At 70.8% G+C, this 57671-nt stretch carries 46 protein-coding genes and 7 pseudogenes (1 of these 53 running past the window's edge); 31 read left to right on the top strand and 22 right to left on the bottom strand.

Annotation, left to right across the window (positions count from 1 at the left end):
• The 3 genes from ACIBU0_RS34955 to ACIBU0_RS34945 form a co-directional block, all read left to right on the top strand.
• Positions 1-725, top strand: the 3' portion of a protein-coding gene (locus ACIBU0_RS34955; protein ID WP_398826754.1) for an MHYT domain-containing protein. 181 nt of this gene lie to the left of the window's left edge; the window shows 725 of its 906 coding nt (coding positions 182-906); its start codon lies off the left edge, out of view; the stop codon is at positions 723-725.
• A gap of 82 nt (positions 726-807) precedes the next feature.
• The gene (locus ACIBU0_RS34950; protein WP_398826752.1) at positions 808-2310 is read left to right on the top strand and encodes a metallophosphoesterase family protein; all 1503 of its coding nucleotides are present in this window, start codon (positions 808-810) and stop codon (positions 2308-2310) included.
• A gap of 94 nt (positions 2311-2404) precedes the next feature.
• On the top strand, positions 2405-3433 hold the full coding sequence (locus ACIBU0_RS34945; protein WP_398826750.1) for an LLM class flavin-dependent oxidoreductase: 1029 nt from the start codon (positions 2405-2407) through the stop codon (positions 3431-3433).
• Positions 3434-3657: 224 nt separating this feature from the next.
• Here the strand turns inward: ACIBU0_RS34945 and ACIBU0_RS34940 are convergent, their stop codons facing one another.
• From ACIBU0_RS34940 to ACIBU0_RS34930, 3 genes are all read right to left on the bottom strand, one after another.
• Positions 3658-4632 carry a TauD/TfdA dioxygenase family protein gene (locus ACIBU0_RS34940; protein ID WP_398826748.1) on the bottom strand — a complete coding sequence of 325 codons (975 nt, stop codon included), beginning with the start codon at positions 4630-4632 and terminating at the stop codon, positions 3658-3660.
• A gap of 154 nt (positions 4633-4786) precedes the next feature.
• Complete coding sequence (locus ACIBU0_RS34935; protein WP_398826746.1) at positions 4787-5389, bottom strand: AAA family ATPase; 603 nt, start codon at positions 5387-5389, stop codon at positions 4787-4789.
• Positions 5390-5516: 127 nt separating this feature from the next.
• On the bottom strand, positions 5517-7571 hold the full coding sequence (locus ACIBU0_RS34930) for an alpha-L-fucosidase (RefSeq protein WP_398826744.1): 2055 nt from the start codon (positions 7569-7571) through the stop codon (positions 5517-5519).
• 343 nt (positions 7572-7914) lie between these two features.
• Here ACIBU0_RS34930 and ACIBU0_RS34925 point away from each other — a divergent pair, with 343 nt between their 5' ends.
• The 4 genes from ACIBU0_RS34925 to ACIBU0_RS34910 are packed head-to-tail and all read left to right on the top strand — an operon-like array spanning position 7915 to position 12552.
• A complete protein-coding gene (locus ACIBU0_RS34925) occupies positions 7915-9324 on the top strand; it encodes an extracellular solute-binding protein (protein WP_398826742.1) in 1410 nt (469 codons plus the stop codon).
• The gene (locus ACIBU0_RS34920; protein WP_398826741.1) at positions 9321-10286 is read left to right on the top strand and encodes a carbohydrate ABC transporter permease; all 966 of its coding nucleotides are present in this window, start codon (positions 9321-9323) and stop codon (positions 10284-10286) included. Before ACIBU0_RS34925 ends, ACIBU0_RS34920 begins: the two co-directional genes overlap by 4 nt.
• Positions 10287-10300: 14 nt before the next feature.
• Positions 10301-11155: a carbohydrate ABC transporter permease gene (locus tag ACIBU0_RS34915; RefSeq protein ID WP_398826739.1), complete on the top strand. Its 855-nt coding sequence runs from the start codon at positions 10301-10303 to the stop codon at positions 11153-11155.
• Positions 11152-12552, top strand: a complete 1401-nt coding sequence (locus tag ACIBU0_RS34910; RefSeq protein WP_398826737.1) for a glycoside hydrolase family 32 protein — start codon at positions 11152-11154, stop codon at positions 12550-12552. The genes ACIBU0_RS34915 and ACIBU0_RS34910 overlap by 4 nt, the downstream gene beginning before the upstream one ends.
• Here the strand turns inward: ACIBU0_RS34910 and ACIBU0_RS34905 are convergent.
• Positions 12515-13579: a LacI family DNA-binding transcriptional regulator gene (locus ACIBU0_RS34905; RefSeq protein WP_398827105.1), complete on the bottom strand. Its 1065-nt coding sequence runs from the start codon at positions 13577-13579 to the stop codon at positions 12515-12517. The two genes, ACIBU0_RS34910 and ACIBU0_RS34905, sit on opposite strands and share 38 nt — an antisense overlap.
• Before the next feature lie 96 nt (positions 13580-13675).
• On the opposite strand from ACIBU0_RS34905, the gene ACIBU0_RS34900 reads away from it, so the two are divergent.
• The 5 genes from ACIBU0_RS34900 to ACIBU0_RS34880 all read left to right on the top strand — a co-directional run bounded on the left by ACIBU0_RS34900 (position 13676) and on the right by ACIBU0_RS34880 (position 17449).
• A complete protein-coding gene (locus tag ACIBU0_RS34900; protein WP_398826735.1) occupies positions 13676-14506 on the top strand; it encodes an aldo/keto reductase in 831 nt (276 codons plus the stop codon).
• Positions 14507-14555: 49 nt separating this feature from the next.
• Complete coding sequence (locus tag ACIBU0_RS34895; protein ID WP_398826733.1) at positions 14556-15200, top strand: hypothetical protein; 645 nt, start codon at positions 14556-14558, stop codon at positions 15198-15200.
• Positions 15201-15269: 69 nt separating this feature from the next.
• Positions 15270-15884 (top strand): DNA polymerase ligase N-terminal domain-containing protein, encoded by a 615-nt coding sequence (locus tag ACIBU0_RS34890; RefSeq protein ID WP_398826731.1) that lies wholly within the window; start codon positions 15270-15272, stop codon positions 15882-15884.
• Positions 15881-16921 carry a non-homologous end-joining DNA ligase gene (gene ligD / locus ACIBU0_RS34885; RefSeq protein ID WP_398826729.1) on the top strand — a complete coding sequence of 347 codons (1041 nt, stop codon included), beginning with the start codon at positions 15881-15883 and terminating at the stop codon, positions 16919-16921. Before ACIBU0_RS34890 ends, ligD (ACIBU0_RS34885) begins: the two co-directional genes overlap by 4 nt.
• Before the next feature lie 93 nt (positions 16922-17014).
• Positions 17015-17449 (top strand): cupin domain-containing protein, encoded by a 435-nt coding sequence (locus ACIBU0_RS34880; RefSeq protein WP_398826728.1) that lies wholly within the window; start codon positions 17015-17017, stop codon positions 17447-17449.
• On the opposite strand, the gene ACIBU0_RS34875 is transcribed toward ACIBU0_RS34880, so the two are convergent.
• The 4 genes from ACIBU0_RS34875 to ACIBU0_RS34860 all read right to left on the bottom strand — a co-directional run bounded on the left by ACIBU0_RS34875 (position 17450) and on the right by ACIBU0_RS34860 (position 21582).
• Positions 17450-19786 carry a SpoIIE family protein phosphatase gene (locus tag ACIBU0_RS34875; RefSeq protein ID WP_398827103.1) on the bottom strand — a complete coding sequence of 779 codons (2337 nt, stop codon included), beginning with the start codon at positions 19784-19786 and terminating at the stop codon, positions 17450-17452.
• 109 nt (positions 19787-19895) lie between these two features.
• A complete protein-coding gene (locus ACIBU0_RS34870; RefSeq protein ID WP_398826726.1) occupies positions 19896-20354 on the bottom strand; it encodes a peroxiredoxin in 459 nt (152 codons plus the stop codon).
• Positions 20351-20731, bottom strand: a complete 381-nt coding sequence (locus tag ACIBU0_RS34865; protein ID WP_398826724.1) for a DoxX family protein — start codon at positions 20729-20731, stop codon at positions 20351-20353. The genes ACIBU0_RS34870 and ACIBU0_RS34865 overlap by 4 nt, the downstream gene beginning before the upstream one ends.
• Before the next feature lie 50 nt (positions 20732-20781).
• Complete coding sequence (locus ACIBU0_RS34860; RefSeq protein ID WP_398826722.1) at positions 20782-21582, bottom strand: AraC family transcriptional regulator; 801 nt, start codon at positions 21580-21582, stop codon at positions 20782-20784.
• A gap of 54 nt (positions 21583-21636) precedes the next feature.
• Here ACIBU0_RS34860 and ACIBU0_RS34855 point away from each other — a divergent pair, with 54 nt between their 5' ends.
• Complete coding sequence (locus ACIBU0_RS34855; RefSeq protein ID WP_398826720.1) at positions 21637-22836, top strand: MFS transporter; 1200 nt, start codon at positions 21637-21639, stop codon at positions 22834-22836.
• A gap of 37 nt (positions 22837-22873) precedes the next feature.
• Here ACIBU0_RS34855 and ACIBU0_RS34850 read toward each other — a convergent pair.
• From ACIBU0_RS34850 to ACIBU0_RS34840, 3 genes and pseudogenes are all read right to left on the bottom strand, one after another.
• Positions 22874-23106 (bottom strand): annotated as a pseudogene (locus tag ACIBU0_RS34850) (MarR family transcriptional regulator); the annotation flags it as partial.
• 572 nt (positions 23107-23678) lie between these two features.
• Positions 23679-23915, bottom strand: a pseudogene (locus tag ACIBU0_RS34845) (transposase); the annotation flags it as partial.
• A gap of 502 nt (positions 23916-24417) precedes the next feature.
• Positions 24418-24714, bottom strand: a complete 297-nt coding sequence (locus tag ACIBU0_RS34840) for a hypothetical protein (protein ID WP_398826718.1) — start codon at positions 24712-24714, stop codon at positions 24418-24420.
• 206 nt (positions 24715-24920) lie between these two features.
• Here ACIBU0_RS34840 and ACIBU0_RS34835 point away from each other — a divergent pair.
• Positions 24921-26037, top strand: a pseudogene (locus ACIBU0_RS34835) (beta-galactosidase domain 4-containing protein); the annotation flags it as partial.
• A gap of 15 nt (positions 26038-26052) precedes the next feature.
• Here the strand turns inward: ACIBU0_RS34835 and ACIBU0_RS34830 are convergent.
• Positions 26053-26652, bottom strand: a complete 600-nt coding sequence (locus ACIBU0_RS34830) for a TetR/AcrR family transcriptional regulator (RefSeq protein ID WP_398826716.1) — start codon at positions 26650-26652, stop codon at positions 26053-26055.
• 169 nt (positions 26653-26821) lie between these two features.
• On the opposite strand from ACIBU0_RS34830, the gene ACIBU0_RS34825 reads away from it, so the two are divergent.
• The gene (locus ACIBU0_RS34825) at positions 26822-27319 is read left to right on the top strand and encodes an ATP-binding protein (protein ID WP_398826714.1); all 498 of its coding nucleotides are present in this window, start codon (positions 26822-26824) and stop codon (positions 27317-27319) included.
• Between the two features lie 482 nt (positions 27320-27801).
• Here ACIBU0_RS34825 and ACIBU0_RS34820 read toward each other — a convergent pair whose 3' ends face one another.
• Complete coding sequence (locus ACIBU0_RS34820) at positions 27802-29661, bottom strand: alkyl/aryl-sulfatase (RefSeq protein WP_398826712.1); 1860 nt, start codon at positions 29659-29661, stop codon at positions 27802-27804.
• 55 nt (positions 29662-29716) lie between these two features.
• Complete coding sequence (locus tag ACIBU0_RS34815; protein ID WP_398826710.1) at positions 29717-31537, bottom strand: GMC oxidoreductase; 1821 nt, start codon at positions 31535-31537, stop codon at positions 29717-29719.
• A gap of 236 nt (positions 31538-31773) precedes the next feature.
• Between ACIBU0_RS34815 and ACIBU0_RS34810 the strand changes: the two genes are divergently transcribed.
• A complete protein-coding gene (locus ACIBU0_RS34810) occupies positions 31774-33012 on the top strand; it encodes a PucR family transcriptional regulator (RefSeq protein WP_398826708.1) in 1239 nt (412 codons plus the stop codon).
• Between the two features lie 4 nt (positions 33013-33016).
• On the opposite strand, the gene ACIBU0_RS34805 is transcribed toward ACIBU0_RS34810, so the two are convergent.
• Positions 33017-33976, bottom strand: a complete 960-nt coding sequence (locus ACIBU0_RS34805) for a formylglycine-generating enzyme family protein (protein ID WP_398826706.1) — start codon at positions 33974-33976, stop codon at positions 33017-33019.
• A 216-nt stretch (positions 33977-34192) separates the two neighbouring features.
• Complete coding sequence (locus ACIBU0_RS34800; protein ID WP_398826704.1) at positions 34193-35341, bottom strand: AraC family transcriptional regulator; 1149 nt, start codon at positions 35339-35341, stop codon at positions 34193-34195.
• A gap of 357 nt (positions 35342-35698) precedes the next feature.
• On the opposite strand from ACIBU0_RS34800, the gene ACIBU0_RS34795 reads away from it, so the two are divergent.
• The 7 genes and pseudogenes from ACIBU0_RS34795 to ACIBU0_RS34765 all read left to right on the top strand — a co-directional run.
• Complete coding sequence (locus ACIBU0_RS34795; protein ID WP_398826702.1) at positions 35699-38026, top strand: arylsulfatase; 2328 nt, start codon at positions 35699-35701, stop codon at positions 38024-38026.
• Positions 38027-38153: 127 nt separating this feature from the next.
• On the top strand, positions 38154-39461 hold the full coding sequence (locus ACIBU0_RS34790) for an MFS transporter (protein ID WP_398826700.1): 1308 nt from the start codon (positions 38154-38156) through the stop codon (positions 39459-39461).
• Between the two features lie 38 nt (positions 39462-39499).
• The gene (locus ACIBU0_RS34785) at positions 39500-41206 is read left to right on the top strand and encodes an aldehyde dehydrogenase family protein (RefSeq protein WP_398826698.1); all 1707 of its coding nucleotides are present in this window, start codon (positions 39500-39502) and stop codon (positions 41204-41206) included.
• An 18-nt stretch (positions 41207-41224) separates the two neighbouring features.
• Positions 41225-42706, top strand: coding sequence for a long-chain fatty acid--CoA ligase (locus tag ACIBU0_RS34780; RefSeq protein WP_398826697.1), 1482 nt, complete (start codon positions 41225-41227; stop codon positions 42704-42706).
• Between the two features lie 29 nt (positions 42707-42735).
• Positions 42736-42909 (top strand): annotated as a pseudogene (locus ACIBU0_RS34775) (transposase); the annotation flags it as partial.
• A gap of 681 nt (positions 42910-43590) precedes the next feature.
• A pseudogene (locus ACIBU0_RS34770) lies at positions 43591-43899 on the top strand (Tn3 family transposase); the annotation flags it as partial.
• Between the two features lie 608 nt (positions 43900-44507).
• Positions 44508-44804 (top strand): annotated as a pseudogene (locus ACIBU0_RS34765) (EF-hand domain-containing protein); the annotation flags it as partial.
• A 50-nt stretch (positions 44805-44854) separates the two neighbouring features.
• On the opposite strand, the gene ACIBU0_RS34760 reads toward ACIBU0_RS34765, so the two are convergent.
• Positions 44855-45505 carry a TetR/AcrR family transcriptional regulator gene (locus ACIBU0_RS34760; RefSeq protein ID WP_398826695.1) on the bottom strand — a complete coding sequence of 217 codons (651 nt, stop codon included), beginning with the start codon at positions 45503-45505 and terminating at the stop codon, positions 44855-44857.
• A gap of 318 nt (positions 45506-45823) precedes the next feature.
• Here ACIBU0_RS34760 and ACIBU0_RS34755 point away from each other — a divergent pair, with 318 nt between their 5' ends.
• The 3 genes from ACIBU0_RS34755 (at position 45824) to ACIBU0_RS34745 (ending at position 48532) form a co-directional block, all read left to right on the top strand.
• A complete protein-coding gene (locus ACIBU0_RS34755) occupies positions 45824-46510 on the top strand; it encodes a response regulator (RefSeq protein WP_398826693.1) in 687 nt (228 codons plus the stop codon).
• Positions 46511-46610: 100 nt separating this feature from the next.
• The gene (ligD, locus tag ACIBU0_RS34750) at positions 46611-47591 is read left to right on the top strand and encodes a non-homologous end-joining DNA ligase (RefSeq protein WP_398826691.1); all 981 of its coding nucleotides are present in this window, start codon (positions 46611-46613) and stop codon (positions 47589-47591) included.
• Positions 47592-47755: 164 nt separating this feature from the next.
• Positions 47756-48532 (top strand): NPP1 family protein, encoded by a 777-nt coding sequence (locus ACIBU0_RS34745; RefSeq protein WP_398826689.1) that lies wholly within the window; start codon positions 47756-47758, stop codon positions 48530-48532.
• An 18-nt stretch (positions 48533-48550) separates the two neighbouring features.
• Here ACIBU0_RS34745 and ACIBU0_RS34740 read toward each other — a convergent pair.
• A pseudogene (locus ACIBU0_RS34740) lies at positions 48551-49499 on the bottom strand (DUF5937 family protein).
• Between the two features lie 48 nt (positions 49500-49547).
• Here ACIBU0_RS34740 and hemC point away from each other — a divergent pair.
• Entirely contained in the window at positions 49548-50483 is a 936-nt protein-coding gene (gene hemC, locus ACIBU0_RS34735) for a hydroxymethylbilane synthase (protein WP_398826688.1), read from the top strand.
• A gap of 28 nt (positions 50484-50511) precedes the next feature.
• On the opposite strand, the gene ACIBU0_RS34730 is transcribed toward hemC, so the two are convergent.
• Positions 50512-51033, bottom strand: coding sequence for a hypothetical protein (locus ACIBU0_RS34730; protein WP_398826686.1), 522 nt, complete (start codon positions 51031-51033; stop codon positions 50512-50514).
• A 449-nt stretch (positions 51034-51482) separates the two neighbouring features.
• Between ACIBU0_RS34730 and ACIBU0_RS34725 the strand changes: the two genes are divergently transcribed.
• On the top strand, positions 51483-52277 hold the full coding sequence (locus ACIBU0_RS34725; RefSeq protein WP_398826684.1) for an RNA polymerase sigma factor SigF: 795 nt from the start codon (positions 51483-51485) through the stop codon (positions 52275-52277).
• 30 nt (positions 52278-52307) lie between these two features.
• Here the strand turns inward: ACIBU0_RS34725 and ACIBU0_RS34720 are convergent, their stop codons facing one another.
• A complete protein-coding gene (locus tag ACIBU0_RS34720; protein ID WP_398826682.1) occupies positions 52308-52640 on the bottom strand; it encodes an ANTAR domain-containing protein in 333 nt (110 codons plus the stop codon).
• 168 nt (positions 52641-52808) lie between these two features.
• On the opposite strand from ACIBU0_RS34720, the gene ACIBU0_RS34715 reads away from it, so the two are divergent.
• Complete coding sequence (locus ACIBU0_RS34715) at positions 52809-53612, top strand: VOC family protein (RefSeq protein WP_398826681.1); 804 nt, start codon at positions 52809-52811, stop codon at positions 53610-53612.
• Between the two features lie 94 nt (positions 53613-53706).
• On the opposite strand, the gene glgX is transcribed toward ACIBU0_RS34715, so the two are convergent.
• Together glgX and ACIBU0_RS34705 are read right to left on the bottom strand one after the other, a co-directional pair.
• On the bottom strand, positions 53707-55824 hold the full coding sequence (glgX, locus tag ACIBU0_RS34710; RefSeq protein ID WP_398827101.1) for a glycogen debranching protein GlgX: 2118 nt from the start codon (positions 55822-55824) through the stop codon (positions 53707-53709).
• 35 nt (positions 55825-55859) lie between these two features.
• Complete coding sequence (locus ACIBU0_RS34705; protein WP_398826679.1) at positions 55860-56372, bottom strand: pep a2; 513 nt, start codon at positions 56370-56372, stop codon at positions 55860-55862.
• A 300-nt stretch (positions 56373-56672) separates the two neighbouring features.
• Here ACIBU0_RS34705 and ACIBU0_RS34700 point away from each other — a divergent pair, with 300 nt between their 5' ends.
• Both ACIBU0_RS34700 and ACIBU0_RS34695 read left to right on the top strand, forming a co-directional pair.
• Complete coding sequence (locus ACIBU0_RS34700; protein WP_398826677.1) at positions 56673-56975, top strand: DUF5133 domain-containing protein; 303 nt, start codon at positions 56673-56675, stop codon at positions 56973-56975.
• A 70-nt stretch (positions 56976-57045) separates the two neighbouring features.
• On the top strand, positions 57046-57671 hold a 626-nt coding region (locus tag ACIBU0_RS34695), incomplete at its 3' end, for a maltotransferase domain-containing protein (RefSeq protein WP_398826675.1).

Here is a 57671-nt window from a genome sequence, read left to right as displayed (position 1 = left end):
CGATGCACTTCATCGCCATGATCGGCTTCCAGGTCGAGGAGACCCGGATCCGTTACGACACGGGACTGACCGTCCTCAGCCTCGCCGTGGCCATCGTCGTGGTCGGCGTCGGGGTGTTCATCGTCGGCTACTTGGGCGCGGGCAAGGGCGCGCTGACCGGAGCGGGTGTCATCACCGGGCTCGGGGTGGCCGCCATGCACTATCTGGGCATGGCGGCGCTGCGTCTCGACGGCAGCATCCGCTACGACGCGGCCACCGTCGGGCTTTCGGTCCTGATCGCGATCGTGGCCGCGACCGCCGCGCTGTGGGCGGCCGTCACCATCCGCGGTTTCCTGACCAGCCTCGCCGCCAGCATGATCATGGGTGTGGCGGTCTCCGGGATGCACTACACGGGCATGGCCGCGGTCAGCGTGCATCTGCACGGCTCGACCGGCGCCTCCTGGGACGGTGAGTCGCCCACCTCGCTGCTGTTGCCCATGCTCCTGGGGCCGGCCGTCTTCCTCCTGCTGGCGGGAGTGGTGGTGATGTTCGATCCGCTGCTGGTCCTCGGTGAGAGCGACTGGCGCCGATCGGGGGCAAACGGCTCACCGCGGTCCGTCACGACAGCCCGCGCCACGCGCCCCACCACCACCTCCGGACAACGTCCCGACGGCGACTCGCAGTTGACGTCCCCCACCACCGGCAGCCCGCGGTCGCACCGGGAACCGTACGCCCGCAAGCGGTGACGCGCGGTGAGGCGGGAGCCGCGACGCGCCGGACCCGCCTCCCCCCTCTCGGCCTTCTCTAGATCATTGTTACGGTGCACCGGTGTCTGACTCCTCACGCGATACCGCCGAGGGCGCCGGCTGGGGCGCCGCCGAACTCGGCGAGTACAAGCGGCTGATGCCGCACAAGGTCGAGAAGATCTCCTGGCTCAACCCCAAGACGCTCTGGGCCGCCCGCAACGGCGTGCTCGCGTCCTGGTTCGGGGATCCCACGGGGCACACCCGCAGCCGCTGGGTGGCGCAGCGGGCGGCCGCCGGGGCACCCGCCGACAAGGTGATCCGGCGCGACGACCCGGACCACTTCTCCTTCCTCGTCATCGGTGACCCCGGCGAGGGCGACGAGCCCCAGTACGCCGTCGTGCCCGGCTTGCTGACGGTGGGTCAGGACACGCGGTTCGCGGTCGTCGCGAGTGACGTGATCTATCCGGTGGGCAGTGCCGACGACTACGGCACCAAGTTCTTCCGGCCGTACCAGGACTACCGGGCGCCCATGTACGCGATACCGGGCAACCACGACTGGTACGAGGACCTCGGCGCGTTCATGCGCGTCTTCTGCGGCGACGCCCCACCCCTCGAACCCGGGCCCGCACCCCGCCCGATCGGCAAGGCATGGCTGCGGTCACTGCTGTGGCACCGGCCGCGCAACGGGGACGGCCAGCGCCTGGAGCAGGACCGCGAGTTGAGGTCGAGCCCTGCCCAACAGGCCGTTCAGCCAGGGCCGTACTGGGCGATCGACGCGGGCCCGGTGCGGATCGTGGGCATCGACACGGGGCTGCTGGGGACCATCGACGCCGAACAGGGCGCGTGGCTGCGCGAGGTGTCCAGGGATCCCCGGCCGAAGATCCTCATCACGGGCCAGCCCCTGTACGTGGACGGCGAGCACCACCCCTGCGCGATCGAAGGGGGCGGCACGGTGGACGAGATCGTCCGTGACCCGGCCCACCGCTATGTCGCGGCGATCGGCGGCGACATCCACAACTACCAGCGCTATCCCGTGCAGGTGGACGGCCGCACCATCCAGTACGTCGTCTCGGGCGGGGGCGGTGCGTTCATGCACGCCACGCACACCATTCCCCGGGTCGACATCGCGAACGTCACCGAGAAGGAGTTCCGCTGCTATCCGCTGCGTGGCGACTCGCTGTCCTTCTACAGCAAGCTCTACGGGCGCCGGCTGCGCCTGCGCCGCTTCTTCACCCTCACCGAGGCGGAGGCGGCGGCCGTCGTCGCCGAGCGGCTGGAGATCCAGCCGGGTCGCGCCCCGGCCCCGGACGCCCGCATCACACGGCGGACGCGTCTGGTCGCAGGCCTGCTGGGCACCGGACGCCGGCCCGACCGGCCCAAGCGGTTCCGCCTGCCCGTGCGCAAGATCTACACCCAGCTGTTCTCGCCGAGCTCGGCGACCTACAGCCCGCCGTTCTTCAAGTGCTTCCTGCGTCTGGACGTCACCCCGGAGACCGTCCGCCTGCGTTGTTACGCCGCGACCGGCAACCGCGCCCAGGAGGTCGACCCGCCGGTCGAGGACGAGGTCACCATTGCCCTGACCTGATCGGGACGGCCTGTCCCGGTAGGACGGGAACACCATCGGCGGCGGGCAGGTTGGCACTGCCGTACGACATGATCGACGAACGATGGAGGAGCCCGTGCCGCCGACCTCACGACCGCTTCGCAAGCTGGGCTTCCTCACCATCGGGCTGTTCGACGAGGCGGATCCGCGCCGTGGCCACGAGTCCACCCTCGAGATCATCGAGCTGGGCGAACGGCTCGGCTTCGACAGCGCATGGCTCCGCCACCGTCATCTCCAGTACGGCATCTCCTCCCCCGTCGCCGTCCTCGCGGCCGCCTCCCAGCGCACCCGCCGTATCGAGCTCGGCACCGCGGTCATCCCGCTCGGCTGGGAGAACCCGCTGCGGCTGGCCGAGGACCTGGCAACGGTCGACCTGCTGTCGGGCGGCCGCCTCAACCCGGGCATCAGCGTGGGCCCGCCGATGCACTACGACCGGGTCAAGTACGCGCTGTACCCGGACACGGGTGAGGCGGAGGACTTCGGATACGGCCGCGTGGAGCGGCTGCTGGACTTCGTGCGGGGCAAGCCCGCCACCGACTTCAGCGGGGTCGAGGGGTTCGAGGTGTTCTCCGACCGCGTGCAGCCGCACTCCCCCGGGCTGGGCAGCCGGCTCTGGTACGGCGGTGGCAGCCTGAGTTCGGCACGCTGGGCCGGCGAGCACGGCATGAACTTCCTGACGAGCAGTGTCGTCAAGGCCGAAGGGACCGACGAGCCGGCGGACTTCGCGGAGGTTCAGCTCTCCCACATCCGCGCCTTCCGCGCCCACCACCCCGACGGCGAGGCCGCCCGCGTCTCCCAGGGCCTCGTCGTCATCCCCACCGACTCCGCCACGCCCGAACAGCGCGCGAAGTACGAGAAGTACGCCGCCCAGCGCACCCCGCGGACCACGTCACCGCAGGGCCCGGCCCGGCTGCTGTTCGCGCCGGACCTCGTCGGCACCACGGAGGAGATCGCCGAACGCCTCCTCGCCCACGCCGCGTTCCGCGAGGTGGACGAGGTGGCGTTCGCGCTGCCCTTCACCTTCGAGCACGAGGACTATGTGCAGATCCTCACCGACATGGCGACCCGCCTGGGCCCGGCGCTGGGGTGGCGGCCGAAGGTCTGAGGCAGGTCGACGAGACCGTGGATCAAGGGGAGTCGGCTCGGCGGGCGCTCCGAGTCCGTGAGGTGGGCCTGGCGCAGTGACTCCAGCCGGCACCAGGCCCCACGCTCAGCTGCGGCCACCTCATGGCCGACGAGGCAACCGACGTTGTCGCGAAGGCGCACGGGAACTGCTCGCGCGCCGCAAGGCAGGACGTGCTCCGCATTCGCCGGATGCGCGTGCGTCGGCTACCAGCGCCCCGGCTCGGTCCCGGTGATCGGCTCCGACGGTTTGCCGTCCACGCCGACCGGCACGTCCCCTGCGAGCATCACACGGTGCATGATCCGCGGAGAGTCGAGGTGGGCCGTGTCGCCGGGGGCGAGGTGGATGGTGGCCCGGTTGTCCCAGAAGGCCACGCTGCCCGGCTCCCAGCGGAAGCGGACCGTGTACTCGGGGCGCACCGCCTGCTCCAGCAGCATGTCGAGGATCGCCCGGCTCTCGGCCCGGGAGAGGCCGGCGATCTGCTCGACGTAGTAGCCGTTGACGTACAGCACCCGCTCCCCCGTCTCCGGATGGACGCGCACCAGCGGATGCAGCGAGGCGACCTGATGGTCCAGCAGATGGCGGACGTACGCGTCGTCGCCGGGCCGGGGCTGGTACCCGACGCCGAGCCGGTGCTCGGCGCGCAGGCCGTCCACGAACTCCCTGACCGGGCCGGACAGTCCGGCGTACGCGGCCGCCAGATTGGACCAGGTCGTGTCGCCGCCGTACGGAGGCACGGTCTCGGCGCGCAGGATCGTCGCGGCGGGCGGGTCGATGCGGGCGCCGTGGTCGCAGTGCCAGCCGCGCAGCAGGGTGTGCCTGCGGCGGCGCAGCCACTCGTCGTGCTCCATGCCGAAGCGTCCGCCCAGCTCCAGCCGGTCGGCGGTGGTTTCGATCTCGGGGACGTCGGGCGGCGAGGCCTTGCCACGGCGCCTCAGTACGACCGGTTCGCCGAAACGGCGCGCGAACGCGACATGGGCGGCGTGGTCCAGCCGCTGCCCACGGAAGAACACCACCTTCCAGCGCAGCACCGCCGCCCGGATCGCGGCGACCACGGCGTCGTCCAGGTCCCCTGCCAGGTCGACGCCGGTGATCTCCGCCCCGATGTGGCCGGCGACCGGGTTCACCTCGATCCCCATGGCATGCTCCGTCCCGTCCGCAGGAAACCTGTCCGTCGTCATGCACGCTCCGTCGGTCGTCCGCACCGGCTCCGGGTCCGAGCCGGTTCCCAGAAGATCGTGACAGTGTTCGACGGGCGTGACGACAGGGCCTCGGTGCCAGGTCGTGGGGAGCGTGCCAGGCGTCGCGGGGCAGGCGGGACTCTGCGGACACGGCCTAGGGCCGGCCCACGGCCGTCAGCACCGCGTCCGCCAGCCGGTCCACCGAGTGGCCGTCCGTGTCGATGCGGCGCAGGCCGTGCGCGTCCACGGCCTGCGCCATCAGTGTCTGGAAGCGCTCGGCCCGGGCCAGGAACTTGTCCACCAGGTACCGCTCCCGGTCCGTGGCCTCCGCGTAGCGGGCCGACGACCGCATGCGCTCACGCAGCACCGCCTCGTCGGCCGTGAGCCACACGGCCCCCGTGTGCGGCACGGACGTCAGCCGGGCCACGCGCGCGGGCCACAGCGCGGAGCCCTCCAGGACCAGGCCGGGGCCGTCCCCGGTCGCCCGGTCGGTGATCAGTTCCTCGATGCGCGGCCACAGGCGTGCGTAGTGGTCGAGCACCGACCGGATCAGCTCGTCCACGTCGAGGCCGGCGTAGTGCTCGGCGACATGCGGGGGCGGGTCCCACTCGGCCGTCCGCCAGGGCCGCCCCGGGTGCCGGGCCAGCTTGTCCGTCGAGCGGCAGTCGAACCCGAGCCGCTCGGCGACGGCCCGGGCCACGGTCGACTTGCCGGTGTGGGACGTTCCCCCGATGAGCACCACGCGCACGTCCTGCATACGGCCGACCCTACCCACGGCGCTCCGGACTCCCGCATCGCCGTGCTCCGGAACACCGCAGACGAGCAGACGCAGACGGCGCCTTCACCGAAGCCGCCACCTTCGACGGCGCTACCTCTCAACTCGGTCAGCCGACCGGGCTGAACGTCCACAGCAGGTTGGTGCTCTGCTGCCACGTCCACTGCTTGGTCACGGCCCCTTCGGCGACCATTCCGCCGCCGTCGAGGACCAGTCCCGTGCTGCGGTTGGCGATCGAGTACCGGCCCTGGCCGCGGTGGATGATCTGCCACTGCTGGGTGTTACTGCCGTCCCAGGCCTTCTGCCGGGCCGGGTCGCCGTTGCTGGTGGAGCCCCAGCCGTCGGCGACCATGCCGTTGGTGCGATTGACGAGCCTGTAGTAGCCGTTGCCGAGTTCGACGGCCTGCCACTGGAGGTTGGCGTGATCCACCGCCTCCCACTGCTTCAGGTTCGAGCCGGCCGCGACATTGCCGCCGCTGTCCAGCACCAGGTGGTTCGTGACGTTGGTCAGGCGGTAGTACTTGTCGGGCCTGAACGTCACCTTCAGTGATCTGATCACGTCATTGTTGCCGGTCACCCGTAGGTCGGGGGTGTTGGAGGTGAAGGTCCAGGCGGTGCCGGTGAAGTTGTCGCCGGAGTAGCCCGTCACCTGGTAGCCGTCGGGCACGAGGACGGAGGAGGCCATGGCGGGCCCCAGGCCGGCGGCGGTCAGCTGGGTGGACGTGTAGCTGCCCAGCGGCAGAACGGCGCGGGCACCTTCGTAGTCGACGTTCGAAAGCACCGTCGCCGAGACCCTGACGGGCATGCCTTGGACCTCGACGCACACCACGGAGACGTCGGCGTTCGGCGCGGTGGCCGGCACGGTGACGTTGATCTGGTCGGTGACGGTGTACGGGAGCGAGACCGAGGGGTTGTTCAGGAGGTAGACGCGGCTGATCGTGTTGTCGATCGCCGGGATCCGCAGCCGGCCGTCCGTGGGCCAGGTGAAGACATGGGCGAAGAGCTTGCCGTTCTTCTTGGTGAGCTTCCCCCAGGAGGGTTCGGTGGCGAAGGGGCTGCCGCTGGTGCCGTGAATGCTGTCGCCGTGCGTCGACATCCATGAGGCCAGGCCGTTCAGGACGGTCTGGGATCCGGCGGTGACCGAGCCATCGCCCTTGGGACCGATGTTCAACAGGAGGTTGCCGTCCCGGGAGACCACCGTGACGAGCTCTTGGACGATGTCCTTGACGGATCGGTAGGAGTTCTCCCTCCCCGCGTTGTAACCCCAGGCGCCGTTCATGGTGGCGCACCGCTCCCACGGCCGGCTCATCGGCGCGGAGGGAATCCCGAACTCCGCGACCGCGTAGTCGCCGAGACCGCGGTCCCGCTTGACGCGTTCGTTGACGATGAGGCCGGGCTTGCGGGCGATCAGCCAGTTGTAGAGGTCGACGCCGTCCGATTCCAGCCACCAGTCCTCCAGGGTGGGGCTGGAAGGCTCGCCGAACCAGTCGCCGTCGAACCACAGCAGCGCCGGGTCGTAGCGGTCCAGCAGTTCCTGCAGCTGCGCCTTCATGTCGGCGATGTAGGCGGTGCGGGCGGCCTGCGAGGACATCGTGGTGAGACCGCTTTGGTGACGGTCGGTCTGGGACGGGTGGTTCCAGTCGAGGATCGAGTAGTACAGGCAGAACTTGATCCCGCGGCTCTCGCACTCCCTCTTGAGGTCCATGAGCGGGTCGGTCTGGATGCCGTTGTAGTCGTGCAGGTTGTACTGCTTGGTGCCGGTGGTGTCGGTGAAGCCGGGGACGTTGGAGTCCCACATCGCGTAGCCCTCGTGGTGCTTGGAGGTGATCACGAGGTACTTCATGCCGGCGTTCTTGGCCAGTTCGGCGATGGTGGCGGCGTTGAACCGGGTCGGGTTGAAGTTCTTGGTGACCTGGGTCTGGTAGTCCGCCTTGCTCCACTGCTGGCTGTCGAAAGCCCACTCGCCCCGGCCGAGGTACGAGTACGACCCGAAGTGGATGAACATCCCGAACCTGGCCTGGTACCACCAGTCCATCTTCGAGGGGACGGCGTACGCCTCGGCGGTGGAGGGCCACAGGACCTGCGGCAGCCCGAAGGCCGCCACTCCCCCGGCAAGGGCGGCGGCCTTCATCAGAGAACGTCTGCTGAGGGAGGCAGAGGACATGGTGCGGCTCCATTGGTCAGGGGGAGGGATGACAGGGCGCTCAACAAGACATCGGATGGATTTATAGGAGAGCGACGACGGCCGCGTCTACAGCTGGGACGAGATTGGCCCAACACAGAGCGGAATAGTGGGAGTTTCCTCCGGAAGCGCTTGGCCCCGGAAGATCATTCACTCGTCGAGTCAAGCCATATACATCGGATCTCTTGCGATCGATCCATCCCTGAGCACTCCCACGACCTAACTCGTTAAAGGTCAAGTCGTCCGCAACTCTTGACAGGCCTGTAACGCGCTCCACATCATCTGGGTCATCAGTTTCGGCTAACACGAGTTAGGCCCACCCTGAATGACCGACTCGCATCTGAACCGCCGCACCCTGCTGCGGTACGGCGCCTACGGCGCGGGAGCCGCCGCGCTGGCCGGTACCGCCGCGAGCTGGGACCGGCTCACCGGAGCCGACATCCCGGGCCGCGACGACGGCTCCCTGGTCGTCGCCACCCTCGGCCCCGCCTACGGACCGGAGGCCATCCGCACGCTCACCGAGGGCTTCAAGAAGGTCCACCCCGACATCAAGCTGCGGATCAACGCCGTACAGGCCGTCGACTGGTCGGACTTCTTCGCGAAGATCCTCACCCAGATCGCGGCGGGCACGGCACCCGATCTCGTGTACGTCGCCACCGAGGGCGTGCAGCTGTTCGCGCAGCGCCTCGGGATTCCGCTGGACGACTGGGTGAAGCGGGACGCCGAGGAGCTGCGCGAGTACTTCGCGGACGTCCACCCGTCGCTGGTGGAGTCGATGATGTACGAGGGGAGCCTCTACCAGCTGCCGGTCGAGTTCAACGCGGCCGACATGTACTTCAACACCCAGGTGCTGGAGCGGGCAGGCGCGGGCTTCCCGTCGGCCGACTGGACCCGTGACGACTTCACCGCGTTGCTGCGGGACATGAAGAAGTCCAGCGGCTCCCAGTTCACGCCGTACTTCTGGACCAACCGGCTCTGGGGCGGCGTGGTGCCGTGGCTCTTCGCCAACGACACCAATCTGCTCACCGAGTCCAAGGCGCCGGGCGGCGCCTGGCTGTGGGACTCCTTCTACCCGGCCGACCGGCGTCAGGGCCGCGGGGGCGGTTTCCGCTGGACGACCCCGCAGGCCACCGACGCGCGCGTGGAGGAGGCGTACGACTATCTCGCCTCCCTCATCCAGGAGGGCCTGTGCACCCGCCCCGAGGGCGGCAACGGCCAGAACCTCATCGGCGTGTTCTCCACCGGCCGGGTCGGCGTCACGCCCGCGGGCGGCTTCTGGGCGGGCGGCCTGCATCTGGCGGGCATGAAGCCCGACGGCTTCGACGTGCAGTACTTCCCGCGCTGGCGGACCCAGCGCATGCAGTACGGCGCGGCCGGCTACGCACTGCTGCGCACCTCGAAGAAGCAGGACGAGGCGTGGGAGTTCATCAAGTTCGCCGCCCGCAGGGACACCCTGATGCGGCTGTTCAGCACGAACCAGACGACCCCGGCCCGCCGCTCGATGCTGACCGCCGACCGCTACGGGGAGACCGGCCCCGACCACTGGCAGGTCTTCTACGACACCCTCGACAAGTTCCCCGACACCGGGCCGATCCCCGCGCCTCCGCAGGTCGCCGAGGTCGAGCAGGTGCTGCTGAAGCACACCGGTACGGCGCTGGCCTCCCGGCGTTCGGTGGCTCCCGCGCTGCGGCGGATGCAGAGCGACCTGGAGAAGGCCATGGAGCGTGACGTATGACGAACACCCGGATACCGGCCGTCCGACCGAAGCAGCCGGCCGCCGCACCGACCGCAGCACCGGCCGTCGCGCCCCGGCCGTCGGCCCGCGACCGCGGCGCCCGGCTGCTGGCCACGCTGTTCCTGGCGCCGACGATCGTCGGCATCGTCGTCTTCACGGTCGTTCCGATCGTCGGCTCGGTGGTGCTGAGCCTCTTCCACTGGAACGTCATCGACGACCCGAGCTTCGCGGGGGCCGCCAACTACCGTGAGGTCTTCGGCGATTCGACCGTGCTGGTCTCCTTCCGCAACACCCTGGTCTTCATGGTGTTCGCGGTCGCGCTGCAACTGCTGATCGCCCTCGCCCTGGCGCTCGCCGTGAACGGGCGCATGCCGCTGTGGCTGCGGTCGATGTTCCGCTCGGCGTTCTTCTTCCCGCTGGTGCTGTCCGCCGCGTCGATCTCCGTGGTGATGAAGTACCTGTTCAACCAGGACTTCGGGATGGTGAACTGGCTGCTCGGCCTGGTCGGGATCGCTCCGGTGCCGTGGCTGACGTCCGAGAACGCGGCGATGGCCACGGTGATCCTGGTCTACGTGTGGCAGCAGTTCGGTTTCTCGTTCCTGCTGTTCGTCGGGGGTCTCAACAACATCCCGAAGGAGATCCACGAGGCCGCCTCCCTGGACGGCGCGACCGGCCTGCGCAAGCACCTGAACATCACCCTGCCGCTGCTGTCGCCCACGCTGCTGGTCGCGTCGGTGGTGGGCATCATCAACGCGCTCCAGGTCTTCGAGCAGCCGTACGTCCTCACCAACGGCGGGCCGGGCGACGCCACCCGCACCGTCGTCATGGTCATCTACGAGAGCGCCTTCGAGCAGCTCCGCTTCGGCGAGGCCTCCGCGGTGGGTGTCCTGCTCTTCGTGCTGATCATGGCGGTCACCGCCCTCCAGTTCCGGCTCAGCCGGCGTTTCGTCCACTACCAGTGAGCCGGGTGACTCCCATGAGCCAAGCGACCATGAACCTCAGCCGTGCCCGGTCCTCGTTCGCGCCGTGGGCGCGGATCGCCGGACTGACCGTGTGCGCGCTGCTGACCCTCGGCCCGGTCATCTGGACGATCTCCACCTCCCTGCGCACCCCGGCCGAGTCCTTCGATCTGCCGCCGAAGATCATCCCGACGGACCCCACCCTGGAGTCGTACCGGGGAGTCTTCGACCAGATCGACGTCTGGCTGCTCGCCCTGAACTCGACCCTGGTGACCGCCCTGATCGCGGTGGGCCAGATGATCACGGCGGGCCTTGCCGGATACGCCTTCGCCCGCCTCGAGTTCCGGTTCAAGAAGCCCCTGTTCGCGCTGGTCCTGGCGACCATGATGGTGCCGCTGCAGGTCACGATCGTGCCGGTGTTCCTGGTGCTGAAGTCGATGGGCCTGACCGACACCCTGCTCGGTCTGATCATCCCGGCCTTCCCGACCGCCTTCGGCACCTTCCTGATGCGCCAGTACTTCCTGGGCATGCCCAGGGACCTCGGCGAGGCGGCCATGCTGGACGGCTGCGGGCCCTGGCGGATCTTCCGGTCCGTGTACGCCCCGCTGGCCGCGCCCGGTCTCGCGATCGTCGGCGTCCTGGCCTTCAACTACCACTGGAACGAGTTCTTCCGCCCCCTGATCCTCGAGACCTCCGGCCAGAACTACACCCTCCCCCTGGGCCTGGTCTCCCTCCAGGGCAACCTGGGCACCGGCTCCATCTCGGTGGTGCTCGCCGGTGTCGTGCTCTCCATGATCCCCGCCGTCGCCGTGTTCGTCGTCGGCCAGCGCCCTCTGCGTGAGGGCATCACGTCCGCAGGAGTCAACCGTTGAGCCTCGCCGCTCAGTCCACGGACCCCGGCGCCCCGCGCTTCAGGGTCCGTCCCCCCGCCAACTGGATCAACGACCCGAACGGTCCCTTCCGTTGGCGGGGCCGCCACCACCTCTTCTACCAGCACAATCCCGACGCCCCGGTGCACGCGAACGTCCACTGGGGCCATGTCTCCAGCCACGACCTCGTCCAGTGGGAGCACCATCCGATCGCGCTCGCCCCGACCCCCGGCGGCCCGGACGAGGCGGGCTGCTGGTCGGGCTGTGTGGTCGACGACGACGGGGTGCCGACGGCCGTGTACACGGGCGTCGACCGGCAGCACACCGGTCTCGGCTCGATCTGCCTGGCGCGGGCGCTGGTACCGGAGGACGAGACGCTGACCGACTGGCGGCCGCTCCCCACGCCGGTCGTTTCCGGTCCGCCCGCCGACCTGGACGTGGTGATGTTCCGCGACCCGTTCGTCTTCCGTTGCGGCGGCCGACGCTGGGCGCTGGTCGGTGCGGGCCATGCCGACGGCACGCCGTCGGTGCTGCTGTACGACTGCGACGACCTGGCGGACTGGCGGTTCGCCGGGGTGCTCCTCGACGGCAACGATCCGGTCGCGGTGGACGCCTTCGGCGACAAGGCGGTGGGCTGGGAGTGCCCGCAGGTGTACGCGACGGCGGGCGGCGACTGGGTGCTCGTGCTGTCCCTGTGGGACGGCGACCCCTGCTCGACCGGGTATCTGACGGGCCGTCTCCGGCCTCACGGCGAGGACGGGTTGCGCTTCGAGGCCCGCATGGGCGGGCGGCTGGACCACGGGCGGGACTTCTACGCGCCCGCCGTGCTCCAGGAGCCGGACCGGGCGCTGATGTGGGGCTGGTCCTGGGAGGCCCGTGAGCAGAGCCAGGTCGACCGGGCGGGCTGGGCCGGTGTGCTGACCGCGCCGAGGGTCGTGGACGTGCATCCGGACGGCGCCTTGCGGGTCGCACCGGCTCCGGAGCTCGAACTGCTGCGTGCGGCCGAGCCGTTCGTCACCGCACCCGGCCTTCCGGCACCGCTGCCGGACGCGTACGACGTCACCGTCACCGCGGCGGGCCGGACCACGGTGAGCCTGCTGCGGTCCGCCTCGGGCGCGGAGTTGAGGGTTCTGCTGGACCCCGAGGAGGGGACGGTGACGCTCGACCGCGGGGAGTGGCCCCGGACGGGGCCCGAGGGCTCGGGGCCGGTCGTCGTGCGGGCTCCGGGCGGTGAGGTGCGGATCCTCGTCGACGGGTCGCTGCTGGAGCTGTTCGTCGGCGACCGGGCGACGGTCACCGAGCGGGTCTACCGGCGGGCGGACGATGTTCCCGAGCTGGTCGTCACGGGTTCCGCGGCGGCCGTCACCGGCTGGGAGCTGGTCCCACCGATGCACGACTGATCACCGGGCAGGCGAGGCGCCGTACGGTCGCGGGCGGTGTCCTGCCCGTGTCGATGGAGTCGAGGACCAGCCGTGCGGCGGCCTCGCCCATCGCCCGGTGGGGCAGCGCGACGCTGGTGAGGGGCGGGGCGAGGAACTCGGCCATGTGCTCCTGGTCGTCGTAGCCGACCACCGACAGCTCGCCCGGAACGGCGATACCGAGCCGGGTCGCGACGTGCAGGACACCCGCCGCGACCCGGTCGTTGTAACAGAAGATCCCGGTGGGCCGCCGGTCGGCGGGCGTGCCGTCGAGGATGCGCATCGCGCCCTCGTACCCTCCGCTGATCTCGCCCCCGCTCCGGACGACCCACTCCTTGGGAACGGTGATCCCCTCGGCCCGCAGCGCGTCCCGGAAGCCGCGCAGGCGGTCGACGGAGGCGATGTCGTCCTGGCCGCCCACCATGGCGAGCCTGCGGTGCCCCTGGTCCAGCAGCAGCCGGGCCGCCGTACGGCCGCCCGCGCGCTCGGCGGGGATGACGGCGGGCAGGGAGTCGTCCTCGGGCAGGCAGTTGGCGAGGATGGAGTGGGTGCGGTGCAGGCCTTCGGGGACGCGGACGCGGCGCAGGGACATGGCCGCGTAGATGATGCCGTCCACGCGCCGGTCGAGGAGTTCGGCGACGGCCGCGTCCTCCTTGGCCGGGTCGCCGCCGGAGTCGATGGTGAGCACGAGGTGGTCGCTCGCCCAGGCGGTCTCCATGGCGCCGCGCAGCAGCCGGCCGGCGAAGGGCGAGGAGGCGATCTCGTCCGTCACCAGGCCGATCACGGCCGTACGGCGTCGGCGCAGGCCGCGGGCGACGGGGTCGGGGCGGTAGCCGAGCTGGGCGGCGGCCTCGCGGATGCGTTCCTGGGTGGCGGGCGAGAGGTTGCCCTCGGCGCGGCCGTTGAAGACGAAGGAGACAGCCGTGTGCGACACGCCGGCGAGCCGGGCGACGTCCCGCGACGTGGGACGCGCCGATCCCGGCGCCTGCTTCTCCTCGGTGCCGCCCATGCCGTCCGCCGCCCTCATCCCCCACCCGTCCGGTTGATCAATCCTCACCCTATCCGTGACGCTGGGTGTACGGCACAGTCGAGGGAAGGTCCGACAGTGATCAGCATCCCGGCACACACGCTCAACGACGGTACGACGATGCCCGCCATCGGTCTGGGCACCTGGCCGCTGGACGACGCGCAGGCGGAACAGGCGGTTGTGAACGCCCTGGAGCTGGGCTATCGCCTCGTCGACACGGCGACGAACTACCGCAACGAGACCGGGGTCGGCCGAGCCGTCGCCCGCAGCGGGGTCCCGCGCGAGGACGTGCTGGTGACGACGAAGCTCCCGGGCCGGCACCACGGCTACGAGGAGACCCTCGCCTCCTTCGAGGAGTCCCGCGCCCGGCTCGGCCTGGACTACGTGGACCTCTACCTCATCCACTGGCCGCTCCCCCGCGCCGACAAGTACGTCAACTCCTGGAAGGCGATGATCAAGCTCCGCGAGGAGGGCCTCGTCCGGTCGATCGGCGTCTCCAACTTCACGCCCGAGCACATCGAGCGGCTGGAGAAGGAGACCGGGGTCCTTCCCTCGGTCAACCAGATCGAACTGCACCCCCTCTTCCCCCAGGCGGAACTGCGCGCCTTCCACGCCGCCAAGGGCATCCTGACCGAGAGCTGGAGCCCCCTGGGCCGCGGCACGGACCTGCTGGACGATCCCGTGATCCTCTCCATCGCCGAGGCCCACGGGGTGACGCCCGGCCAGACCGTCCTGCGCTGGCACATCCAGCTCGGCGCCGTCCCCGTCCCCAAGTCGGCCGACCCCGGACGACAGCGCGGAAACCTCGACGTCTTCGGCTTCGACCTCAGCCCCGTCCAGATGACGGCGATCGCGGACCGCGCCCATCGCCGCATCGGCGGGGATCCCGAGGTGCACGAGGAGTTCTGACCTCCCCCGGCGGAACATGACTGTCAGTGGCTGCCCGTACCGTCCTGCCATGGGGATCACCACGGCCTGGGCGATCAGCGCCCACGACGACGCCTTCATCGGCACGCTGGCTCCGCGGCTGCGCCCGCTCATCGCGGCCGAGGGGGCCGAGCCGCTCGCACGGGTGCGCTGGGAGCGCTGGAGCCGGCGGCCACTGCCCGACCACCGGACCTGGTGGGACCGCTCCGTCGGACCCGCCCGGGCAACGGACCGGGAACTGGAGTCCTTCCTCGAACTGACGGCGTCCGGGGAGCATGTGCAGAAGATGTACGACGGGCTGTCGTCCGACGACGGCTTCTGTGTGCTCCCGGACGTGTGGGAGCGGATCAGCGACCCGGACCACCTGTTCGTCTCGGTCCAGAGCAAGGACTACGCAATCAGATCCCTCTTCCACGCCATCGGGCCCGAGCGGGCCGCCCTGTTGCCGGGCTGGTGCGGCAACTTCCTGCTCACCTCCGCCGAAGTACGCGACACCTTGCCGCGCGTCGAGGAAGCACTGGGCTTCACGCCGCAGGAGCGGGCCGCGGCGCAGGACCAGGACTGGCTGGACTACGGGGAGGGCGAGGAGCGCGTGCTGGACGGTCCGCTGCGTATGTGGCGGCTGGCCGCGGCGGAAGGGCTCGGGCTGTGCGGGGTCTCTGTGACCGTGTACTGACCGGCGGTCGGCCCGGGCATTGAGGCGGCCGTCGGCGGGGTACTCGGGGCGTTCGGGAAGGAGGCGGTCGTGGGTGAGAAGGACCGGCTGCGGGATTACCGGGGGAAGCGGGACTTCGGGCGGACGCGTGAGCCGGAGGGGCGTGGGGCGGGGCCGGGTGACGAGCCGCGGTTCGTGGTGCAGATCCATGACGCCAGCACGCTGCACTTCGACTTCCGGCTCCAGGTGGACGACGTACTGAAGTCCTGGTCGGTGCCGAAGGGGCCCTCCGACGATCCCCAGGACAAGCGGCTCGCCATGCCCACCGAGGATCATCCGCTGGAGTACGAGGAGTTCGAGGGAGTCATCCCCAAGGGCGAGTACGGGGGCGGAACCGTCATCGTCTGGGATCACGGGACCTATGAGCCGCTGAGCCACGACCGCAAGGGGCGCCCCGTGGACTTCGACGAGTCCATCGAGCGCGGGCACGCCACGTTCCGGCTGAGGGGATCGAAGCTGCACGGCGAGTACGCCCTCACCCGGTTCCGCGGCGGTCAGGACGGCGACCGCGAGGCGTGGCTGCTGGTGAAGGCCGGCAAGGGCGGCCGGGCCCACGGGCACGGCACCCCCGACCCGTACCGGGCCCGTTCGGCACTGACCGGCCGCACCCTCGCCCAGGTCTCCGTCGAGGACGACGAGGGGTGACGCGACCGGTGGCGGCCGGCCTCCTGGACGAGCTCCCCGCCGAACAGCGGCGGCTGCTGCGGAGGGCCCGCCCGGGCGCGGAGCTGGCCGCGCAGCCGATGCTGGCCACGCTGAGCGAGCGGCGGGACTTCTCCGGCGAGGAGTGGCTGTTCGAGCGGAAGCTGGACGGGGTGCGGGTGCTGTCGGTGCGTGAGGGCGGACAGGTCACGCTGCTGTCCCGCACGGGGCGTCGGCTCGACGCCACCTACCCGGAGGTCGTGGACGCGCTCGGGGAGCAGGCGTGCGCGGACTTCACCGTCGACGGCGAGATCGTCGCGTTCTCGCGCGGCCGTACCGACTTCGCCCGGCTCCAGCAGCGCATGGGCCTGACCCGGCGGCAGGATGTCGAGGCGAGCGGTGTCACCGTGACGTACTACGTCTTCGACCTGCTCAGGCTGGACGGCCAGGACCTCACACGGCTGCCGCTGAGGGCCCGCAAGTCCCTGCTGCGGCGCGCACTGACCTACCGCTCGCCGCTGCGGTCGACGCCCCATCGCAACGCGGGCGGGGCCGAGCTCCTGGCCGACTCCTGTGCCCGCGGCTGGGAGGGGCTGATCGCCAAGCGGGCCGACGGGGACTACCAGCCGCGCCGGTCCCGGGACTGGCTCAAGCTGAAGTGCTCGCAGGGGCAGGAGTTCGTCGTCGGCGGGTTCACCGAACCGGCCGGGAGCCGCGTGGGGCTCGGCGCGCTGCTGCTCGGCCACCACGAGGGCGGGCGGCTGCGGTACGCGGGCAAGGTCGGCACGGGCTTCGACCGGCGCACGCTGCTCGGTCTGCGGGAGCGGCTGGACGGCATGCGGGTCGACCGCTCGCCGTTCGACGGGCCGGTGCGCGAGGCGGGGGCGCGGTGGGTGAGGCCGGAGTTGGTCGCGCAGATCGACTTCACCGAGTGGACCCGCGACGGCATGCTCCGTCACCCGCGGTACCTGGGGCTGCGGGACGACAAGAAACCGGAGGACGTCGTACGGGAGCGCCCGTCGGGCCCGACCGCCGTCTGAGCCCCGTACGGATCTGCGGATTCCGGCCTCAACCGGCCTTGACTGCCTCTATGTTCACGGCGGTAGCCGTTCTCGGACCAGGAGACTCCTCGCATGCGCACTGCCCTGCGTACCGCTGTCACCGGCGTGGTGACCGCCGCCACCGTGCTCGTCTGCGCGCCCGCCCAGGCGACACCTCCCGGGCCTGGCGTCACCGCCCGGCTCATCAGTCAGAAGACGGTCGGGGACACCGACTACACCCTGCGGGAGATAACGATCCCGCCCGGCCAGGCCACCGGCTGGCACTACCACGACGGTCCCCTCTACGCCGTGGTGAAGCAGGGCACGCTCAGCCACTTCGACTCCACCTGCGCCTCCGACGGCGTGTACCCCAAGGGCAGTTTCGTCCAGGAGCCGGCCGGACCGACCAACGTGCACATCGGGCGCAACCTCGGCGACACCCCGCTCGTCCTCGACGTGCTCTATGTGCTGCCGCACGGCGCGCCGTTCTCCGAGGACGCGCCCAACCCCGGCTGCCCGTTCGAGTGATCAGGTGGGCGGCAGCGGCTGTTCGGCCCAGATCGTCTTGCCGCTGCCGGTCTGCCGGCTGCCCCAGCGCCGAGTGAGCTGGGCGACGAGCAGCAGTCCCCGGCCGCCCTCGTCGTAGGCGTGGGCGCGGCGCAGGTGCGGGGAGGTGGAACTGCCGTCGGAGACCTCGCAGATGAGGGTGCGGTCACGGATCAGGCGGAGCTGGATGGGTGGTGCGCCGTAGCGGATGGCGTTGGTGACGAGTTCGCTGACGACGAGCTCGGTGACGAAGGCGGCCTCGTCGAGTCCCCAGGCGGTCAGCTGGTCCGTGGCGGCCTGCCGGCTTCTCGCCACGTGCTCGGGGTCCGGCAGGACGTCCCAGGTGGCGATGCGGTCCTCGCCCAGGGCCCGGGTGCGGGCCAGCAGCAGGGCCACGTCGTCGCTGGGGTCCTCGGGCAGGACGGCCTTGAGCACGGTGTCGCACAGGGCGTCGAGGGTGTCGGCGGGCGCGGTCAGGGCGCGGCACAGTTCGGTGGTGGCGTGGTCGATGTCGCGGTCACGGTCCTCGATGAGGCCGTCCGTGTAGAGGGCGACCAGGGAGCCCTCGGGCAGCTCCACCTCCATCGCCTCGAAGGGCAGCCCGCCGACGCCGAGCGGCGGGCCGGCGTTCACTTCGAGCACCTGTGTCCTGCCGTCCGGCAGGACGAGGACCGGCGGTGGATGGCCGGCGGCGGCGAGGGCGAGGCGGCGGGAGACGGGGTCGTAGACGGAGTACAGGCACGTGGCGCCCAGTTCGGCGACCTCGGCAGTGTCGTCCCCGGCGAGGTGGGTGACCAGGTCGTCGAGGTGGGTGAGGAGTTCGTCGGGCGGCAGGTCCACGTCGGCGAGGGTGCGGACGGCCGTGCACAGGCGGCCCATGGTGGCCGACGAAGGAATGCCGTGCCCGACGACGTCGCCGACGACGAGGGCGACCCGGCCTCCGGACAGCGGGATCACATCGAACCAGTCGCCGCCGATGCCGGCCTGCGAACCGCAGGGCCGATAGCGGTGGGCCACCTCGACGGCCGCCTGTCCGGTCAGTCCCCGGGGCAGCAGGTTGTGCTGCAGGGACAGTGCGGTGGTGCGTTCCCGGGCGAAGCGGCGCGCGTTGTCCACGCAGACGGCGGCCCGGCTGGCGAGTTCCTCGGCGAACACGGCGTCGTCGCCGCCGTAGTCGTCGGACTGCCTGATCCGCACCGCCACCGCGACGCCGAGCGTGATGCCGCGGGCGCGCAGCGGCACGGCCATCATCGAGTGGGCGCCCACGCGGTGGCGCCGGCCCGCCGGGGCCCGGGCGTTGCGTTCCGCCACCCACCGCATGAACGCCGGCTCACCCGCGTGACTCTGGATCACCCGGCCTTCCAGGATCGCGCGGGCCGGCGGCGAGAACGGCGGATAGTAGTCCACCTCCCCCAGGTGCACGGCCGCCTCCGGGGTGCCCTCGGTGCCGGAGCCGTGGGCGACGCGGCGCAGGGCGATGTCCGTGCCGGCCAGCGCGGGCGGTTCCTCGGCGCCGAGGACCCAGTCGAACAGGTCCACGCTGGCGAAGTCGGCGAACCGGGGCACCACGATCCCGACCAGCTCCTCGGCGGTGCGCACCACGTCCAGGGTCGTGCCGATGGTGGCCGCGGCCTCGTTCAGCAGGGCCAGCCGCTGCCGCGCCCAGTACTGGTCGGAGCTGTCGAACGCGGCGAGCGCGGTCCCGATCAGGGCGCCCGAGGAGTCCCGCACCGGCCACATGTCGGTGGTCCAGGCATGGTCCCGGTTCAGGGCCGGAGCGCCCGTGAAGCTCTCGTAGCGCAGTGGTCTGCCCGTTTCGGCGACCTGGCGCAGATGCCGCAGAAAGCCCTGGCTGTGCACCTCGTCCTCGACCGTCTCCGGGAAGCGACGGCCGAGCAGCACCTCCTCCGGCACGCCCATGACCTGGCAGGCCGCCTCGTTGAGCCGCAGGTAGCGCTGGTCGGTGTCGAAGACGGACATGGACATGGACGCCTGCTGGAAGGCCCGCTCCGCCAGGGAGGGCTCGCGCTCCTCGGGCGGCGCGGCGGTGATCACGTATCCGCCCGGGCCGCCGCCCTCGCCCAGCACGGGGCACGCCGTCACCTGCAGGGCGACGGATGAGCCGTCCCGGTGCCGCAGTACGGCGGTGCCGGTCAGCGCGGCCACGGCTTCGGGCGGCGGCTGCTCGGCGAGCAGCTCCCGCACCGGCCGTCCCACGGCCTCTTCGGCCGTCAGGCCTGTCAGCCGGTGGGCACCCTCGCTCCACCCGGTGACGGCACCCTGGGCATCGATGATCGCCGCAGCGGAGACGCGCTCCATGTCGTCCAGCATGAGTCCTGCGCGGCACCGCATCAACCGCGATGCCCGGGCGGTTACGCCCGCGACGCCACGGCGCTCGGGCCGCCCGCGGCCCCGCGGGACCCCCGGATCACTTGCGCAGCGCGGCGAGGGCCCGGTCGGCGTGGGTGTTCATGCGCAGTTCGCTGCGGACGACCTCCAGGACCGTGCGGTCCTGCCCGATGACGAAGGTGACCCGCTTCGTCGGGGCCAGTGAGAAGCCGCGGGTCACGCCGAACAGGTCGCGGACGGTTCCGTCGGCGTCGGACAGCAGCGGCATGCCGAGGGTGTGCCGGTCGGCGAACTCCTGCTGGCGTTCGACCGCGTCGCCGCTGATGCCCACGGGGCGCGCGCCGACCGCGGCGAACTCGGCGGCGAGATCCCGGAAGTGGCAGGCCTCGGCGGTGCAGCCCGGGGTGAGGGCGGCGGGGTAGAAGAAGAGCACCACCGGCCCTTCCGCGAGCAGCTCGGTGAGGCTGCGGGTGGCGCCGGTCTCGTCCGGCAGCGAGAAGTCCTCGACCTTGTCGCCGACCTTCAGCTGTGCGCTCATGCCCGTCCCTCCGCGCTCTTCGCGACACTCCGGGCCCACAGCACCAGCGGGATCTGCAGCGGGAGCCGGCCGAAGGCGGCGGCCTTCTGCGGCGCGGGCCGGTGCCGCCAGTCGGCGGCCATCTTCACGTTCGCGGGGAACACGCCGACGAAGAAGGCCGCCGTGGCCAGCGCGGCGGCCCTGCGGGTGTGCGGCGAGGCCAGACCGGCCGCCAGTGCGAGTTCGGCGGCCCCGCTGGCGTAGGTCCAGGTGCGGGGCGTTCCCGGCAGAGCGGTGGGAACGGTCTCGTCGAAGCGGCGAGGGGCGGCGAAGTGAGCGACGCCCGCTGTGGCCAGGAGGCCGGCGAGCAGCAGGGGCGAGCGTTGGGACCGGGGCACGGATCCTCCTTGGACGGCCTGCTCCTCCTTGGATGGCCTGCCGTCGGATGCTACCGGAGAGTAGATCGTGGCCCGTCACCCGGCCCCGGTCGCCAGTGGCCTTGCCGGGTCCGGCTGTTGTGGGTTCCTGGTGTGTAGCCGAAAGAGCGGCGGAAGACGTCGATGAAGGCGCTGGCGGAGGACCAGCCGCAGCGGTGGGCCACGGTCGTGACGGGTGTGCCCTCGGCGAGCAGGCGCAGTGCGTGGTAGAGGCGCGACTGGGTGCGCCATTGCGGGAAGGTCATGCCGAACTCGTGGCGGAAGAGCCGGCTGAGGGTGCGCTCGCCCGCTCCGGTCGCGGCACCGAGCGCGGCGAGGGTGCGCGAGTCGGCGGGGTCGGCGTGGACGAGCGCGCAGACCGCGGCCAGGCGTGGATCGGCGGGGGTGGGCAGGCGCAGGGGCTGCTGGGGCGAGGCCCGCAGCTGGTCGCACAGGACGGCGAGCAGGCGGCGGCGCTCGGGGCTGTCGTCGCCGGGATCACGGGTGTAGGCGAGGATCAGCTCGCGCAGCAGCGGACTGACGGCGAGGACGGTGGGGGCGTCCAGGCCGAGGGGATTGTCGTCGGCGGGCAGTCCGACCAGGTGCAGGGCGAGGTGGCCGTGGGCGCGGTGCGCGTGGACGGTGCCCGCGGGGACCCAGATGGCGCGGTTGCCGGGCGCGAACCAGGTCCCGGCGTCGGTGGTGACGGCGAGGACGCCGGAGCCCGCGTAGACGATCTGGTGGTCGTCGTGGCGGTGTGCGTCGATGCGCTCCCCCGCGGTGAGGACCTGGGCGCGGGTCGGCGCGGTCGGTGTGTGGCGGATGTTCGACACAGTTCGGCAGATTATCGAAAGCGGGCCACAGCGCCGCCCCGCGACGATCGCAGGGTGTCCACGAAACGCAACCGCGCCATCACGCTGCTGTCCCTGGGTCACGCCTGTGTCGACGTCTACCAAGGCGCCGTGGCGGCCCTCGTCCCCTACTTCGTCGCCGAGCGTGCCTACAGCTACGCCGCCGCCTCGGGCGTCGTGCTCGCCGCGTCCTTGCTGTCGTCGGTGGTGCAGCCGCTGTTCGGGGCGCTCACCGACCGCCGGTCGATGCCGTGGCTGCTGCCGCTGAGCGCGCTGACGGGCGGTGCCGGGGTCGCGCTGAGCGGCGTCATGGGGTCCTACGCGCTCACGCTTGCGGTGGTGGCCGGGTCGGGGATCGGCGTCGCCGCGTACCACCCGGAGGCCGCCCGCGCGGCCCGCGACGCCGCGCACGGCAGTCATACGGCGATGGGCTGGTTCTCCCTCGGCGGCAACGTCGGTTTCGCCCTGGCGCCGCTGCTGGTGGCCTCGGTGATGGCCACCGGAGGTCTGGGCGCGTCACCGCTGCTTGCCGTCCCGGCGGTCGTGGGGGCGGCGCTGTGTGCGGCGGCCGTGCGCTCGGCGGGCAGCCGTGGCGGGGCCGCCGACAGCGGCGAGGACGCCGGCCGTGACGACTGGGGGTCGTTCCTGCGGCTGTCCGGCGCCGTCGTGTGCCGGTCGATCGTGTTCGTCGGGCTGAGCGCGTTCGTCGCCCTCCACGTCCGGCAGCGGACCGGTGGCGGGGACGTGGCCGGTACGGCGGCGCTGTGCGTGCTGTATCTCGGCGGGGCGGTGGGCACCGTGGCCGGGGGGCGGCTCGCCGACCGGTACGGGCGCCTGGCGGTGGTGCGCCACGCGTACGTCCTCACGGTGCTCGCGGTGGCCGGTGTGGTCCTGGTGCCCGGGCCGCCGGTGTATCTGTTCGTCGCCCTGACCTCGGCCGGCCTGTACGTCCCGTTCTCGCTGCACGTCACGCTCGGCCAGGACTATCTGCCGCGGCGGGTGGGCACGGCGAGCGGCGTGACGCTGGGGCTGACCGTGAGCGTGGGCGGTCTCGCCGCCCCGGCCGTCGGTGCGCTGGCCGACGCCACCTCGCTGCAGACGGCGCTCCTGCCGCTCATCGCCCTGCCGGCGCTGGGCCGGCTGCTGCTGAGCGGGCTGCGGGAGCCGACGCCGCCGGGAGGGCCCGGCCCGGCGCCCGGCTCGTCCGACCGGCGCCCTCGCGCGAAGTCGGCGTGATCCGGGCGGGACATCGAATCGGGCGGTCCCGGCCAGGGAAGTCGTCGACGATGCGGTGGAAGAGACCGGCCGGCCGGCGCAGCTCCTCGTGGGTCCAGTCGGCCAGGGCGAGCTGCATGCCGCGGGCGTCAGCCTCGCAGACCGGGCGAGGGCCTGCCGGCCGGCCTCGGTGAGTTCGATGCGCTGGGTGCGGCGGTCCTGTGGGGCGGGGACGCGGGTGACGTACCCCGACTTCTGCAACTGCTGCACTACGCGCGTGACACGGGCCGCCGAGGGTGTCCGAGAGCAGTTCGGCGAGCCCGGGCTCGCCCGCGACGACCAGGACATGCCGGCCGGCACCGCGGGCGAGAGCCGCACGCTGGAGGGCGGATCGGTGGCGGGGGCGGGTCGGTGGACCGACTCGCACCCTATGCACACGCCCTCCGCCAGCAGACGTGGCTGGAGGTCGGTTAGATGGCCACCTGCAACCCCAAGCGCGTCGACACTCCCCCGGCCTTTGCGCTTTGATCGAAGGTTCATCCTCCGCGCCGTGACTGCGATCATGACGGGCGTTGTCGGTCTCCCGTTCCTTTTCGGATTCGGCAACGTCAGGGCTCTGGCACTCCGCCTCGGCGTGATGCCTGGGTCGCACCGCTGGTCGCCCCCGCCGTGGATCTGTCCGTGATCGGTTTGCCGCTGGGCACGTTGTACCTCGTCGTACATGGGGCCCGTTCTGAACAGCTACGCCCAGCACGCGGCTTCTGGTCTTCTCCAGCTTCATGACCTTGGCTCTGAACGTGGCCGAGCCGCTACTGACGGCGCACTACGGCAAAGCCGCATCTGACGCCGTCGGCCCTCTGGTGCGCCGCGTTCCAGTCCCGCAGCCGCCGCCAACAGGTCATGCCCGAGCCGAAGCCCAGCTCGTTGGGCAGGTACTCCCACTGGATGCCGGTGTGCAGCACGTACAGGATCCCGCACAGCACCTCCCGGTCCGGCAGCGGTTTACGCCCTGGATACCGAAAGCGCCTCGCGCGCTGCGGCAGCAGCGGCTCAAGCCGGTCCCACAGCTCATCCGACACGATCCACGGCGACGTCCCCACACCAGACCGAACGCTCAACTGCCGCCCGGGACACGGCCGTCAGGGACGATCCGCCTCATTGTGTTAGCCGTTGTTAGCGACATCAGGGTGTGACAACGGTCAGCCATTCCGGTGCGGTCACGTTCACCACTCCGTCGGCCGCGACCGTGATGTCCAACTGTCCTCCGTCGACTTGGAGTCCCGTCACCGCGAGGTGGCGACCGCACCGGGGTCGCTGCTGACGCCGATGCCAGGCAGGGCGGAACTCTCGACAGGTGTCAAAGGAGGCCTCCAGGCGACAGGTCATGCGCTTCCGGCTCCGCCATTTGCGGGGCCACGGCGCAAGGCGCGCGGCAGCAGGGATCCTGCCGGGCAGGATACGAAAGTGAACTGTCTTCACCGCGTAAAGCCCACTGTCACCGCGGCCCACGGTCACCGTGCACCGCAGACAGCAGGCTTCCGGCAAACCCGGCCAGACTGCCCACGAGCAGCCCGAAGACGACCGTCCGCAGCGCACTGCCGCTCAGCTCGGCCTGCTTTCCCCCATCTCATGGCCGAACATGCTGACGCCGAAGCGCCCGGACGCCCCCACCAGCCAGGCCGCTACAACCAGGACGACGGCCGTGACGACACCGAACCTCACGGCCGTGCCGAGGTGTCCGGCCAGCGGGCCCCGACAGGGGAGCAACGGGCGCTTGTGGCCGGGGCGCGTGGCCCGGGCTGCCCGGTAGGCGCAGCCAAGCAGGATCAGGCCGATCACCGCGAGCGCCACGAGCCACAGCGGCCATCCACCCACCGACAGGGACCTCAGGTGTTCCACGCGGTCAGGCTGCCGGCTGCTACCTAATCCACCCGCACCCATGCCGCCCATGAGAGAGGCAAGGGGGGTTGCTGCTGCCGTCGCTCTGCACCGGGTGAACGTCGGCCATCCAAGAGGAGCCGACGCCCAGTGACAGGAACACCGCCACGGCATTCGGGGCGAGCAGCAGGGCGGCAACCGCTGCCAAGCCGGCCCGGCCACCGACACCGCTGAGCGGCAAGGACATCACGGTGCCGGTCCGGCTGCCAGCCGACCCGGCCCCGGGCACCGAGTACTTCCTCCACCTGTCCTTCACCACCAAGGAATCCACCCCGTGGGCGAAGGCCGGCTTCGAGGTGGCCAAGCAGCAACTGCCCCTCGACGCCGACGTCCCGGCGGTGCCCCGCCCCACTGACGAGCGTGCCGGCGCTGAAGCACGACGACGGGGACAAGGCAGCCGTCACGGTCAAGGGCAAGGACTTCTCGGTCACCGTCGACAAGAGCACCGGGATCACCACCTCGTACGAGTCCCGGGGCACCCGGCTCCTCGCCTCCGGGCCGGTGCCGAACTTCTGGCGGGCGCCCACCGAGAACGACCGCGGCAACGGCCAGCACACCCGCAACCAGACCTGGCGCGACGCGGGCACCGACCGCGCGGTGACGCAGGTCCAGACGCGCCCCCTGGGCGACAAGGCCGTCGAGATCAAGGTCACCGGCACCCTGCCGAAGAGCGTCGAATCGACGTACACCACCACCTACACCGTCTTCGGCAACGGCGAGATCAAGGTCGACAACACCCTGCACCCGGGCGCCGCGTCCCTGCCCTACATCCCGGAGGTCGGCACGCTGCTGCTCCTGCCCGGACGTCTCGACCGGCTGCGCTACTACGGCCGCGGGCCCGAGGAGAACTACATCGACCGCCGCGACGGCACCGACGTGGGCGTGTACTCCGGCACGGTCGCGGAGCAGTGGACCCCGTGCATCCGGCCCCAGGAGAACGGCAACAAGACCGACGTCCGCTGGATCGCCCTGACCGACGCCTCGGGCAACGGACTCCTCGTCTCCGGGGAGCCCCTGCTGGAGGTCAATGCCTCCCGCTTCACCCCGGAGGACCTGTCGTCCAGCGTACGCCACGAGTACCAGCTGACCCCGCCCGACGAGGTCGTCCTGCGCGTGAACCACCGGCAGATGGGCCTGGGCGGCGACAACAGCTGGGGTGCCCACACCCACGACCAGTACAGGCTGTTCGCGAGCCGCGACTACTCGTACACCTACCGGCTGCGGCCGCTGACCGACGTGAAAGAGGCGATGGCGGCGTCGCGGAGGCCGACGGCGGCGCGATAGCGGACGCGACCGCCGTCACGCCGTCGAATGCCAACCGGGTTCCAGGCTGTCGAGTAGGGCGTGGAAGGCTTCGTCGGCGCGGTCCCAGTGGCCGTCCGCCAAGGGGGCGATCAGCAGGCCGAACGTGGCGTCGGTCAGGAGCGTGGCTTGGGTCCGGGCTTGATACTCACCCATGCCGAGGTCACGTAGGACCGAGGTGAGCACGTCCGTCCATGCGGTGATGATGTCGCGCATGACGGGCCCGTAGCGGTCCGGGTGAAGCAAGCTCGCGCTCATGATCTCGAGGTAGAGAGGGAGCGAGGCGCGGGCGTCGCGGTCCTTGAACTGACGCCACACGTCTTCCAGGAAGCGGCGCAGGCCCGCTGGGTCCGTAGGCGGGCCGGTCCTCTCCATCAGCTCGCGGGTGCGCAGGAGCGGCCGGCGTTCGTCGACCGCGAGTGCCTTGGCGACCATCCGTTCCTTGCTGCCGAAGTAGTACAGGAGCATGCGGTCGCTGGTGCCCAGGGCCCGGGCGAGCGGGCGTAGGGAGAGGTCCGAGAGGCCGTTGCGCAGGACGTAGTCGCGGACCCGGTCGAGAAGGTCGCGCCGCTTGGCCGGGTCGGGCGGGCGAGGCATGCGGGCTCCCGATGTGTGGGGCGACAGAGACAAGGTGTCCGATAAGAAACTTTTGGAGAGGTATTTACTGTAGCACCTGCTACATGTATATTTTTAGGTGTAGCACTCGCTACGTGTACCGGGTCGGGACATTCCGGCGCGTACACCGTCCACGTCAGCTGTGAAGGGAATGAACCTCATGGTCATCCAGACCATCGACCCCGCCTGGGCCGCCCGGCAGTGGGCTCTGTGGTCCCGCATGCTGGCACCCTTGCGCCCGTTGGGAGCGCCCCGTGGCCGGGCCACCACGTGGGACGCCTCCTGGCCTCTGGAGCGGGACCTGACGTCGGTGCGCCGAGCCAGGCGACTGGTGACCGGGCAGCTGGGTGACTGGGCTCTGGGTGATCTGGCCGACAACGCCGAGCTCCTGGTCAGCGAGCTGGTCACCAACGCCCTGCGTCACACGAGCGGCGCGCTCAGGCTCAACCTGCGGGTGCGTGATTCCCGACTGCTGTGCGAGGTGGAGGACACCGCGTCCGTCGGCCCGGTACGGAACGTCGCCGACATGGACGCGGAAGGCGGCCGGGGCACTGAACTCCTCGACGTGCTCGCGGACGCCTGGGGCAGTACGCGGACCGCCACCGGCAAGACTGTCTGGTTCGAGCTGAAAGCCGAGCTCCCCCTGTGAGAGTCCAGCAGGCGGTCTGCCGCCCGACGCGGCCGGGATCTCGCTGCGGCTTCGTGGTCCCGCTCAAAAGACGCGGATCGGCCTGGAACAACCGCACCGCGTGAAGTGTGTGCCCGGCCTTGGACATGCTCGACACACTGGCCGGGTGGGACATGACGCCGCCGGTCGTCGGTGGTGGGACGGGGCCCTGCCCGGTTTGGCCGCTGATCGAATGGTCCGAGCCTGCCACTGATTGCGGGCCGTCCGCCCTTCCCGCCGGCGTTCCGATGGTCGACCTCGTGGGTCTGGCCAAGGTCCGCGGGCGCGTCGACCACGAATGTCGCGAACGCAACCGCCCGGGCCCGGCTCACTCTCCACCACGTCCTCGACATCCTCCAGAACACCGGAGGTGCGGGACCGGCATCTGCACCACTGCCATCGCCCCGCCCAGCAGGAGCCCCAAGACACCAAGACAGAAAGAGACCCACAGTCACGGAGTCCTACTAGGGCAGGGCGATCGGGAAGGTGAGGGCGGGCTCCTCCAGCAGCCCCAGCAGGATGAGCAGTGCCTGCCGGTCGCCCTCGACGCTGATCGTTCCGGCGGCCACGGCCGAAGCGAAGTCCGTCGTCCCCATGAGCCCCCGGTTGAACTCGGCTCTGGTCAGCCGGAGTACGACGTCCGACTGCCCGCCGCCGGGGGCGTCGCCGCGCATTGGGGTGAGCACCCCGTTGGCCAGCAGCAGCGTCCAGGTCTCGGCCGTGTCGGTGAACTCCCACCGCAGCTGCAGTCGGTGGGCCGCGGCCGCCGGGCCGTCGAGGCGGACCGCCCAGGACTGGAAGATCTGCAGCGTGGAGAGGGCCGGGACCATCGCTCCGCCAGAGGTCCCGACCGTGGTGCGCCGGACATCGGCGGGCTGCCGGAGTTCCTGGGCGCCGCAGAGGTAGAAGTTGCGCCAGGTGCCGTTCTCCGCGCTGTGGGCGAGCCGTTCGAAGGTCGCGGCTTGCAGCTCCCTGGCCCCGGTGTGGCCGGGGTCGGCGAACAGCACGTGATTGAGCACCTCCGCGACCCAACGCAGGTCGCCGGCGTCGAAGGACTCGCGGGCCTTCTTCACCACGGCCTCGGTGCCGCCCATGAAAGCGACGTAGCGCCGGCCCGCATCCTCGGGCGGGAGCTGCCACAGATGGGCCGGGTTGCCGTCGTACCAGCCCATGTAGCGCTGGTACACGGCCTTGCTGTTGTGGCTGAGCGAGCCGTAGTAGCCCCGGGCGTGCCAGGCGCTGCCCAGCTCTCCCGGGAACTCCTGCAGCTCCTCGGCGATCTCCGTTGCCGTCAGGCCGCGGTTCATCAGCCGTACGGTCTGGTCGTGGAGGTAGGCGTAGGCGTCCCGCTGCTCGCACAGGAGCGCGGTGAGCTCCTCGCGGCCCCAGGTGGGCCAGTGGTGTGAGCCGATCAGCACCTCGGCGCGGTCGGCGAAGAGCTGAACGGTCTCCGTCAGGTATCCGGCCCAGGCCTGGGCGTCGCGGACCTCGGCGCCGCGCAGGGTCAGCACGTTGTGCAGGGTGTGGTTGGCGTTCTCGGCCACCAGCAGGACCCGGTGGTCGGGCAGCAGGAAGTTCATCTCGCTGGGCGCCTCGGTGCCCGGCGTCAGCTGAAAGACCATCCGGATCCCGTCGACGACCAGTTCCTCGCCGGTACGGGTGATCAGCGCGGTGGGGGCGATCAGGCCGAAGCGCCCGTTCGAGGTGGCCTGGCCCAGACCGAAACCGATCATTCCGCTGGGGTCGGTCGGCAGCGACCTGCCGTACATGTAGGCGGCGCGGACGAGCATGGCGGGCCCGGCGATGACGTTCTCACCGACCGCGTGCTCCATGAAGCCCTCCGGGGCGAACACCGGGACGCGGCCTGCGGTGACCTCCGCACGGTCCACCACGCCACCCACGCCGCCGAAGTGGTCGAGGTGGCTGTGGGTGTACACGACGGCGCTGACCGGCCGCTCACCGCGGTGGCTGCGGTAGAGGGCGAGGCCGGCGGCGGCGCACTCCTCGCTGATCAGCGGGTCGATGACGACCACTCCGGTGTCGCCCTCGACCAGGGTCATGTTGGAGATGTCGAAGCCGCGGATCTGGTACACGCCCGGCACGACCTCGAAGAGGCCGTCGAGGGCATTCAGCCGGGCCTGCCGCCACAGGCTGGGGTGGGCGGTCTGCGGGCAGTCCTGTTCCAGGAACGACCACCGCTCGTTGTCCCAGACGACACTGCCGGTCGCGTCACGGATGATGCACGGGTCGAGACGTCCGACCAGACCCCGGGTGGCGTTCTCCAGGTCGGTGCGGTCGTCCCAGTCGAGTTCGCTCGCGTTCAAGATTCCTGCTTTCGGCTGGTGGTTGATCAATGGAGCAAGCGCCGGGGCCGGCCGGTCATTCGTCGTGCTGGAGGCGGTCGGTCGTCTGCGTGCGGACGGTGGGGATGGGCAGGAGCGGGAGGCGCAGGGCTCCGAAGGCTGTGCGGGGCACGACGGGCCGGGTCGGCTCGACCGGGGGGATGTGGCAGTAGGACTCGCCCTGGGCGGGCCGGGAGTCGCGTTCGCCCTTGTTGGGCCACATGGACATGGCGCGCTCGGCCTGGGCGGTGATGGTGAGGGAGGGGTTGACGCCCAGGTTGGCGGAGACGGTGGAGCCGTCGACGACGGCGATCCCCGGGTGCCCGTAGAGGCGGTGGTAAGGGTCGACCACGCCGGTCTCAGGGCTGTCGCCGATGGGGCAGCCGCCGATGAAGTGCGCGGTCATGGGGATGTCGAGGATTTCACCGATGGTGTTGCCCGGGAAGCCGTTGATCTCGTCGGCGAGCAGGCGGGCGGCCTGCTCGGCGGCGGGGATCCAGGTGGGGTTGGGGGCTCCGTGTCCCTGGTGGGAGGTCAGCACGCCCTTGCCGCGGCGCACGCGCTTGAGGGAGACGGTGAGGGAGTTGTCCAGGGACTGCATGACCAGGCCGATGATGGCCCGCTCGGACCAGCGGCGCTTGCTCAGCGAGCGGGCGAAGAGGACCGGGTGCCGGACGGAAGTGGCGAGGAAGCGCAGCCATCGTGGGCCGCGGCCGCCACCCGGGACCTGGAGTACGCCCAGCAGGCCCATGGAGTTGGAGCCCTTGCCGTAGCGGACCGGCTCGATGTGGGTGTTCTCGTCCGGGTGGATGGAGGAGGTGATCGCCACGCCCTTGGTGAAGTCGGCACGGCGTCCGTAGCGGCGGTCGGTGGTCTGTGCGGTGACGATCGCCTCGGAGTTGGTCCGGCTGAGGTGGCCCAGCCGGTCGGAGATGTGCGGAAGGTCGTGGCGTGCCTTGAGGGTGTGCAGCAGGGTCTGGGTGCCGTAGGTGCCTGCGGCGACCACGACATGGCGGGCGGTGAAGCTGCGTTGCGCGCGTCTGCGGGTGTCGGTGCGACGGGTGTCGATGATGTAGCCGTCGCCCTCCTCCCTGATCCGGGTGACGGTGGTGAGCGGGTGGATCTCGGCGCCGCCGCGCTCGGCGAGGTGCAGGTAGTTCTCGGTGAGCATGTTCTTGGCGCCATGGCGGCAGCCGGTCATGCACTCACCGCACTCGGTGCAGGCCCGGCGAGCAGGTCCCGCACCGCCGAAGTACGGGTCGTCGACCTCGTCGCCCGGCCGCACTCGGCGGCTGCAGTCCGCGTCCTCGCCGTCCCCGAAGAACACGCCGACCGGCGCCAGATGGAAGCTGGACCCCACCCCCATGTTCTCGGCAACCGCCTTCAGGTGGACGTCGGAAGGGGTGAGCGTGGGGTTGGGACGCACCCCGAGCATGCGCTGCGCCTGGTCGTAGAAGGGCGCCAGCTCTTCCTGCCAGTTGGTGATGTGGCCCCACTGGGGGTCGTCGAAGAACGCCTTCGGGGGCACGTACAGGGTGTTCGCGTAGTTGAGGGAGCCGCCGCCGACGCCCGCGCCGGCCAGGACCAGCACGTTGCGCAGCAAGTGGATGCGCTGGATGCCGTAGAGGCGCAGAGCGGGGGCCCACAGGTAATTGCCCAGGTCCCACGAGTTCTTCGGCAGGTCGGCGGCGGTGAAGCGGCGGCCGGCCTCCAGGACGGCGACACGGTAGCCCTTCTCAGTCAGCCGCAGCGCGGCCACCGAACCGCCGAAGCCGGAGCCGACCACGACGACGTCGTAGTCGAGCTCGTTCCCCTCCGGCGGCCGACCGTGGTCACGGGGGGCGGCGGGAGTTGTCATGTGAGCCTCCGAGGGACGAGACGAGGGCGGCCACCGCCTGGGAAAGAGCGGGGTTCACTCAGGGAGTCCACCCCACGGGCCTCTTCCGCGAGCGGTCGTCGCTGTCGACCGCTGTGCGCCTCCCGCGGCAGGTGTGGCCATACGCTAAGCCGGAACGGCAGGCCGGAAGGATGTGCGGCTGCCCAGCACCGGCGATGGCTGTTGTGCCGCTGCACCAGCGTGGGTAGCGTGAGGGGATGGAGTCGGCCGCCACGGACGTCGCATCCTTGATCAAGCTGGTCGCCGGACGGCTCCTCGACGAGGTCGACGCCCTCCTCCTGGACATCGACGCGGCCATCTTCGAGGTGGCCCCGGTCCTGGCCGAGGACCCGACGCTGGCCGCGGAGAGCCGGGCCAGCAGCCGGGCGAACGTGCTGCGCTGGCTGAAGGCCATGCAAGTGCGTCCCGGCGAGCCGGTCTCCCGGGACGCGCCTTTGGAGACCCTCGACCTGGCTCGGACGCTGGTGCGTCGTGGCGCCGAACTCGACGCCCTCGTGCAGTCCTATCGGAGGGGCCAGAACGTGGCATGGCGGCGGTGGATGGACCTCGCAGCCGCGACCGTCCCGTCCCGCGCCGACCTGGTCGAGGTGCTCCAGCTGTCCTCGGCCCTGATGTACGAGTACGTCGACGGAGTGCTGGACACTGTCATCACACGCATGCAGCAGGAACGCCAGGACCTGCTCTCCGGGGCACTGGCCCGGAGAGCCGAGACGATCCGGCTCCTTCTCGACGGAGCCCCCATCAGCGCCGAACGAGCCGGCCGACAGCTCAATTACGACCTCACCGGAAGGCACGTCGCCGCTGTGCTGTGGTCCGAACCGCCGGGCGATGTGCACGGGACGCTCGAGCAGGCTGCCGGAACCCTCTCCGTGGCGGCCTGCTCACGGCCGCCCCTCACCCTGCCTGCCGGCGCGCGCACGCTGTGGGCCTGGCTTCCCGTCCGCCACGAACCGGACTGGCAGGAACTCCGCGACGCCATGGCCCACACGGCTCCCAGGGTTCGCGCCGTCCTCGGACCGCTCCGCGACGGCGTCACCGGGTTCAGGCGCAGCCACGTCGCGGCGCTCGCCGCCCAGCGGCTCCTCGCCGGCGCCCCCGACGGAGAGCAGCTCACCGCCTACCACGAGATCGAAGCCGTCGCCCTCGTCAGCCAGAACGAGGAGCGCATGGCCGAGTTCATCACCTCCACCCTGGGGCCTTTGTGCGGCGCCGAGCCGGCGCACCTCACCCTGCGGTCCACCCTGCGGGTCTACCTCGACGAAGGCGGAAACGCCCCACGTGCTGCCGAGCGGCTGCACACCCATCGCAACACCGTGCTGCACCGGGTCGCCCGCGCCGAAACCCTGCTGGGATACCAGGTCTCCGAGCGCCGTCTGGCCGTGTCCCTCGCCCTGGAACTCCTGCACCGCCTCGGCAGTCGGGCGCTGCCGCGGTGAGGACTCAGACCTCGAACGCGCAGCGGAAGCCCATGTGTCCTGTTGTGCTGTCAGGTGTGTTGGAGGTGCGGGCCGCCACCCGGTAGCGGTTGCAGTACGAGCTGTGGCACAGGTAGGAACCGCCACGGATGACCTTCGCCGAGCCCGTGCGAGGGCCGGCCGGATCGGTGCGCGGACGGTCCCCGTGGTCGGTGGTCCACCAGTCCGCGCACCACTCCCAGACGTTCCCGGCCATGTTGTACAGACCGAAGCCGTTCGGCTGGTAGGAGTCCACCGGAGCCGTACTCCGGTAGCCGTCCTCAACGGTGTTCTTCGTGGGGAAGTGGCCCAGCCAGATGTTGCACATGTGCTCCCCACCGGGAGTCAGCTCGTCCCCCCACGGATAGCGGCACTGCTCGAGCCCGCCGCGTGCCGCGTACTCCCACTCCGCCTCGGTGGGCAGTCGGCCACCCGCCCAGCGGCAATAGGCCTCGGCGTCGTTCCAGGAGACATGGACGACGGGATGCCCTTCCCGACTCGCCACGTCGCTGCCCGGCCCCTCCGGCGCGCGCCAGCAGGCCCCCTCGACGCCGCACCACCAGGGGGTTCCCTCCAGCCGGTGCGAGGTCCCGCGCAGGGCGCCGGGCAGAAAGGAGGCGAAGACGTACGACCAGCCGAACCGTTCGGCCTCGGTGACATGGCCGGTGTCCTCGACGAACCGGGCGAACTCGGCGTTGGTCACCGTGTGGACGGCCATGCGGAACGGGCTGACACGCACCCTGCGCACCGGTCCCTCGCCATCGTCCGGGAAACCCTCCGAGCCGTCGGTACCCATGAGGAACTCACCTCTGGGTAGCGCCACCGATCTGCTCCGATCAGCGGCCCTCCGCGAGCCGAGCACCAGTTCCACTGCCTCGGCGGCCCCCGGCGCGGATGTCCGTGACGGCTGGCAGCAACTGCCGAGCTGTGAGTCGGGGTGGCCCATGGGTGCTCCCTGAGAATCTCGGCCGGTCCGGGAGGACCGGGTATGGCTGACGGGTGCCTGCCGTCGATGGCTCGAAAGGAATGGCCGCCCGGTCCTCCGGGTCGCTCCGACCAGCGAGAACTGCGGTCATCGCTGGTCAAGGACCTGTCGGCGGAGTGTTCCTCGGGCCGCGGAAGTGCAGGTCACGGTGAACGGAGCGGCGGGCGTGAGCACGCGTCACGCAGGGCCGTGCACTGCCGCCGCCTCGGACGCGCCGCTCTGGCGCGCCGTGCGCCGTACGCCGGAGGGCGTCATGCCGAACCAGCGCCTGCAGGCACGCGACAGGGCGCTCTGCTCGGCGTAGCCCAGCCAGCGGGCGATCCGGCCCAGCTCCATGTCCGTCTCCGCGAGCAGCCGCTCGGCGGTGTCCCGACGCACCACGTCGACCAGATCCGTGACGGACAACCCCTCCGCCGCGAGGCGCCGTTGCAGGGTGCGCGGGTGCAGCCCCAGGCGGGCGGCGATGTCCTCGACGGTGGGTACTCCGTCGGGCAGCATCTGCTTCGCGAGCTCGGTGACCGGGCGTACGAGGTAGGCGTTGTCCCGCGGGGCGGTGCCGGCGAGATGCTCCATGAGCACGCGGTGGACGACCGGGTCGTGCTCCAGAGGGCGGCCCAGGTCCGCGGCGCTGAGGGTGAACCCCGGCCGGGGCTGGGAGAAGCGCACCGTGGCGGAGTAGTCGCTCTCATAGTCCGCCTGAGGCGTCAGCGCGCGGTGCGGAACGTGGATGTCGACAGGACGGAAGGACGAACCGGCCAGCAGCCTGAGCACCGTCAGCGCACGTGCGAGGACCGCCTCGGCTCCCTGGGGATGGAGCCACCGCCGGCCGAGGACACTGCGGAACTCCACGAACGCCAGGCCTTCGCCGGGGCCGGGGACCAGCCGGAGCGAGCAGCCCGTGGAGTAGGTTCCGAGGTAGCGGCTGAAGACCTCGACCGCCTCCGCGAGGGTACGAGCGGTGCGCGCGGCGGGTACCACGGGTCCGAGGATGTCCGCGCTCTGCCGCCGGCCCAGCCTGCGACCCAGATCCGGTGTGCCGGTCCTCTCGGCGGCGGCCTCCAGCAACTCCATGACACGCCGGAAGGGCACGTACTCCTCGTACCGCCCCGCCGTCGAGGGCTCGATCCCGGCGAGGTGCAGCAGGTCGTCCGGCGCGCCGCCCAACTCAGTGACCAGCTCACGGAATCCGCTCAGCGCGGAACCGCGGACCAGCCCGTGTCCCGCGACGGCGTGCGGGCAGTTCGGCCCGCAGGTCCGGCTCTCGCGATGCCCGCCCGTGGAGCGGCCCGGCCCCAGGGCCTGCGCGACCGCTGCTTCTCGGCTCATCGCGACCGTACCTCCTCATCATGGCCACCGTGGTCCACCGGCGCGGAACGCCGTCGCCAGGGCATTTCGGAAGAGCTTAAGCAGCCGACCGGGGAGCGGCACTGGGCGCGCACACAATGCCGGAGCTGCGGACCGTGCCACCGCACAACGGTCGTACGGTCCCTTCCGCCCTGCCCGCACTGTGCAGCACCACCGGTGCACGGTGTCGCGCCAAGCCAAATTGTCGGCACCCGAAGGCAAGACCCGCCGCGGGGTTCTTCGCGATGGTGATGGCGGGCGTACCTCGCGGGGCACGTGCCGACTCCTCCGTCCCCGCTTGTGATCCGCACCACCCAGCACTCGGAAAGGAACCGTCCCGTGGTGAATCCGGCCTACCGCGCCACACTCCCGATCAACGAGCCGAGGCGGCCGGCGGCCACGCCGATGGACGTGCGCGATGCCGAGATGCCCGAGCCCGTCACCAGGATGCGACCGCCGAAGGGCGCACCCAACGTCCTCCTGATCCTCATCGACGACATGGGCTACGGAGCCTCGTCCTCGTTCGGTGGCCCCTGCCGGATGCCGGTGGCAGACCGGCTCGCCGAGAACGGCCTGCGGCTGTCGCGCTTCCACACCACCGCGATGTGCTCGCCGAGCCGCGCCAGCCTGCTCTCGGGCCGCAACCACCACACGGTGGGAGCCGGCGGTATCACCGAGATCGCCACCAGCCAGCCCGGCTACACCTCCGCGCGCCCCGCATCCTGCGCGACGCTGCCGGAGATCCTGCGGATGAACGGCTACAACACGTCCTGCTTCGGCAAGTGGCATCAGACGCCGACCTGGGAGACCAGCCGGACCGGCCCGTTCGACCGCTGGCCGACCGGTGAGGGCTTCGAGCGCTTCTACGGATTCATGGGCGCCGAGACCAACCAGTGGCGCCCCACCCTCTTCGAGGGCACCAGCCCCATCCCCACCCCGGACCGGCCCGGCTACCACCTGAGCGAGGACCTCGTCGACCGGCTGATCGCCGACCTCCGCGAGCAGCAGGCGCTCAGCCCGGACCAGCCGTTCTTCAGCTACCTGTCCTTCGGTGCCTGCCATGCCCCGCTGCACGCGCCCCGGGAGTCCATCGACGCCTACCGCGGCGAGTTCGACCACGGCTGGGACGAGCAGCGGGAGCGAACTCTGGCCCGGCAGAAGGAACTGGGGATCGTGCCGGAGCACACCGAGCTCAGCCCCCGGCCGGCCGAGATCGGCGCCTGGGAGGAGCAGCCCGAGGACGCCCGGCGGCTGTACGCGCGCATGATGGAGAGCTACGCGGGCTTCGCCACCCACACGGACGAGCAGGTCGGTCGGGTCGTGGACGCGCTGGAGGAGATGGGCGTCCTCGACGACACGATCATCCTGTACGTCATGGGTGACAACGGCGCGAGCGCCGAGGCCGGCCCGCACGGGTGCCTCAACGAGTACGCGTCCTACAACGGGATCAAGGAGACCGTCCCCGAGATGCTCGCGCGCATCGACGAGACGGGTGGCCCCGACACGCTGGCCCAGTACCCGGTGGCCTGGGCCCACGCCATGAACGCGCCGTTCCAGTGGACGAAGCAAATGGCCTCCCACTGGGGCGGTACCCGGGTCGGCACCATCGTGCACTGGCCGGCCGGCATCCGGGCCCGCGGCGAGGTCCGCCACCAGTTCACCCACATGAACGACGTGGCGCCGACCATCCTCGAACTCGCCGGCATCCCCGAGCCCACCTCGGTCAACGGCGTGGCCCAGAAGCCCATGGAAGGCGTCTCCATGGCCTACGCCTTCGACGAGGCGGACGCCCCGGAGCGGCACACCACCCAGTACTTCGAGATCTTCGGCAACCGCGGCATCTACCACAACGGCTGGTCGGCGTGCACCAAGCACGAGGTGCCGTGGGAACTCGCCGGCAGACCGGGGCCGTTCACCGAGGACGTCTGGGAGCTCTATGCCCCCGACGACCACGCACAGTGCCGCGACCTCGCGGCCGAGCAGCCGGAGCGGTTGCGCAAGCTGCAGGACCTGTTCCTGATCGAGGCCGCAAAGTACGACGTCTTCCCGCTGGACGACCGCAAGGTGCTGCGGATGGACAGCGAGTTGGTGGGCCGCCCGCGGCTCGGCAACGGCCGCGCTGTCACCCTCTACCCGGGAATGCGCCATCTCAACGAGAGTGTGCTGCCGGACACCAAGAACCGGTCCTGGACGGTGACCGCGCAGATCGAGGTCGGCGACGAGCCGGCGCGCGGCGCGGTGGTCGCCCAGGGCGGCCGGTTCGCCGGCTGGGCCCTGTTCCTGCGCGAGGGCGCCCCGGCGTTCCACTACAGCTGGGTGGATCGCGAGCACTACGAGATCAGCGCGCCCGAGCCGCTGGGCCCCGGCAGGCACACCCTGCGCTACCGCTTCACCTACGACGGCGGCGGCGTGGGCAAGGGAGGCCTCGGTCAGCTGTTCGTCGACGGCGAGCCGGCCGGATCGGTGCGGCTGAACCACACCGTTCCGTTCGTCTACCACGCCACCGAATGGCTGGATGTCGGCGAGGACAACGGCGTACCCGTGACCGACTACGGCACCCGGGGCGGCCGGTTCAGCGGGCGGATCGAGAAGGTCGTCCTGGAGGTCGGCGACGATCTCTGCGAGGACCCGGCGGGTGAGGCGCAGGCGATGGTGTCCGTGCAGTAGTCCCCGACCGGGGAGAGCCGGGAGCCGCTGCACGAACTCGGCGTGCGGGCCCGCGTTCCCCATTCCCCCCAGGTCCCGTGGGCCCCGTCCAACTCCTCTCCGCACCAGCCAACTTCCCGGAGCCGTAGTGACCGACAACGACGTCGTCCCCCTCAGAACCCCCGACCTCTCCCCAGCAGCACCCCACTCCAGGCGACGGGCGTGGACCGTCACCGGGTTGCTCGTGGTCTTCATGATGATCAATTTCGCCGACAAGTCCGTCATGGGGCTTGCGGCCGACTCGATCCGCCGTGACCTCGGCCTGTCGGCGACGTCCTTCGGACTGGCCAACAGCGCGTTCTTCCTGTTGTTCTCCGTCTGCGGCGCCGCGGTCGGGCTGCTGGCGGACCGGGTACGGCCGCGGTGGCTGCTGCTGGGAATGGCTCTGCTGTGGTCGGTCGCCCAGATGCCCATGGCACTGGGCGGCGGGGTGGCCGTGCTGGTCGCCTCCCGGGTCCTCCTCGGGGCCGCAGAGGGGCCGGCGTTCCCCGTCGCCCAGCACAGCGCCCTGTCCTGGTTCCCCGACCGCAAGCGCAACCTGCCCGGTTCTCTGATCACTGCCGGTACCACCCTGGGCGTCGTGGTGGCGGCCCCCGGTCTGACCTGGGTGATCCACCACCACGGCTGGCGTTCCGCCTTCGGTGTGGTCGCGGCCGTGGGCGTGGTCTGGGCCGCGGCCTGGGTCGCCCTCGGCGGGGACGGCGGCCACGCGGCCGACATCCCCGCGCGTGCCGGTACGGAAGCCGGCGCCCCGAGCCCCGCCGACGCGTCCTACCTGCGCATCCTCCGCACCGGTAGCTGGATCGGCAGCACGGCCGCCTTCTTCAGCACCTACTGGCTGACTGCCCTGGCGCTGGTGTGGGCGCCCTCCTACCTGCGCGACGGGCTGGGTTACTCGGACACAGCCGCGGCAGACCTGGTCGCTGTGCTCTGGGCCGTCAACGGCGTCGCCCTGCTGGGCCAGGCCGCACTGACCGGATGGCTGCTGCGTCGCGGCGTGAGCAGCCGCTGGGCCCGTGCCCGCGTCGGCGGCATCACGCTGATCGCCTGCGCCCTGTGCTGTCTCGGCCTGTCGCAACTGGCCGGCGGAGCACTCGCCGTCGTGCTCCTGATCGTCGGGTTCGGCCTGCCCGGGCTCATGGTGAGCGTGTCGGTGACCTCGGTGGCCGAACTCGTCCCAGGCCGGCGCCGCGGTGGCGCCCTGGGCCTGATGACCGCCGTGGTCACGGCGGGCGGCCTGGTCGCCCCCGCCCTGACCGGCCACCTCGTCGACACCCAGGGCACGGCCGGTTACCGGCTCGCCGTACTGCTCGTGGGCCTGCTCCTGCTGATCGGCGGTGCCGCTGCCGTCACCCTGGTCGACCCGGCCCGTGACGCACGCCGCCTGGCCGCATGACGCACTCCGTTCCCTCCGTCCGCCACCCAAGGAGTGACGTGAACAGCACCCCCCTTGACACCGCCGCCCTCGACCGCGCCCTGCACGAGCTGCGTGAGAACGCCGCGTCCTGGGCCGCGGCACCGCTCGCCGATCGGATCGGCCTGCTGGAACGGCTGATGCCGCGGATCCGCGGCGCCGCGGCCGAGCTGGCCGCGGCCGGCGCCCGCGCCAAGGGGTACAGCCCCGACTCTCCCTGGGCCGCGGAGGACTGGGCGGGCGGCCCGTGGGCGCTGGCTCAGAACGTCAGCGCCCGCCTCCGGGTACTGCGGCGGATCGCCGCCGGCCAGGATCCGCTGCCTGCGCGGGCGGTCCACGAACACGGCGGCCGTGTCTGGGTGGACGTGTTCCCCGCCACCGGCTGGGACCGGCTGCTGCTCAGTGGCTACTCGGCCCGGGTTCGGATGGGGGCGGGCATCACCGCCGAGCAGGTGCGCCACCGGGCGGCCGGACTGTACCGGGGCCGTCCGGAACCGGCCGGGGTGGCGCTGGTGCTCGGCGCGGGCAACGTCGCCGCACTGACCGCCCTGGACATCCTGCACAAGCTGTACGCCGAGGGCCAGGTCGTCGTCGCCAAGATGAACCCGGTCAACGCCTATCTGCGGCCCCACTTCGAGGGCATCTTCGCCGAGTTCATCGAGCGGGGCTGGCTGCGGTTCGTCGACGGCGGCCCTGCCGAGGGCGCGTACCTCACCACTCACGACGGTGTGGACTCCGTCCACGTCACCGGCAGCGACCGCACCCACGACGCCATCATGTGGGGCACCGACGACCAGGCCGAGCAGCGCCGCCGCGACGACCGGCCGTTGGTCGACAAGCCGTTCACCAGCGAGCTGGGCGGAGTCAGTCCGTGCATCGTGGTGCCGGGGCAGTGGAGCGCGGCGGACTTCCGCTTCCAGGCCGAGCACATCGTCACCAGCAAGATGAACAACTCCGGCCACAACTGCATCGCCAGCCAGGTGCTGGTGCTGCCCCGCTCCTGGGACGGCACCGAGCGGCTGCTCGACGAGATCCGCAAGGTGCTGCGCACCCTGCCGGTCCGCAGCGACTACTACCCCGGCGCCGACGGGCGGCTGGCCGCGGTCCGCGCGGCCCATCCGGACGCCGAGAGCTACGGCGACGGCTGCCGGCTGCTGGTGCCGGACATCGCCGACCACGACGACGTGCTGCTCAGCAGTGAAGTGTTCGCCAGCGCCCTCGGCGTGGTCCGCCTGCCCGGCGAGATCCCGGCCGACTTCCTCCGCCACGCCGTCGACTTCGCCAACGCCACCCTCCCCGGCACGCTCGGCGCGACCCTGATCGTCCACCCGGCCACCGAGCGGGCCCACCGGACCGTGGTGGAGGCGGCCATCGCCGAGCTCCGTTACGGCACCCTGGGCGTCAACTGCTGGTCCGCGGTCGGTGTCCTGCTCGGATACACGCCCTGGGGCGCGTATCCGGGCAACACCCGGCAGGCGATCGGCAGTGGCATCGGCTTCGTCAACAACGCCTTCTTGCTGGAGGACGTCGAGAAGACCTTGGTACGCGCGCCCTTCGCGCCCGCCCCGCGTGGCCTGTTCACCGGCTCGCCATCACTCTCGCCCCGCCCCCCGTACTTCGTCACCAACCGCACCGGACGCACCACCCTGGAACGCGTCACCGGCTTCACCACCGCACCCGGCATCACCCGACTGCCCGCCGTCTTCGCCTCCGCACTTCGCGGCTGAACAGGAACCGATCCACTCATGAACCTCAACGACTTCCTCGTCCGCGCCGCTGCCGAGCACGGCCACCGCCGTGCGGTCGAACTCGGCGACCAGGGACTGAGCTACGCCGAGCTGGCCACCCTTGCCGGTCGTACCACCGCACTCCTCACCGCCCGTGGGGTCGGCCCCGGCGACCGGGTCGGCATGATGCTGCCCAACCTGCTCGAGTTCCCCGCTCTCTACTACGGCGTGCTGGGCGCCGGTGCCGTCGTGGTGCCGATGAACCCCCTGCTCAAGCCGCGTGAGATCGCGCACCAGGTGCGCGACTCCGGCATGGCGCTGCTCCTGGCCTGGGACGGCGTAGCCGACCAGGCCCGGGCCGGCGCCGACGACACCAACACCCCCGTGGTGCCGATCGTGCCCGGTGGGCTCAAGACGCTGCTGGCCGACCACCCGGACCCGGCAACGGCCGTCCCGCGGAAGGACGACGACCTCGCCGTCATCCTCTACACCTCCGGCACCACGGGCGCGCCCAAGGGCGCCATGCTCAGCCACGCCGGGCTGGCCCGCAACGCCCAGATCGGCGGGATCACCCTGCTCCGGCTCACCCCCGACGACGTGGTGATGGGCTGCCTGCCCTTCTTCCACGCCTTCGGACAGTCCTGCGCCATGAACGCCGCCATGGCGGCGGGTGCCCAACTCACCCTGCTCGCCCGCTTCGACCCGGCCCAGGCCCTGCGCACCATCGACGAGCGACGGGTCACCGTCTTCGAAGGCGTGCCCACCATGTACGCCGCCATACTCGCCGAACATGAGCGCAGTGCGGAGCAGCGCGACACGAGCTCGCTGCGCATGTGCATCTCCGGCGCCGCATCCCTCCCCGTCGAACTGCTGCACACCTTCGAGGCCGCCTTCGGATGTCCGGTCCTGGAGGGTTTCGGCATGTCCGAGACCTCCCCGATCGCCTCCTTCAACCACCCCGACCGGGCCCGCAAGCCCGGCTCCGTCGGCACACCCGTCGAGGGCGTCGAGATGCGCCTCCTCGACCCGCAGGACGGCGTCGGTGAACTCTGCGTCCGCGGACACAACGTCATGGCCGGCTACTGGAACCGCCCCGAGGCGACCGCCGAGGCGATCGTCGACGGCTGGCTGCGCACCGGCGACCTGGCCCGCGTCGACGAGGACGGCTACTACTACATCGTCGACCGCAAGAAGGACGTCATCATCCGCGGCGGCTACAACGTCTACCCGCGCGAGATCGAGGAGGTGCTGTACGAGCACCCCGCAGTGGCCGAGGCCGCGGTGATCGGCATTGCGCAGCCGGCCCTCGGCGAGGAGGTGGCCGCGGTGATCGCGCTGCGCCCCGGCGCCGAGGTGGGCGCGGACGAGCTGCGGCAGTTCGTCCGGGAGCGGGTGGCGGCCTACAAGTACCCGCGTGAGGTCTGGTTCGTCGACGCTCTGCCCAAGGGGCCCACCGGCAAGATCCTCAAGCGCCAGATCGCCGCCCCCGAGAGCCGTTGACCCCGCGCTCCGCGACCCGGAATTGCCGGCCGAGCGGGAACATGCAGGCGCTGCGGCAGTGCGTGAACCAGTCGCCGTGGGGCCCCGGGCCGGTGCGTCGATCGGGGGACGCTCGACAGTACTGCGGAGCGGTGGGGAGGCGGGGGAACCGCCAGGTCGCAGTCAGCGTCCATTCCGCCACCAACACAGCTTCGTGTCCGCTGTAGTGGCAGTGGAAGGGCAGACCGGTGCCCCCGGCCTGTCCTTGAGACAGGCAGGTGTTGGTGCTGTGCGTGAAGGCGTCGACAGCATGCTCCACGGCGGTAGGAATGCTGCCGGCCGGGTCTGATGCGGTCACTACCACGTGCCGTCGCCTGCGTGCGTGACGAAGCCGGTCAGACGCACCCTGGGTCTTTGAGGGAATGCCCGCTGCTGGAGATGGCACAGAAGCTGAACCGAACCAGGCTGAGGTCGACCGGGTCACCGGCGGGCGGCGCCGGGACTGTGGCGACGTCCTCCGCGCGCCGCTCGTCCTACCGGGCCCCGGGTCCCTTTCGGCAGGGCGACACCTTGGTCAAGGGACAGTGGAGGGCTCGTTGCCGTCGTCGGTGCGCTCACCGGAATGAGCGGTCGGCTCAGCCGTCGCAACCGGGCTGTTACCTCAGGAGGGAAACCGGCTCAGCTGTAGCACTCCTGCTGGTGTTCGTGTCACTCGCCTTTGTGAACTCGTCCCTGATGTTCGCCGGGCCGCACCCGCTGCGTGCGACTGCCACGGCGCGAGCATCAGGCGACAGGAACCAGGCACGCGCCATGGTGACGTGTCGGTGAACTTCGAAAGCAGACCCGGTGCACGTCCAGGACGAGCTGGGCATGCCCGCTGCGAGCTGCCCCAAGGCCCGTGCCCCTGGCTGAGCGCTGTGAACGACCAGGTCGCCGGAATCGGGCAGATGGTCGTGCCCGGCACGCCGCGCGACTCGCTGCACATCCTGGACGCGCTGCTGAACCTGGACGGCGGGGTGAAGCCGGAGATGGTCGCCACTGACAACGCCTCGTACTCCGACATGGTGTTCGGCCTGTTCAAGATCCTCGGGTCCAACTTCAGCCCACGGTTCCGTGACCTGGCTGACCAGCGGTTCTGGCGGGCGACGATGCCCGGCGTGAAGACGGGGTCGTACGGGCCGCTGGAAGGCATCGCGCGGAACCGGGTGAACCTGAACAGTCGGGGGCCTATCCCGGCGATACCCCGCTGAGGGTCAGGATGGGCGCGGGGGGTGATGTTGGTGATGATCGGGAAAACGGCGAGCGCCAGTGCTTACGCCCTCCAGACGACATCAAGATCAAGGCATGCTGATCACCAGACAGCCTCGGCACATAGCCGTGAGGCAAATGTGAACCCTGCGTTCTGCGAAGACGAGACCTGTCTTCCACCCGAGGCAAGATCGGGAAAGAAGAGGCGTGATGAATTCTTCCCTGCGGAGCTGTCTGCGCGGTCGGTTCCGGCGGGAGCTGTACGCCTTTTCCCCGCAGAGGAGAACCGGGCACGTCCGCGGATGTGTGCTGCGCAAGAGCCGTATCAAAGCAGACCACTGGGGATCTTTGCGTCGCGAAGGGTGATAACAGAGAAGAAGAGCTATGAACGCTGCTACCGGAGTCCTCGACCAGAAGTTGGCCCGCGCCTTCGCCATGCTGGACGCGGACGGTGACGGCAACCTTCGAGAGGAGGACCTCCTGGCTCTCGGCAACCGGCTCGCCGTCGCCTTCGAGCCGCCCGGGGAGGCCGCGAAGATCGCCCGGCTGCGCCGAGGCCTTCACCCAGTTGTGGATGCACGACCTGTCCACCGTGGACGCCGACCACGACGGGCAGCTGGTCCGCGCCGAGTTCATCGCCGGCATGCGCAAGGCCATCGTCAACGACCGCGAGGGCATCCTGCAGCGCCTGAGCGTGATCGTCGGTGCGTGGATGGACATCTGCGACACCGACGGTGACGGCCTCATCAACGAAGCCGAGTTCCAGACCATGTACGGGAAGTCCCTCGGAGCCGGCCCTGCCGATCTCGCGGTCGCCTTCGCCAAGCTCGACAGTGACGGCGACGGCACCCTCAGTCGCGAGGAGATCCGCCGCGCTACCGAGGAATACTGCACCAGCGAAGACCCCCCGATTGGGGGACGTCAGCGTCCCGGTGTAACGGGCGCCAGCCACATGCCGACCACGGCGTCTGCAAGGCCGGTGGCGGCGGCGTCCCAGGACGGGCGCGGGGCGGGGCTGTGCTCGGCGAGAGCACGTTCACGCTCGGCGGCGACGTGGACGATCAGGTGCCGGACCATCTCGCCGCGTTCGGCGCGGACCTCGGCCGGGAGGTCGGGCAGGCACCGGTTCAGGCCGTCGATGATCTGCTGGAGGGACGGGGAGGTGAGGGCCTCCTCGACCATGATCCGGTGCAGCGCCGGATCCGAGACGACCTGCGCGCAGAACCGCGCGTACCAGGTGGGGCTGCCGAGTGCGGCGAGGTGTTCGAGAGCCGGGCGGACCAGGCAGTCCACCCAGCCCCGCACGTCGTCGGGGTCCGTCAGGTCGGCGACCAGGCGGGCGCGGATCTCCTCGATGCGCGTGGCGTGCCGGCGGACGATGGCGCGGACCAGATCGGTCTTGGTGCCGAAGTGGTAGCCGACCGCCGTGTTGTTGCCCTGTCCCGCGGCCTCGCTGACCTGCCGGTTGGACACCGCGTACACGCCGTGTTCGGCGAAGAGCCGCTCGGCCGCGGTCAGGAGCAGCTCCCGGGTCGCGTTGACCTGCTCTTCCCGCAGGGTCCTGCCTGCCATGATCACCACCGCACCGGGACTTCGCGGATCACCGCGGCGGCCAGCCCCTCGAGCCGCCGCGGGTTTGCACACCTACAATCTAAGTCACTTGATTGAAAGAAGTGGGGGCATGCGGACGACGGTGGGGCAGTGCGTCTGGCGCCCGAGAGGCCGACCGACCGCGCTCCCCCTCGGGGATGACCTTGCCCGTGGCGTGTACTGCGATCCGAGTACCGGCGAGTGTCGGCAGACGCACGACGACGCATCGGTCCGTTCCCTGGATGCTGTATCCGGCCCCGCCGCCGTCCCCCCGCCCGGAACCGGAAGAAAACCCCGCCCATGACCATCCGCGTACTCCTCGCCGACGACCAGGCCCTGCTGCGGGCCACCTTCCGGATCCTGATCGACTCCTGCGAGGACATGGAGGTGGTCGGCGAGGCCACCGACGGCGCCGAGGCCGTCGACCTCGCCCGCGCCCACCGCCCCGACCTGGTCCTGATGGACATCCGCATGCCCGGCACCGACGGACTGGCCGCCACATCCGCCCTCTGCGCCGACCCGGACCTCGCGGCCGTGCGCGTGCTGATCCTCACCACGTTCGAGATCGACGAGTACGTCGCGCAGGCACTGCGGGCAGGGGCGAGCGGCTTCCTCGGCAAGGACGTCACCGCGGACGTGCTGCTGGACGGCATCCGGACCGTGGCCGCCGGCGAGTCCTTGCTCTCCCCCACCGCGACCCGCACGCTGATCACCCGGTTCCTGGCCTCCCCCGCCGAGAGCTCGCAGTCGGCCGCGCCCGAGGCCCTGGCCGCTCTCACCGCCCGCGAACGGGAGGTCATGGCCTGGGTGGCCGAGGGCCACTCCAACGAGGAGATCGCCGGGAAGCTCTTCGTCAGCCCGCTGACCGTGCGCACCCACGTGCACCGCGCCATGACCAAGCTGGGCGCCCGCGACCGCGCCCAACTCGTCGTGATGGCCTATCAGTCGGGGCTGGTGCGGGCCGTGCCGCCGCCGGAGGACCACTGACGGCACGTCCGCCGGTCGGCGGAACAGACCACGGCCGCCGTTCAGGGGAAAACCGCGGCAACCGTGCGTGGCGGGGGCCGGGCCCGTCGACAACTGACCCGTGAGCCTGCCGCTGATCCCACCCATGCTCGCCACGACCGGCACCCTGCCGCCCGCCGCCCAGGACGCGCGCTGGGCGTACGAGACCAAGCAGGACGGCCAGCGCGCGGTGGTCTATCTCGAAGGGGACGGCAGCCTCCTGCTGCGGGCCCGTTCCGGCGAGGACATCACGGCCGCCTACCCCGAACTGCGTCCGCTGGGTGACGCGCTGGGCTCCACCGCGGCCGTCCTGGACGGGGAGATCCTGGTGCTGGACGAGCAGGGGCGCGCGAACTTCCAGCTGCTGCAGTCCCGTATGGGTCTGGCGCACGCACCCGCACGGGCCGCGCGGATGGCGGCCCGGACGCCCGTGCACCTGGTGCTGTTCGACGTGATGCACCTGGCGGGCCGCTCCCTCGTCGCACTGCCCTACACCCGGCGCCGCGGGCAGTTGGAGGAGCTGGGCCTCACGGGGCCGTACTGGTCGACACCGGCCGCGGTGGTCGGCCACGGCGCAGAGGCCCTGGAGGCGACCCGCGAGCACGGGCTGGAAGGGCTCGTCTGCAAGCGGCTGGACTCGGTGTACGAACCCGGGGTGCGCTCCCGTGCCTGGATCAAGATCCGCAACATGCACAGCGAGGACGTCATCGTGGGGGGCTGGCTGCCCGGCAAGGGGCGCCTCACGGGCCTGCCGGGCGCGGTGCTGGTCGGTCAGCGTGCGGCCGGACGCCTGAGGTACATCGGCAGTGTGGGCACCGGCTGGAGCGAGGCCGAGCGCATGCAACTGGCCGAGCTGCTGCGGGTGTGCGAGACGGACACCTGCCCCTTCGACCCGGCCCCGCAGGTGCCGGGCGCGCACTGGGTGCGGCCCCGGCTGGTCGGAGAGGTCCGCTACAGCGTCCGCACCCGCTCCGGGCTGCTGCGCCAGCCGTCCTGGCTGCGACTGAGGCTGGACGTCCCGCCGGAGGCGTCGGCGGCCGACCTGCCCGACGACACTGCATGACGCGCCTCGACGAGAACGTATGACGCGGCGTCGGTCCCCACTGTTGCGCTGATCGTTACCAGCGGTACGTCCGTGGCTCTTGGCACGGAAGTGAAAAGCCAGGATGCTGAACTGCCTTTCCCCCCACAGCCGTTGGGCTGCGCCCGAACGAGGAGGAGGACGCAGTGTCGTCACAGACGTCCCGCATGCACCGCAGGCGCTGGATCACCGGTGCGGCCGGTGCCGCCGCGCTCGTCATCGCCTTCCCCAGCACCGCCTTCGCCGCCCCGCCGGCGGCGCTGCCCGCCAACGCCGAGGCGGCCGAGCAGACGTATCAGCCCGCCTACGACTACGACACGGACGGCTGCTACTCCACCCCCGCCATCGGGCCCGACGGAACCGTCAACGGCGGTCTGAAGCCGACCGGTTCGCTCAGCGGCGACTGCCGTGACGCCTCGGACCTCGACAACACCAACGGCTACTCGCGCTCCAAGTGCAACAACGGCTGGTGCGCCTACATGTACGCCCTGTACTTCGAGAAGGACCAGGCGGTGGCGGGCAGCAGCATCGGCGGGCACCGGCACGACTGGGAGCACGTCGTGGTGTGGGTGCAGAACAACGCGGTGCAGTACGTCTCGACGTCCAACCACGGCTCGTTCACCGTCAGCGCCGCGTCCTCGGTGCGCTTCGACGGCACGCACCCGAAGATCGTGTACCACAAGGACGGCATCCGCACGCACTGCTTCCGCCTCGCGGGCTCGAACGACGAGCCGCCGGAGAACCACAAGGGCACCTGGCAGTACCCGCCGCTGGTCGGCTGGAACGGCTACCCGTCGGGCGTGCGCGACAAGCTGGTCGCGTACGACTTCGGCAGCGCCAACTTCGGCCTGAAGGACGCCAACTTCGCGAACCACCTGGCGTCCGCGAAGCCCTCCGGCATCGCGTTCGACCCCAACGCCTGATCCCGCGGGCGGTCGATGTCATTCGGTCTCCGGGCCGGCGTCCCCCTCGACGAGGGCGTCGCCCAGGGCCGTTCGCCGGTACAGGACAAAGTGACCCTGGCGCCCCGACTCCAGCAGGCCCGCCTCCCGCAGGACGGAGAGATGGGCCGACACGGTCGAGGGCGCCAGGCCGTGACGGCGGGCCAGATCCGTCGTGGACGACGCGCTGCCGAGACCCGCGAGGACGGCCGCGCGCTGACGGCCGACCAGCCGGGCGAGCGCCTCCGGCGGCCGTGCCTGCGACGCGGTGTGCAGACGGCCCATGCCGCGGGCCGGGTAGATGACCGTCGGCTGCCACGGCCGGGCGAAGCCGCTCACGACGTCCGGCCACACGAAGACGCTCGGCATCAGCAACACGCCTCTGCCGTCGGGGCGTTGAGCGGCCGCCACATCGGCGTACCTGCGCAGGGTGAGGGTGTGGCCGGCCCAGTCGACGGCCGGGTGCAGGCCGGTGAGCAGCGCGTCGAGGCCGCCGTCCGCCGCCTGCCGCGAGCGGTGCGCGATGTCCTCCTCGAGAACGGCGCGGTGGCGCGGCCAGTCCGGGGCGAGCAGGGCATGCCAGGCCCGTTCGGTGAGGTCGGCCAGGCGCCGGACGGTGGCAGCGGGATCGTCGAGCGCGGCCCGCCCCCCCCCCCCGGGGCGACTCGGCGAGGCCCGGGGTGCAGGCCAGGGAGCGGGTCATCTCCGCGTGGGCCAGCGTGGGGTCGGTGGCGCGCATGCGGGCCGGCTCGTCGTCGAAGGAGGGGTACGGCTCCTGCGGGGGCGCGCCGAGGAAGTCCGGGGTGTACCCGCCGGGCGGCGGGATGAACAGCCACAGCGGTGCCAGGTCGAGTCCGGCGACGGTACGCCGCATGCGGCGCAGCCATCCCCGTGCGCCGATGGGCGCGGGTGTCAGGGACGGGGCGGGCGGCAAGGGCGGGGCGGAAATGGGGCAGTACCGTGCGGACGCGGGGTTGTGACGGTCTATCGTGTCGTCATGTCCGTCCCTGAACTGATCCGTATCGTCTCCCGCGACTCGCCGATGGCGCTCGCCCAAGTGGAGCGTGTCCGCGCCGAGTTGGCGGTCCTGCACCCCGGTGTGCGCACCGAGGTCGTGCCGGTGAAGACGACCGGTGACAAGTGGATGGGCGACCTGTCCAAGGTCGAGGGCAAGGGGGCGTTCACCAAGGAGGTCGACGCCGCTCTGCTGGCGGGCGAGGCCGATCTCGCCGTGCACTGCCTCAAGGACATCCCGGCCGACCGGCCACTGCCCGCGGGGACGACGTTCGCCGCGTTCCTGAAGCGGGACGACATCCGGGACGCCCTCGTCCATCCCGACGGGCTCACGCTGGACGAGCTGCCGGCCGGGACCCGGATCGGGACGTCCTCGGTGCGCCGGGTCGCTCAGCTGGCCGCCACCCACGCGCATCTGGAGTGCGTGCCGTTCCGCGGCAACGCCAACCGGCGGCTGGAGAAGCTCGCCGCCGGTGAGGCGGACGCGCTGCTGCTGGCGGTGTCCGGCCTGGAACGCATCGGCCGCGGTGACGTGATCAGCGAGGTCCTCTCCCCCGAGACGATGATGCCGCCGATCGGCGCGGGCATCCTCGCCCTGCAGGTCCGGGAGGGCGACACCGCGCTCATCGACGCGGTGAGCGGCCTCGGTGACCCGGACACCTATCGGGAGGCCACCGCCGAGCGCATGTTCCTGCACGTCCTTCAGGGACACTGCAACAGCCCGATCGCCGGGTACGCGCGCGTGGACCGCGGCGGCGAGCTGTCCCTGCGGGCCTGCGTGTTCACGCCGGACGGCAAGACGCGGCTCAACGCCCACGAATGGGCGGGCCGACTGGATCCGGCCACCCTCGGCACGTCGGTCGCCGTGGCGCTGCTGCGTCAGGGTGCCCGCGAGATCATCGACGGCATCCCGCACTGAGCCACCTGGCCGTGCGGACGCTCGCGCGTCAGGCGGTGCCCTCTTCGGCCTGGTCCCGCAGGAAGTTGCTCACCTGGCGCGCGAGGCCGTCGCGCAGGGTGACGGCGTGCGGACCGGCGGCGCTCTCCTGCAGGCCGAGGCCGCCGGTCCACAGCCGGCGGTCGGCCCACTCCTCCTCGACGCGCAGCTGGATCTGCACGTCGACCTGGCTCAGGCTCTCCTCCGGGCCGGCGGCGTACAGGACGGCAGTGGCCCGGCGCAGCGGGTAGACGTCGAAGCCCTCGATGAACTGGGAGTTGCGCCAGTCGATGAACGCCGCCTCGCCGTCGCGGCCGATCCGCACGTCGATCTGGCCGTCCTCGAGGTGGATGCCAAGATGCCGTTCGCCGCGGTTCTCGACGGTGACGCGCAGCCGGAAGTACGTCAGCCCCTCGGCGGCGTCGTCCCGTCCGCGCGGCGGCTCGGCGGCTTCCAGGCGGTGGACGCGGACACGCAGACCGGCATGCTCGTCGTACTCGTGCCAGTCCCCGACCACGTTCGGCTCGTACACAATCCACCTCTCGACCCAGAGAGCTGCTTTCTATCTTTGCGCTCAGTGCACCGTCAAATGAGCAGAATGCGCTGTGGCCAGCCCATTCGCCCCCTTGATCACCGATCAAGCCGTGGACAGGAAGAATCCGCTTTCCGGTCCGGCGGCCGTGTTCACCCACGTGCCGCACATCACGTTCCGGACCAAGATCAGCGAGCCGGCCCGCCCGGCGGCGAAGGGACCCCGCCCACTGGCCAACACACTGTTATTCCGCGGTAACACGTAGTCGCATTCACGAATTCTGTTTCGGATGCTGTTTCAGCGGGAATAGACCCATATGTGCTTCGGACAGGAGGCACGTCCGTGGGAGCCGGCCCCATCAAGGCCCCTGGGTGTCCTCCATGAGGTCCGAGTCCGCGCCTCCCACGGTGTCTGTCCAGCCCAGCACCTGCTGAGGAGGTGCGCACCAGATGAGTGCCACCACCACCAGAACGAAGCAGCATCCGCACGACGACGCCCCTGACACCGCCGAAGCGTTCGACCGGCTCGTGGGACTTCCCGAGGGGCCGGAACGCAAGGCGCTCAGGGACGATCTGGTTCGGGCCTGGCTGCCCATGGCCGAGCGGATCGCGGTCCGGTTCAAGGGCCGGGGCGAGTCCCTCGAAGACCTGTACCAGGTGGCCGCCCTGGGACTGGTGAAGGCCGTCGACCACTACGACCCGGCACGCGGCCACGCCTTCGAGGCGTACGCGGTGCCCACCATCACCGGGGAGATCAAGCGGCACTTCCGCGACCACATGTGGACGCTGCACGTTCCGCGCCGCGTCCAGGACCTGCGCAACCGGGTACGCACCTCCGCGAAGGAGCTGTCGCAGCGCACCCCGGGGCGCCCGCCCACCATTCCCGAGATCGCCGAGCACGCGCATCTGAGCGAGAGCGAGGTGCGCACCGGGATGGAGGCACTCGAGTGCTTCTCCGCGCTGTCGCTGGAGGCGGAGATGCCCGGCACGGACGGTTACGCGCTGGGGGACGCGATCGGCGGTCCTGACCCGGCGTACGACGTGGTCGTCGACCGCGTGGCCGTCAAGCCGTGTCTGCAACGGCTTCCGGAGCGCGAGCGGACGATCCTCTACCTGCGCTTCTTCGGCGGGATGACCCAGAGCCGCATCGCCAGTCAGCTCGGCATCTCGCAGATGCATGTCTCCCGGCTGCTCAGCGGCTGCTTCGCCCATCTGCGCGAGGAACTGCTCGCCGAAGCCCGGTGAACCCGAGCCCGGTGAACCCGAAAGGATGAGTCACTCCTGTGCCGATCCCGGAATCTGCGTCGGGCCGTAACGCTCCAGGGCCTCTTCGAGTTCGACGCGGATTTCGGACGGCATCCTTCCGTCCCGACCCCAGATGAGGATCAGTTCCGCGACGTTGCGGAGCTTGATGTTCGTGTGCTGGGAGACGTCCTTCAGCACGGCCCAGCCCTGGTCGGGCGCCACGCGGCCGAGCGCCACGATCATGCCGATCGCCTGGTCCACGACCGCGTGCGAGACCACGGCCTCCTTGAGCTGGTCGACTTCCTCTTCCAGCGCAAGGATCCGGTCGGACTCGTCGGCCGGCTCATGCGGTGTCGCTGCCACGCCTCCATCCTCGTCTCTTTGCCGGTCGTGTGCCAGTGAAGGACGAGACCCGGCGCGGGCCGTTTCGGCGCCCTGCCGGGGGTACTCGACAGGCCCGGGAGCGGATCCGGCTGGACACTGGGAGCAGACCGGTGGCCGCCGGTAGGGCGAGACCAGGACGCGACTGCCATGAACGACGACGCAAGAACTTCCAGGGGCACGGCCGAGGTCGTGTCCACACACTCCGTGTTCGGCGCACCGTGCTGGGTGAGCCTGACCAGCCGCGACCTGGAGGCAACCCAGGACTTCTACTCCGCCGTACTGGGCTGGCGCTGGCGGCCGGCCAAGCTGGGTGACCGCTTCTGGGTGGCGCTGGCGGAGAGCGTGCCGGTGGCCGGGATCGCCGCGGTCGCCTCCATGTGGCAGATGGCGGTGGCCTGGACGCCGTATTTCGCCGTGCCCAGTGCGGACGAGGCCGTGGCACGGGTGCAGGAGCGCGGCGGCACCACGGCCGTCGGGCCGCTCTCCCTGCCGCCGGGGCGGGCGGCGCTGCTGGCCGACCGGGACGGCGCCACGTTCGGCATCTGGGAGGGGGAGCTCATGTCCAACTGGGAGAACTGGCGCCGCGCCGCGCCGACCTTCATCCGCCTCCACACCCGCGACGCCTTCGACGCCGCCATGTTCTACGGCGAGGTCCTCGACTGGGCGTCGGAGCGGCCCGGCTGCTGCGAGGTGCGGTACGAGGCCGGGGAGGTCGTGCTGCGCAGTGGGGGGGATGTCGTGGCGCGCATCGAGTCGGGGGCACTGGAGGCTGCGCCGGACCCGACGATCCGGCCGCACTGGCAGGTGCACTTCGCTGTCGCGGACGTGGCGGAGTGTACGCGGGCGGCGGAGTTGCATGGGGGGAGTGTGTTGTCGAAGGGGAGTGACGAGGCAGTGTTGCGGGATCCTGATGGGGCGCAGTTCACTGTGACCTCGCGTCGCGAGCGGTAGGGGTTTTGTGGGGGTGCGACTACGGGGGTGCCGCTATGGGTGGTTCGTCGGGTGCGGCGCCGTTGGGGCTTGTCGCGCAGTTCCCCGCGCCCCTTTAGGGCGTTGTCCGGGAGGGCCTCGAGAGGAGCCGTAGGCTGCGGCGCTCCACCAGGACGTCGGTGTTTGCCTTGTGTTCCGTCTCGTCCGGGGGGCCCTGCGGGTCGGCCGTGTCGATCAAAGTTGTCCAGCGGTCGCCGTACGTGGCGTCCGGCAGGCGGAACTCCACCGGCTCCCAGTAGCCGTTGAGCAGCAGCAGGAAGGAGTCGTCGACGACGGGCCGGCCGCACCAGTCGGGCTCGGCGATGGCGTCGCCGTTGAGGAAGACGGCGAGGGAGTGGGCGTCGGAGCGGTGCCAGTCGTCGTCGGTCATCTCGCGGCCGTCCGGTTGCAGCCACACCAGGTCGGGCAGCGGCTGGTCGGGGTGAGTCGGTGTTTCGCCCTGGAAGAAACGGCGGCGGCGCAGGACGGGATGGGCGGCGCGCAGAGCGATGACGTAGCGGGTGAAGTCGGCGAGGGCGCGCTGGTCGTCGGTTAGGTGCCAGTCGATCCAGGAGATCTCGTTGTCCTGGCAGTAGGCGTTGTTGTTGCCGCGCTGGGTGCGGCCGAGTTCGTCGCCGTGGCAGAGCATGGGGATGCCCTGCGACAGCAGCAGCGTGACCAGGAAGTTGCGCTGTTGCCGGGCGCGCAGTCGCAGCACGGCCGGGTCGTCGGTCTCGCCCTCCGCGCCGCAGTTCCAGGACCGGTTGTGGCTCTCACCGTCGCGGTTGCCCTCGCCGTTGGCCTCGTTGTGCTTGTCGTTGTACGAGACGAGATCGCGCAGGGTGAAACCGTCGTGCGCGGTGACGAAGTTGACGCTGGCGCGCGGCCGGCGCCGGCTGTGCGCGTACAGGTCGGAGGAGCCGGTCAGCCGGGAGGCGAACTCGCCGAGCGAGCCGGGTTCGCCGCGCCAGAAGTCCCGTACCGCGTCCCGGTACTTGCCGTTCCACTCCGACCACAGCGGCGGGAAGTTGCCGACCTGGTAGCCGCCCTCCCCCACGTCCCACGGCTCGGCGATCAGCTTGACCCTGCTGATCACCGGGTCCTGCTGGATCAGGTCGAAGAACGCCGAGAGCCGGTCCACCTCGTGGAACTGACGGGCCAGCGTGGCCGCGAGGTCGAAGCGGAAGCCGTCGACGTGCATCTCCGTGACCCAGTAGCGCAGTGAGTCCATGATCAGCTGCAGCACGTACGGATGGCGCATCAGCAGGCTGTTGCCCGTGCCGGTGGTGTCGTAGTAGTGCGCCCAGTCACCGTCCACGAGGCGGTAGTAGGAGGCGTTGTCGATGCCGCGGAAGGAGAGGGTCGGGCCGCGCTCGTTGCCCTCGGCGGTGTGGTTGTAGACGACGTCCAGGATCACTTCGAGGCCGGCCGCGTGCAGCGCCTTCACCATCGACTTGAACTCGTCGACCTGCTGACCGCGGGTGCCGTGGGCGGCGTAGGCGTTGTGGGGTGCGAAGAAGCCGATCGTGTTGTAGCCCCAGTAGTTGGACAGACCCCGGTCGAGCAGGACACCGTCCTGGACGTACTGGTGGACCGGCATCAGCTCGACGGCGGTCACCCCGAGGGACGTCAGGTGCTCGACGACCGCGGGGTGCGCGAGCCCGGCGTAGGTGCCGCGCAGGTCGGGCGGGACGTCGGGGTGGGTGCGGGTGAGGCCGCGTACGTGTGCCTCGTAGATGACGGTGTCGGCGTACGGCCGCCGGGGCGGTCGGTCGTCGCCCCAGTCGAAGGACGGATCGGTCACCACGCCGAGCATGGTGTGCCCGGCGCTGTCGGCCGGGGACGGGGCGCCGGGGCTGCGCTCGAAGAGGGAGGCGTGGTTGTCCACCTGGCCGTCCACGGCCCGGCTGTACGGGTCGAGCAGCAGCTTGGCCGGATTGCACCGGTGGCCGAGGTCCGGGGCCCAGGGGCCGTGGACCCGGTAGCCGTAGCGCTGTCCCGGGCCGACGCCGGGCAGATAGCCGTGCCAGACGAAGCCGTCGACCTCGGTGAGCGGGATGGGGGTGTGCTGGTCCTTGTCGTCGACGAGGACCAGCTCGACGCGGTCGGCGACCTCGCTGAACAGGGCGAAGTTCGTGCCCTGTCCGTCGAAGGCGGCGCCCAGCGGATAGGGGTGCCCGCTCCAGGCGGGCACCCCTGTGCGGACGTCTTTGCGGCGCCGTCTCGCCGTCACCGGGCCTCCTCCAGGGCGCCGTCCCGGATGCCCGCCGCGTCGGCGATGGCCGTGACGGGCACCTCGCGGGGCACCTGCAGCGCCTCGCGCAGGCTGGGGGCGGGCGCAGCCGGAACCAGCGGGGCACGTTCGCCGGCGCGGGCGCGCTGCGAGAACCAGATGACCTTGCTGCCGGTCTCGGTGGCGCAGCAGCCCCAGCCGTCGCTCATCGCGGCCAAGTGCTGCAGGCAGGCGCGCAGCTCGTGGTCCGGGCGCAGGGCGCGGTCGTTGTCACCGATGGCGGTGATGAGGTGCTGGCCGTTCCACCACATCTCGATCGATGTGTTCTTGTCCGTCGCGTGCTCGTCGATGGCCCGCAGCAGCATCTCGGTGCCGTGGCGGACGGGCTCGACAAGGGTCTCCAGGTCCCAGTACCTGAGGTGAGCGGCCAGAATTCGGCTGACCTGACCCACCCGTTCGGGGCTCACTTCCACGTCGAGGTGGTAGTAGCAGGGCACTGCGGTCTTCACCGTCGTTACCTCCTCACCGCGAAAGCTCCCGCTCTCCTCGCCCCTGCGGGACGGGTCCCCGAGCACGGAGCGTGAGCGCTGATCGCTTCTGAGTCACTCCAGGGTGAGTGCGGTACGCCGTTCGTGCAACAGGAGACGACACCTGAGGTAGTTGAAGCTCCAACAGGACGCTGCGTCGTCGACCATGCACCATGTGTGAAGACCTCGATGCCCGTAACGGAACCCGTGCGTGTGCGCGCACGGGTTCCGCCCGACGGTCGGGAGACGCGTCATCGAGCAGCCCGGAAGGTGAACGGCGCCATGCTGCTACCGGCCAAAGCCGAAGTCGCCCGGCAACTGCGGCGATACCGGGCCTGGGAACGCGCCATGCTCGCGGCCCCGGCCGACCGTGCGGTGCGCGCCACGTTCGAGGACGCCGGCTACACGCTGTGCGTGCTGATGGGCAAGCGCTGCGCGCGCGAGGCCGCGGACGCGGCCGAGCGGTATCTGCGCATCACCCCGGCGGCCTACCTCCGGGAGCAGGACGAACGGGCATCCGTCCGCGCCACCGCGCGGCAGAGTCCGTCGAGATCACGGCGGTGGCGTTTCCTCGCCGGGAGGTAGCCGCCTTCCGGCACAGCTTGGATCCCCGGCCGGGCCTGGTGCCCGGCCTCGAGCACGGTGGAGGTGAACCATGGGCAGGACCAAGACGAGGACCCGGGCCAGGACCGGGACGATCGGCCGCATCCCGGTACGGGACGTTCAGCCGGCCGTGGAGTGCGGCCGGTATCCGGCGAAGGCGGTCGCCGGAGAGACCTTCGAGGTCACCGCCACCGTGTTCCGTGAGGGCCATGACGCCGTGGCCGCCAATGTCGTGCTGACCGATCCCGACGGCCGCCCGGGCCCGTGGACGCCGATGCACGAACTGGCCCCGGGGACCGACCGCTGGGGCGCCAAGGTGACGCCGCCCTCGGTGGGCCGCTGGACGTTCCATGTGGAGGCCTGGAGCGATCCGGTGGCCACCTGGCGCCACACCGCTCGGATCAAGGTCGCGGCCGGGATCGACATCGGGCTGGTCCTGGAGGAGGGCTGCGAGCTGTACGAGCGTGCGGCCGCCGCGGTGCCCGACGAGGCCGGGCGGGCTACCGTGCTCGCCGCAGCGGAGGCGCTGCGGGACGACTCACTCCCGCCCGAGTCGCGGCTTGCGGCGGCCTTCGCTGCGAACGTGGATGCGGTGTTGGGGCGGTATCCGCTGCGGGACCTGGTCACCGCGTCGGATCCGCTGCCGCTGCTGGTGGAACGGGAGCGGGCCCTGTTCGG

The sequence above is a fragment of the Streptomyces sp. NPDC049627 genome (assembly GCF_044465645.1).
GTDB lineage: Bacteria > Actinomycetota > Actinomycetes > Streptomycetales > Streptomycetaceae > Streptomyces.
This window is presented reverse-complemented; position numbering and strand designations above follow the sequence as displayed.

What these genes read in the sequence shown, in the direction of transcription:
- ACIBU0_RS34870 (WP_398826726.1), bottom strand. Translation starts at nt 20,354, where the DNA reads ATGAGCGCACAGCTGAAGGTCGGCGACAAGGTCGAGGACTTCTCGCTG.
- ACIBU0_RS34760 (WP_398826695.1), bottom strand. Translation starts at nt 45,505, where the DNA reads ATGGCAGGCAGGACCCTGCGGGAAGAGCAGGTCAACGCGACCCGGGAG.
- ACIBU0_RS34800 (WP_398826704.1), bottom strand. Translation starts at nt 35,341, where the DNA reads ATGAGCCGAGAAGCAGCGGTCGCGCAGGCCCTGGGGCCGGGCCGCTCC.
- ACIBU0_RS34940 (WP_398826748.1), bottom strand. Translation starts at nt 4,632, where the DNA reads ATGACGACGGACAGGTTTCCTGCGGACGGGACGGAGCATGCCATGGGG.
- ACIBU0_RS34810 (WP_398826708.1), top strand. Translation starts at nt 31,774, where the DNA reads ATGGAGTCGGCCGCCACGGACGTCGCATCCTTGATCAAGCTGGTCGCC.
- ACIBU0_RS34805 (WP_398826706.1), bottom strand. Translation starts at nt 33,976, where the DNA reads ATGGGCCACCCCGACTCACAGCTCGGCAGTTGCTGCCAGCCGTCACGG.
- hemC (WP_398826688.1), top strand. Translation starts at nt 49,548, where the DNA reads ATGTCCGTCCCTGAACTGATCCGTATCGTCTCCCGCGACTCGCCGATG.
- ACIBU0_RS34700 (WP_398826677.1), top strand. Translation starts at nt 56,673, where the DNA reads ATGCTGCTACCGGCCAAAGCCGAAGTCGCCCGGCAACTGCGGCGATAC.
- ACIBU0_RS34815 (WP_398826710.1), bottom strand. Translation starts at nt 31,537, where the DNA reads ATGACAACTCCCGCCGCCCCCCGTGACCACGGTCGGCCGCCGGAGGGG.
- ACIBU0_RS34725 (WP_398826684.1), top strand. Translation starts at nt 51,483, where the DNA reads ATGAGTGCCACCACCACCAGAACGAAGCAGCATCCGCACGACGACGCC.
- ACIBU0_RS34905 (WP_398827105.1), bottom strand. Translation starts at nt 13,579, where the DNA reads ATGGGCGGCACCGAGGAGAAGCAGGCGCCGGGATCGGCGCGTCCCACG.
- ACIBU0_RS34880 (WP_398826728.1), top strand. Translation starts at nt 17,015, where the DNA reads ATGCGCACTGCCCTGCGTACCGCTGTCACCGGCGTGGTGACCGCCGCC.
- ACIBU0_RS34935 (WP_398826746.1), bottom strand. Translation starts at nt 5,389, where the DNA reads ATGCAGGACGTGCGCGTGGTGCTCATCGGGGGAACGTCCCACACCGGC.
- ACIBU0_RS34755 (WP_398826693.1), top strand. Translation starts at nt 45,824, where the DNA reads ATGACCATCCGCGTACTCCTCGCCGACGACCAGGCCCTGCTGCGGGCC.
- ACIBU0_RS34920 (WP_398826741.1), top strand. Translation starts at nt 9,321, where the DNA reads ATGACGAACACCCGGATACCGGCCGTCCGACCGAAGCAGCCGGCCGCC.
- ACIBU0_RS34830 (WP_398826716.1), bottom strand. Translation starts at nt 26,652, where the DNA reads ATGCCTCGCCCGCCCGACCCGGCCAAGCGGCGCGACCTTCTCGACCGG.
- ACIBU0_RS34715 (WP_398826681.1), top strand. Translation starts at nt 52,809, where the DNA reads ATGAACGACGACGCAAGAACTTCCAGGGGCACGGCCGAGGTCGTGTCC.
- ACIBU0_RS34925 (WP_398826742.1), top strand. Translation starts at nt 7,915, where the DNA reads ATGACCGACTCGCATCTGAACCGCCGCACCCTGCTGCGGTACGGCGCC.
- ACIBU0_RS34930 (WP_398826744.1), bottom strand. Translation starts at nt 7,571, where the DNA reads ATGTCCTCTGCCTCCCTCAGCAGACGTTCTCTGATGAAGGCCGCCGCC.
- ACIBU0_RS34780 (WP_398826697.1), top strand. Translation starts at nt 41,225, where the DNA reads ATGAACCTCAACGACTTCCTCGTCCGCGCCGCTGCCGAGCACGGCCAC.
- ACIBU0_RS34895 (WP_398826733.1), top strand. Translation starts at nt 14,556, where the DNA reads ATGGGGATCACCACGGCCTGGGCGATCAGCGCCCACGACGACGCCTTC.
- ACIBU0_RS34825 (WP_398826714.1), top strand. Translation starts at nt 26,822, where the DNA reads ATGAACCTCATGGTCATCCAGACCATCGACCCCGCCTGGGCCGCCCGG.
- ACIBU0_RS34915 (WP_398826739.1), top strand. Translation starts at nt 10,301, where the DNA reads ATGAGCCAAGCGACCATGAACCTCAGCCGTGCCCGGTCCTCGTTCGCG.
- ACIBU0_RS34875 (WP_398827103.1), bottom strand. Translation starts at nt 19,786, where the DNA reads ATGGAGCGCGTCTCCGCTGCGGCGATCATCGATGCCCAGGGTGCCGTC.